This window comes from Streptomyces sp. NPDC007917, from assembly GCF_042959105.1.
Lineage (GTDB): Bacteria > Actinomycetota > Actinomycetes > Streptomycetales > Streptomycetaceae > Streptomyces.
Genome location: NZ_JBIBKK010000004.1, coordinates 461372 through 519042, shown reverse-complemented (window position 1 = coordinate 519042; position 57671 = coordinate 461372). Strand labels below are relative to the sequence as shown.

The window sequence follows — 57671 nt, the reverse complement described above, 5'->3', positions numbered from 1 at the left end:
GTCATCATGCCCGTCCATGTGCACGGGCGCCGCTGCGACATGGACGTGATCATGAGGATCGCGTTCGAGTACAACCTGCGGGTGATCGAGGATTCCGCCGAGGCGCACGGCATCCGGCCGGTCGCCGACGTGGCGTGCTTCTCCCTGTTCGCCAACAAAATCATCACCTCGGGCGAGGGCGGCATCTGCCTGACCGACGACGGCAGGCTCGCCGAGCAGATGGCACATCTGCGCGGTATGGCCATAGGCCCCGAGCACGACTTCCTGCACAAAAAGCTGGCCTACAACTTCCGAATGACCAATCTGCAGGCCGCGGTCGCCCTGGGGCAGCTGGAGAAGATAGACGAATTCCTCGACCGGCGCCGGAAGATCGAGGCATATTACGACGCCGGACTCGGGGACATCCCGGAAATCACCCGCATGCCGCCGCGGGATGTGCTGTGGATGTACGACGTGCGGGCCGAGCGCCGCGACGAACTGTGCGCGTTCTTGGCCGAACAGTCCATTGAAACCAGGCGGTTCTTCCAGCCGATGAGCAAACAGCCCCTCTACTTCGATCCGGACTGGGCCTCCCTGAACGCCGGCCGCTTCACCGCGGACGGCCTGTGCCTGCCCACTCACACCGGACTGACCGAGGCGGACCAGGACCACATCATCGGCAAGGTCGCGGAGTTCTACGGGCGCTGACCCGGGCTGCTGGGTGCGTTGGGCCGGCGCGGGGCCGGACGAGACAACTTGTGTGTGGGGAGCGGAGCGTTGAGTCCATCCGAGTCCAGTCCTGCCGACCGCCCCGGTGCGCACCGGGAAAGTGCCATCGCCGTGGTGGGGCTGTCCTGCCGACTGCCGTCCGCGCCGGACCCCGCGCGGTTCTGGGAGCTGCTGCGCGCCGGGATGAGCGCGGTGTCCGAGCCGCCCCGCGGCCGCTGGGGCGCCGACGCGCCGGACAACGGCCGTAGCGGCCCCGGCCACCGTGGACACGGCGGCTTCCTGGTGGACGTCGACCGTTTCGACGCCGAGTTCTTCGGGATCTCCCCGCGCGAGGCCCGGGCGATGGACCCGCAGCAGCGCCTCATGCTGGAGCTGGGCTGGGAGGTGCTCGAGGACGCCGGAATGCCACCGGACGCCGTCCGCGGCAGCGACACCGGCGTGTTCGTCGGCGTGACCGCGGACGACTACGGCACCCTGGACCGGCGCCGGGGCCTCGCGGGCGTCGGCCACCACACCCTCACCGGGCTGAACCGCAGCATCATCGCCAACCGCGTCTCCTACTTCCTCGGGCTGCGCGGGCCCAGCCTGGTGGTCGACACCGGGCAGTCGTCGTCCCTGGTCGCGGTCCACCTCGCCTGCGAAAGCCTGCGCCGGGGCGAGTCCCGGACCGCGCTGGCCGGCGGCGTCCAGCTGAACCTCACGCCCGAGAGCACCGAGGCCGCGGCACGGTTCGGCGGACTGTCCCCGGACGGCCGGTGCTTCACCTTCGACGAGCGCGCCAACGGCTACGTCCGCGGTGAGGGCGGCGGGCTCGTCCTGCTCAAGCCGCTGACTCACGCCGTGGCCGACGGGGATGAGATCTACTGCGTCATCGAGGGCGGCGCGGTCAACAACGACGGCGCCGGGGACGCCCTGACCACTCCCGACCCGCGGGCCCAGCAGGCCGTACTGCGCGCGGCCTGCCGCCGCGCGGGCACCGACCCGACCGCCGTACGGTACGTCGAACTGCACGGCACCGGCACCCGCGTCGGGGACCCCGTCGAGGCCGCCGCCCTCGGCGCGGTGTACGGGGCCGGACGCCCCGCCGACGAGCCGCTGCTGGTCGGCTCAGCGAAGACCAACGTCGGCCACCTGGAAGGCGCGGCGGGCATCGTCGGGCTGCTGAAGGTCGCGCTCTCGCTCCGCCACGCAACCCTGCCCCCGAGCCTGAACTTCGAGCGGCCCAACCCGCGGATCCGGTTCGACGAGTGGCGCCTTGACGTGGTGACGTCGGCGCGCCCCTGGCCCGCCCACCACGGCCCGGTCCTGGCCGGGGTGTCGTCGTTCGGCATGGGCGGCACCAACTGCCACCTCGTCGTATCGGACGCCGCGTCGCTCCGACGCGCCACACCCGCCGCGGCGTCGCCGCCCGCAGAGATCGCGGCGGCTGAGCCCGGCGAGGGCCCTGAGCCCGGCGTTGTGCCGTGGCTGCTGTCGGGAAGGACACCGGACGCGCTGCGCGCACAGGCGGCACGCCTCGCGGCCCATGTGACAGGGCAACGCGGCGCGGACGGAGTGGACGGGGCGGATCGCGGCGCGGACGGAGCGCGTCAGGGCGGCGCGGAGGGCGCAGACGGGGCGGGCAGCTCGGACGGCGGCCGGGAAACCAGTCCGGCGGCCATCGCGGACGTGGGCTTCTCCCTGGCCACGACACGGGCCACGTTCGACCACCGCGCCGTGGTCCTCGCCCGGCACCGGGACGGCGCACTGCGCACCTTGACCGCGCTCGCCGACGGCGCCCCCGGCAGCGGCGCGATCCAGGGCTCGGCGCGCTCCACCGCCACCACCGCGTTCCTGTTCTCCGGCCAGGGATCGCAGCGGGCCGGGGCCGGTCAGGAGCTGTACCGGCGGTATCCGGTGTTCGCTCAGGTGCTGGACGACGTATGCGCCCGGATGGACGGACACCTCGAGAGGCCGCTGCGCGAGGTGATGTTCGCGTCGGCGGGCACCGACGACGCCGACCTGCTGGACCGGACCGCCTACACCCAGCCCGCGCTCTTCGCCCTCCAGGTGGCCCTCTTCCGGCTGCTGGAGTCGTGGGGCACCCCCGCGGACTTCGTGGCCGGGCACTCGATCGGGGCCGTCGCCGCCGCACATGTCGCGGGCGTGCTGTCCCTCGACGACGCGTGCACCCTGGTGGCGGCGCGCGGCCGGCTGATGCAGGCGCTGCCCACCGGCGGTGCCATGGCCTCGGTCCAGGCCCCCGAGGACGAGGTGCGTCCGCTGCTGGCCGGTCGCGAGCACGAGATCTCCCTCGCGGCGGTCAACGGCCCGGCGTCCGTGGTCGTCGCCGGCGACGAGGGCGCGGTCGAGGACGTCGTCGCGCACTTCGCCGCCTCGGGGCGCAGAACCAAGCGCCTGCGGGTCTCCCACGCGTTCCACTCGCCCCACATGGACGCCATGCTCGACGACTTCCGCCAGGTCGTGGCCGGGCTGTCCCTCGCCGCGCCCCGGCTCCCCGTGGTGTCCGACCTCACCGGCGAACTCGCCACCGCCGAGCAGCTGTGCTCCACGGAGTACTGGGCGCGGCACGCCCGCGAAACCGTCCGCTTCGCGGACGCCGTACGAACCCTACGGGACCGGGGCGTCGGCGCCTTCCTGGAGCTGGGCCCGGACGGGGTGCTCACCGGGATGACCCGGGAATGCCTCGACCAGCTTCCCGCGCACACCGCCAACGTCACAGACACCACAGACATCACGGGCGCTGAACGCACCGAAGACCCCACCGCCACGCCCCCCACGGTCGTCAGGACGCTGCGCCCCGGCAGCGACGAGACGCTGACGGCACTGACCGCGATGGCCGAACTGCACGTCCACGGCGCCCCGGTGCGCTGGGACGCGTACTTCGCCCAGCGCGGCGGCAGGCGGGTGGCGCTGCCCACCTACGCCTTCCAACGGGAACGCCACTGGCTGGACGGACAGCCGGCGGCCCAGGCCACCGAGAACAGTCCCGCCGCACCCCCGGCCCCGGGCGCCCCCGAGCCCGTACCGGATGTGGCACCCGCGCCCGAGGGGCCGACCGTCAGGCAGTCGCCCGCGGACATGGCGAGGCTGGTGCGGGCCGAGACCGCGATGGTGCTCGGCTACGCCGAACCGGAGCGGGTCGACGCGAGCCTGACGTTCAAACAACTCGGCTTCGACTCCACCATGACCGTGGAACTCGTGGCCCGGCTGAGGTCCGCCACCGGCCTGCGGCTGCCCGACACCGTGCTCTTCGACCACCCCACGCCGGACCGGATCGCCGCCCGTCTGGCCACGGAGCCCAGTGGTGCCACCGGTGCCCGCGCGACCCCGCCCCGGGCCCCCGCCGCGTCCGCCGACGAGCCGGTGGTCATCGTGGGCATGGGCTGCCGCTACCCGGGCGGGGCCGACACCCCTGAGGCGCTGTGGGACCTGGTGGCGGGCGAAGTGGACGCCGTCTCCGCGATGCCGACCGACCGTGGCTGGGCGGCCGAGGTGCTGGCCACGGAACGGCCGGGCGGTTTCCTGTACGACGCCGACCGGTTCGACGCGGCGCTGTTCGGGATCTCGCCCCGGGAAGCCCTCGCCATGGACCCCCAGCAGCGGCTGGCGCTCGAAGTGACCTGGGAGGCGGTCGAGCGGTCGGGGATCGCGCCCTCGTCACTGCACGGCAGCCGCACCGGCGTGTTCGTCGGCGCGATGGCCCAGGACTACGGCCCTCGGCTGCACGAGGCGACCGGTGACGCCGAGGGCTATGTGCTGACCGGCACGTCTCCCAGCGTCCTGTCCGGCCGGGTCGCCTATACGCTCGGACTGCGCGGGCCGGCGCTCACGGTCGACACCGCCTGCTCCTCGTCGCTGGTGGCCCTGCACCTCGCGGCCCAGTCGCTGCGCGGTGGCGAATGCTCGCTGGCCCTGGCCGGTGGCGTCACCGTCATGTCCGAGCCCGGCATCTTCGTGGAGTTCGCCAAGCAGGGCGGGCTGTCCGAGGACGGCCGGTGCAAGGCGTTCGCGGAGGCCGCCGACGGCACCGGCTGGTCCGAGGGCGTGGGCATGCTGGTGCTGGAGCGGCTGTCGGACGCCCGTCGCAACGGCCACCGGATCCTGGCGGTGCTGCGCGGCTCGGCGGTCAACTCCGACGGCGCCTCCAACGGGCTGACCGCGCCCAGCGGTGCGTCCCAGCAGCAGGTCATCGGCCAGGCGCTGGCCGGAGCGGGACTCGTCCCCGCGGACGTCGACGCCGTCGAGGCACACGGCACCGGCACCAGGCTGGGCGACCCCATCGAGGCGCAGGCGATCCTCGCCACCTACGGCCAGGGCCGGGACGCCGGCCGTCCGCTGCTGCTGGGGTCGGTCAAGTCCAACATCGGACACACCCAGGCCGCCGCGGGTGTCGCAGGCGTCATCAAGATGGTCATGGCCATGCGCCATGGCGCGCTGCCCCGCACGCTGCACGTGGACGCCCCATCCCCGCATGTGGACTGGACGGCGGGCGCGGTGGAGCTGCTGACCGAGCCGGTACCGTGGCCGGAGGCGGAACGCCCGCGCCGGGCGGGAGTGTCCTCGTTCGGCATCAGCGGCACCAACGCCCATGTCATCGTCGAGCAGGCGCCGTACGAGCCACCACCGGCCACCGCCGCGGAGTCCGCGCCCCCGGCCACGACACCCGAGACCGCCCCGCGCGTCGTGCCCTGGCCGGTGTCGGGACGGACCGATGCCGCGCTGCGGGCCCAGCTCGACCGCCTGCACTCCTTCCTGGCCGACACCGGCGCCTCGGCGCTCGACATCGGCTACTCCCTCGCCACGACCCGCGCCCAGCTGGAACACCGCGCGGTGCTGCTGTCCACGCCGGACGGCGTCGTGGAGGCGGCGCGCGGTGTCGCCGCGAGCGCGCCGTCCCTGACGCTGCTGTTCGCCGGTCAGGGCGCGCAGCGCATCGGGATGGGCCGCGAGCTGGCCCACCGCTTCCCCGTGTTCGCCCGCGCACTCGACGAGGTGTGCGCGCTGCTGGACGGCGAGCTGGACCGGCCGCTGCGCGAGGTGATGTTCGGGGCGGACGCCGAAGCCCTCGACCGTACCGAATACGCGCAGCCCGCGCTGTTCGCGCTCGAAGTGGCCCTGTTCCGGCTGGCCGAGTCCTGGGGGATCGTCCCCGACCTCCTCGTCGGCCACTCGATCGGCGAGATCGCCGCCGCGCATGTCGCCGGTGTGCTCTCCCTCGGCGACGCGTGTGCCCTGGTGGCCGCGCGCGGCCGGCTGATGCAGGCGCTGCCCGCGGGCGGGGCCATGGTGGCGCTGCGGGCGGGCGAGGAGGAGGTGGAGCCGCTGCTGGCGGACCACACCGACCGCGCGCAACTCGCCGCGGTCAACGGCCCTTCCTCGGTGGTCCTCTCCGGCGACGAGGAGACCGTGGCGGACATCGCGGCCCACTTCGAGGCGCTGGGCCGCAAGGCCACGCGGCTGCGGGTCAGCCATGCGTTCCACTCCCCGCTGATGGCCCCGATGCTGGCGGACTTCCGGGCGGCCGTCGAGCGGCTGGCCTTCCACGAGCCGCGCATCCCCATCGTCTCCACTCTCACCGGCGAGACGGTCGACGCGGCACGGATCAGCACACCGGACTACTGGGTGGACCACGTCGTGCGCCCGGTGCGGTTCGCCGCGGCGATCGGCGCGGCCGCCTCCGCCGGGTCCCGGGTGTTCCTGGAACTGGGCCCCGACGCCACACTCACGGCCCTGACCGGGGACAACCTCGCCGAACTGCCGGGCGTCACCGCGGTGCCGATGCTCCGTACGGACCGGGGCGAGGACGACGACATCGCCGCCGTGGCCGCCGCGGCCCGTCTGCACGCGCACGGCGTCCCCGTACGGTGGACCGCCCTGTTCGCCGGGACCGGAGCGCGGCGGGTGGAGCTGCCGACCTACGCGTTCCAGCGCGAGCGCTACTGGGCCGGGCGGACGGCCGGCGCGGCCGATGTCGCGTCGGCGGGCCTCGACCGGCCGGAGCACCCACTGCTGGGCGCCGTCCTGCGACTCCCTGACACCGGAGGGCTGCTGTGCACCGGCGTCCTGTCGACGACGGCCCAACCCTGGCTGGCCGACCATGTGGTGGCCGGGCAGGTGCTCTTCCCCGGCACCGGCTTCGTGGAGCTCGCGATCCGGGCGGGGGACGAGGCCGGGTGCGGCCTGGTGCGTGAACTCACCCTGACCGCGCCCCTGGTGCTCCCCGCACACGGCGGCATCCCCGTCCAGGTGGCCCTCGGCCCACCCGACGACACCGGCTGCCGGACCCTGGGGATCTACTCCCGCCCCGACGACGCGCCCGACGCCCCATGGGTCCAGCACGCCACGGGTGTGCTCGCGCCCGGAGCTCCCGGAGCACCCGGAGCGCCGGCGGCGTCCAGCGTGCCCGGGCAGCCGGGGGATGCGGTCCCGGCCGACGACTCCACCGGGGCAGACGGGCCCGGCGGGGCCGATCAGTGGCCCTACGGCCGGATCTGGCCACCGGCCGACGCCGTGCCGCTCGACCTCGACGGCTTCTACGAGGCGCGGAGCGCGGCCGGATTGGACTACGGCCCGGCGTTCCGGGGGGTGCGCGCGCTCTGGCACACCGAGGAGGCCGTGCTGGCCGAGGTGGCCCTGCCCGAGCACATCGCGGGCGACGCCGCCGCGTTCGGGCTGCACCCGGCCCTGCTCGACGCCGCGCTGCACATCGTGTCGCACATCGGGCTCGACGACTCGGCGGGCGCACGGCTGCCGTTCGCCTGGACCCAGGTGTCGCTGCATGCTTCGGGCGCCTCGGCGCTGCGGGTCCGGATGAGCCGCACGGGCGACGACGCGGTCACGCTGACCGTCGCCGACACCGAGGGCCGAGTGGTGGCCTCCGTACGCTCGCTGGCGCTCCGCCCGTACACGCCCGACGGCGGCGGCCGGGGCGGGCAACCGCTTCTGCGCCTGGACTGGGTGGACCTGGACCTGGACCCGGACCTGGACGCGGAGGCGGCGCCGTCGGTCGCGGACGGCCACGTCCGCCGGTGGTCGGTGGCCGGCCCGGACGCCTGGGGGCTGGCCGACGCGCTGCGCGCGGCGGGCGAAACCGTGGCCGACGAGGCGACGGCACCGGCGGACGTGGTCCTGGTCCCGGTCGCCGCACCGGCCGGAGCCGCTGCCGAGGAGGACATGCTCGGCGTGGTGCGCGCCGCCACCTCCGAGACGCTCGACAGGTTGCGGCGGCACCTGCGGGACGCGGACGGCCCCGAAGACGGCCCCGAGGACACGCCTGCGGTGGTTTTCGTGACGCGGGGCGCGGTCGCGACGGACACCGACGCCTCGCCCGAGCTGATGGGCGCGGCGGTGTGGGGGCTGGTCCGCTCAGCCCAGCACGAGAGCCCCGGCCGTTTCCTCCTCCTCGACCTGGACGGCACGGACACCCCGCCGACGGCCGGGCCGCTGCGCGCGGCACTGGACCTGGACGAGCCCCAGCTCGCCGTGCGCGAAGGCCGCCTGCTCACACCCCGGCTGACCCCCCTGCGTCCCTCGGGCCACGCCGCCGAGCCCCACCGGGAGGCCGTCTGGGACACCGACGGCACCGTACTGGTCACCGGCGGACTGAGCGGGCTGGGCGCACAGGTGGCCCGGCATCTGGCCGATACGCACGGCGTGCGCCATCTCGTCCTGGCCGGACGTCGCGGCCGGGCCACCGAAGGCGCCGACGACCTGGTGGCGGAGCTGACGCGGCTGGGCGCAGAGGTCTCCGTCGCCACCTGCGATGTCTCGGACCGCGCTGCCGTCGCCCGGCTGATCGGCGACATCCCGGCGGCACATCCGCTGACCGGTGTGGTGCACGCCGCCGGTGTGCTCGACGACGGGCTGGTCGGGGCGCTGACCGAGGAGCGACTGGACACCGTCTTCCGGCCGAAGGCGGCCGGTGCGTGGCATTTGCACGAGCTCACCCGGGGCCACGACCTCACCGCGTTCATCGTGTTCTCCTCCGTGTTCGGCGTGCTGGGAAACGCCGGGCAGGGCAGCTACACCGCGGCGAACGCGTTCCTGGACGCCCTCGTGCGGCAACGGGCCGCCCAGGGACTGCCGGGCCTGGCCATCGCCTGGGGCCCATGGCCGCAGAACAGCGGTATGACGAGCACCCTCACGGACGCCGAAATGCGCCGCATGGCGCGGGCCGGTCTGCCGCCGCTCACCGTCGACCAGGGACTGGCCTGGTTCGACGCCGCGCCCACCGCGGGCGAACCGGCCGTGGTCGCGGCCCGGGTGGACCGCGCGGCGCTGCGTGCCCGGGGCACCGTGCCCGCCGCCTTCCGAGCACTGGTTCCCGCCCCGGTACGGCGCGCGGTGGCGGCCGGCGCGCCGGCCGCGGGGCCCGGCCCGTTGGCCGAGCTGGCGGGGTTGACCGGGGCTGACCTCGCCGACGCGGTGTCCCGGCTGGTGCGGGCCGCGGTCGCCGCGGTGCTCGGACACCCCTCCGCCGAGGCCGTGGATCCGTCGCTGACCTTCCAGGACCTCGGACTGGACTCGCTGACGTCGGTGGAGCTGCGCAACCGGCTCACCGAGACCACGGGCGTACGGCTGCCCACCACTCTCATCTTCGACTACCCCACCCCCGCGGCCGTCGCGGACTTCCTCCGCACGCGCGGGCAGGGCACCACCGCCACCCCGCAGGTGGCCTCCGCCCCCGCCGTGACCGGGGACCCGATCGTCATCGTGGGCATGGCCTGCCGTTACCCGGGCGGGGTGAACTCCCCCGAGGAGCTGTGGCAGCTGACGGCACAGGGCCGCGACGGCATCTCCGACTTCCCCGACGACCGGGGCTGGAGCCTGCCCGAGGTGTCCTTCGCCCGCGTCGGCGGGTTCCTGTACGACGCGGGCGACTTCGACGCCGGCTTCTTCGGGATCTCCCCGCGCGAGGCGCTTGCGATCGACCCGCAGCAACGGCTCCTGCTGGAGACCTCATGGGAGGCCCTGGAACGCGCCGGGATGGACCCGCTGACGCTCAAGGGCAGCGCCACCGGAGTGTTCGCCGGCGTGATGTACCACGACTATCCGGTGGCCGGGGACGGCCTGCCCGAGGCCCTGCGCGGCTTCGTGGTCAACGGCACGTCCGGCAGCGTGGCCTCGGGCCGGGTGGCCTACACCCTCGGCCTTGAGGGCCCGGCCGTCACCATCGACACCGCGTGCTCGTCCTCGCTGGTCGCCGTGCACATGGCCGCGCAGGCGCTGCGGTCGGGGGAGTGCTCGCTGGCGCTCGCGGGCGGCGTCACCGTCATGGCGACCCCGGAGACCTTCGTCGACTTCGACCGCCAGGGCGGCCTGGCCTCCGACGGCCGCTGCAAGTCCTTCTCCGATGCCGCCGACGGCACCGGCTGGTCGGAGGGCGTCGGCATGCTGGTGTTGGAGCGGTTGTCGGACGCGCGTCGCCTTGGGCATGAGGTGTTGGCGGTGGTGCGGGGTTCGGCGGTGAATCAGGATGGTGCGTCGAATGGTCTGACGGCGCCGAACGGTCCGTCGCAGCAGCGGGTGATCCGGCAGGCGCTGGCGAGTGCGGGGTTGTCCGCGGCGGACGTGGATGTGGTGGAGGCGCACGGTACGGGGACGAGGCTGGGCGATCCGATCGAGGCGCAGGCGTTGCTGGCCACGTACGGTCAGGACCGTGACCGTCCGCTGTTGTTGGGGTCGGTGAAGTCGAACATCGGTCATACGCAGGCTGCGGCGGGTGCTGCGGGCATTATCAAGATGGTGATGGCGATGCGTCGGGGTGCGGTGCCCCGGACGCTTCATCTGGAGCGGCCGTCGTCGCATGTGGACTGGTCGGCTGGTGCTGTGGAGCTGGTGGCGGAGCAGCGGGTGTGGCCTGAGGTGGGGCGGGCGCGTCGGGCGGGTGTGTCCTCGTTCGGTATCAGCGGTACGAATGCGCATGTGATCCTGGAGCACGTTCCGGTCGAGCCGGTGGCACCGGCTGTCGAGGAGCCGGGTGTTCCCGTCGTTGTTCCTCTGGTGGTGTCGGGCAAGACGGATGCGGCGGTGCGTGCCCAGGCGGCGCGTCTTCGGTCTCATCTTGCTGAGCGGCCGGAGTTGGGCAGGGCCGATGTTGCGCTGTCTTTGGCGTTGTCCCGGTCGGGTTTCGAGCGCCGGGCTGTGCTGTTGACCCGTGACCGCGAGGGTGCGTTGGATGGTCTTGCTGCTCTGGCTGCGGGGGAGGCCGCTGCTGATGTGGTGCTCGGCTCGGTGGCCCCGCGGCCCGGCGCTACTGCTTTTCTGTTCACCGGCCAGGGCAGTCAGCGCCCGGGCATGGGGCGTGAGCTGGCGGGGCGGTATCCGGTGTTCGCCGACGCGCTCGACGCCGCCATCGAGGAGTTGGACGGGCATCTGAGCCGCCCGTTGCGCGAGATTCTGTTCGCCGAGGCCGGCACTCCGGAAGCGGAGCTTCTTGACCGTACGGAGTTCACCCAGCCCGCCCTGTTCGCGGTTGAGGTGGCGCTGTTCCGGCTGGTGGAGTCCTGGGGTGTCACGCCCCGCTTCGTGGCCGGGCATTCGATCGGGGAGCTCGCCGCGGCACACGCGGCAGGGGTGCTCAGCCTGTCGGACGCCTGCACTTTGGTGGCGGCACGCGCCCGGCTGATGCAGGCCCTGCCCGCGGCCGGCGTGATGGTGTCGCTCCAGGCCTCCGAAGACGAGGTGGCTCCGCTGCTGGCGGGCCGCGAGCACCTGATCGGCATCGCCGCGGTCAACGGCCCCGAGGCCGTGGTCGTCGCCGGTGACGAGAGCGCCGTACGGGATGTCGCGGACGAAATCGCCGCGCGCGGGCGCAGGACCAAGCGGCTGTCCGTCTCGCACGCCTTCCACTCCCCGCTGATGGACCCCATGCTGGACGACTTCCGGGAGGTCGCCGAGGGGCTGACCTACCACGCGCCGCGGATCCCCATGGTGTCCATGGTGACCGGAACACCCCTCACCGGCACTGGCACCACCACCGACGGCGAGACGGCGACCGCGGACTACTGGGTACGGCACGCCCGGGCCGCCGTGCGCTTCGCCGACGGCCTCCGGACACTGGAAGACGCGGGCGTCGACACCTTCCTCGAAATCGGTCCCGACGGCGTGCTCTCGGCCATGGCCAGGGACTCCCTGTCCCCCGAAGCGGCCCTCCTGCCGCTGCTGCGCCGGGACCGCTCCGAGGAGCTGTCCGCGGCCACCGCGCTCGCCCGGCTCCATGTGCGCGGCACGTCCCCCGACTGGGCCGCTTTCCTGGCGGTGCGCGGACGCGGTGCGCGCCGCGTCGAGCTGCCGACGTACGCCTTCCAGCACGAGCGCTACTGGCCCCAGATCACAGCGAGCCAGGCGGGGGACATCACCGCCGCCGGGCTGGGCTCCGCGGACCATCCTTTGCTCGGCGCGGCCGTGGAACTGGCCGATGGCGAAGGCGCCCTGTTCACCAGCAGGATCTCGCTGCGGACGCACCCCTGGCTGGCGCAGCACGCCGTCATGGGCGCCGTGCTGCTGCCAGGCACCGCGCTCCTCGAACTGGCGATCCGCGCCGGTGACGAGGTCGGCTGCGACCGGGTGGAGGAGCTGACGCTCGCCACGCCGCTGGTGCTCCCCGAGCACGGCGCCGTCCAGGTGCAGTTGCGGGTCGGCGCGGCGGACGAGGCCGGCCGCCGCCCGATGACCGTGTCAGCGCGGCCCGAGGGAGCGGTGGGCCAGGAGTGGGTCCGGCACGCCGACGGCGTGCTCGGCACACGTACGCACACCACCGCGCCCGACGCCCCGTTCGACGCCGCGTTCGACGCTGTTCAGTGGCCACCGACCGGGGCCGCGCCCATCACGCTGGACGGACTGTACGACCGGCTCGCGGAGGACGGATTCGGCTACGGGCCCCTCTTCCAGGGGCTCACCGCGGCCTGGAGGCGCGGCGCGGAGGTCTTCGCGGAGATCGCACTGCCCGACATCGGGGACGAGGCCACACCTGTCGCGGAAGCGGAGGACGTCGACGGCTTCGGGCTGCACCCGGCGCTGCTCGACTCCGGTCTGCGCGCGGTGGCGCTGCTCGACGGGGATGTACCGCGTACGGCCCTGCCCTTCTCCTGGGAGGACGTCACCCTGCACGCGAGCGGCGCGAGGGCCCTCCGGATCCGGCTCGCCCCGGCCGGTCCCCACGCGGTGTCCCTCGACCTCGCCGACACCTCCGGCGCCCCGGTGGCCACCATCGGCTCTTTGGCGCTGCGGCCGCTGTCGTCCGAGCAGCTGAGCTCCGTCGCGGGCGCGCCGGAGCGCGACTCGCTGTTCCGGCTCGACTGGACGGCCGCCCCCGCCGGCCACGCCGAACCCCACGCCGAACCCCACGCCGATCCCGGGCCGCTGGCCGTGGTCGGTCCGGACCCCCTCGGGCTCGCCGGGGCGCTCGAGGCCGCGGGCCACGCCGTACGCCCGTACGCCGACCTTGCCGATCTGGTTCAGGTGGCCGAGGACGAGGCTGTTGCTCCGGGCGCTGTGCTCATCCCGCTTGCCGGGGCAGCAGAGGCGGCAGAGGCGGCAGAGGTGGCCGACGCGGCAGAGGTGGCCGACGCGGTGGTCGCCACCGCACACCGCCTCAGCGCCCAGGCGCTGACGTACGTGCAGACCTGGCTGGCCGAGGAGGAACGCCTGGCGGGCTCCCGGCTGGTGTTCGTCACCCGAGGCGCCGCCGGAGACCCGTCCGGCACCCATGATGTGGCGGCCGCGACGGTATGGGGCCTGGTGCGCTCGGCGCAGGCGGAACACCCGGACCGGTTCCTCCTCGCCGACCTCGACGCCCGGCCCGAGTCTGCCGCGGCCCTGCCGGGGGTGCTCGGCTCCGCGGAACCGCAGGTGGTGATCCGGGACGGCGAGGTCCGCGTCGGCCGACTGGCCCGGGTGTCCGTACCGGGCGAGCCCGGCGCCGAGTGGGACCCCCAGGGCACCGTGCTGATCACGGGTGGCACCGGGGGACTGGGCGGCATACTGGCCCGCCATCTGGTCACCGACCACCAGGTCAGGCACCTGCTCCTGGCCAGCCGCCGCGGCCGCGCCGCAGCGGGCGCCGACCGGCTGACCGCCGAACTCACCGCCCTGGGCGCCCAGGTGACCGTGGCCGCATGCGACATCGCCGACCCCGACGCCCTGGCCGAGCTGGTGGCCGGGGTGGAGCCGAACCACCCGCTCACGGCTGTGGTGCACACCGCGGGCGTCCTGGACGACGGTGTGATCGAGACCCTCACCCCGCAGCGCATGGCCGCCGTACTGCGCCCGAAGGTGGATGCCGCCTGGCATCTGCACGAACTGACCCGCCACCTGGACCTGGCCGCCTTCATCACCTTCTCGTCGGTGGTTGGCACCTTCGGCGGCGCGGGCCAGGCCAACTACGCCGCGGGCAATGCGTTTCTGGACGCACTGGCGGAGCATCGCCGCGCCGCGGGTCTGCCCGCGCTGTCGCTGGCCTGGGGACCCTGGACCCAAGCGGGCGGGATGACCAGCACCCTGACCGAGGCGGACATGCGCCGCCTGGCACGGGAGGGCATGCCCGCGTTGCCCGCCGAGCGGGGCGTGGCGCTGTTCGACGCCGCCCTCGCCGCTCCGGACGCCGTCCTCCTGCCCGTACCGCTCGACCTGCCCGCGCTGCGCGCACGGGGAGAGATCCCGCCGCTGCTGCGGGGGCTCATCCGCACCCCCCTCCGCCGCTCGGCGGCCACCGGGCCCGACGCCTCCGCCTCCCTCGCGCAGCGGCTGGCCGCCCTGCCACGGGCGGAGCGCTCGGAGGCCGCGCTCGACCTGGTCCGTACGCATGTGGCGCTGGTGCTGGGACACGCCACGGCGGACGTCGTGGCCCCGACGCGCGCCTTCCAGGACCTCGGCTTCGACTCCCTGACGGCGGTGGAGCTGCGCAACCGGCTCGGCGCCGCCTCGGGCCTCCGGCTTCCCGCGACCGTCGTCTTCGACTACCCGACGGCCGAAGCGCTGGCGGGCTACCTGCTGGACGAACTGCTCGGCCCGGAAGCGACGGACACCGCGGATCCCGGGAACACGGCCCACACCCTCCTCCCGGTCGCCGATGACCCGGTGGTGGTCGTGGGCATGGCCTGCCGCTACCCGGGCGGGGTGCGTACTCCGGAGGACCTGTGGCGTCTGGTGGCCGGCGGCCAGGACGCCATCTCGGGCTTCCCGGACAACCGTGGCTGGGATCTGGAGACGTTGTACGACCCGGACCCGGATCACGCGGGCACGTCGTACACCCGGCAGGGTGGCTTTCTCCATGATGCGGGGGAGTTCGATGCGGGGTTCTTCGGGCTCAGTCCGCGTGAGGCGTTGGCGACGGATGCGCAGCAGCGGTTGTTGTTGGAGACGTCGTGGGAGGCGTTCGAGCGGGCGGGGATCGATCCGATGTCGTTGCGGGGGAGCCGGACCGGTGTGTTCGCGGGGGTGATGTACAACGACTACGGGACTTTGCTGCGTGGCGCGGAGTTCGAGGGTTATCAGACGAACGGCAGTGCGGGCAGTGTGGTGTCGGGGCGGGTGTCGTACACGCTGGGTCTGGAGGGCCCGGCGGTAACCGTCGACACGGCGTGTTCGTCGTCGTTGGTGGCCATGCATCTGGCGGCGCAGGCGCTGCGGGCGGGGGAGTGCTCGCTGGCGTTGGCCGGGGGTGTGACGGTGATGTCGACACCGGCGTCGTTTGTGGAGTTCTCGCGGCAGCGGGGGTTGTCGCCGGATGGGAGGTGCAAGGCGTTTTCGGAGTCGGCTGATGGTGTGGGCTGGTCCGAGGGTGTGGGTGTGGTGGTGCTGGAGCGGTTGTCGGACGCGCGTCGCCTGGGGCATGAGGTGTTGGCGGTGGTGCGGGGCTCGGCGGTCAACCAGGACGGCGCGTCCAACGGCCTGACGGCGCCGAATGGTCCGTCGCAGCAGCGGGTGATTCGTCAGGCGTTGGCGAGTGGGGGTCTGTCGGTCTCGGATGTGGACGCCGTGGAGGGGCATGGTACGGGGACGAGGCTCGGTGATCCGATCGAGGCGCAGGCGTTGTTGGCCACGTACGGTCAGGAGCGCGACGGGGACCGTCCGTTGTTGTTGGGGTCGGTGAAGTCGAACATTGGTCATACGCAGGCGGCGGCTGGTGTGGCGGGTGTGATCAAGATGGTGATGGCGATGCGGCACGGTGTGCTTCCGGGCACGCTGCATGTGGACGCGCCGTCGTCGCATGTGGACTGGTCGGCTGGTGCTGTGGAGCTGGTGGCGGAGCAGCGGGTGTGGCCTGAGGTGGGGCGGGCGCGTCGGGCGGGTGTGTCCTCGTTCGGTATCAGCGGTACGAATGCGCATGTGATCCTGGAGCACGTTCCGGTCGAGCCGGTGGCACCGGCTGTCGAGGAGCCGGGTGTACCCGTCGTTGTTCCTCTGGTGGTGTCGGGCAAGACGGACGGGGCGGTGCGTGCCCAGGCGGCGCGTCTTCGGTCTCATCTTGCTGAGCGGCCGGAGTTGGGCAGGGCCGATGTCGGGTTGTCTTTGGCGTTGTCCCGGTCGGGTTTCGAGCGCCGGGCTGTGCTGTTGACCCGTGACCGCGAGGGTGCGTTGGATGGTCTTGCTGCTCTGGCTGCGGGGGAGGCCGCTGCTGATGTGGTGCTCGGCTCGGTGGCCCCGCGGCCCGGCGCTACTGCTTTTCTGTTCACCGGCCAGGGCAGTCAGCGCCCGGGTATGGGGCGTGAGCTGGCGGGGCGGTATCCGGTGTTCGCCGACGCGCTCGACGCCGCTATAGGGGAGCTGGACAGTCATCTCAGCCGCCCGCTGCGCGAGATTCTGTTCGCCGAGGCCGGCACTCCGGAAGCGGAGCTTCTTGACCGTACGGAGTTCGCCCAGCCTGCGCTGTTCGCGGTGGAAGTGGCGCTGTTCCGGCTGCTGGAGTCCTGGGGGATTGTCCCGGATTATCTGGTGGGGCATTCGGTGGGGGAGATAGCGGCGGCGCATGTGGCGGGGGTGTTGTCGCTGGCGGATGCGTGTGCCCTGGTGGGTGCCCGGGGCCGTTTGATGCAGGGGTTGCCTGCGGGTGGGGCAATGGTGGCGGTGCAGGCGAGTGAGGACGAGGTGGTGCCGCTGCTGTCCGACGGGGTGTCGATCGCGGCGGTCAATGGTCCTGGCTCGGTGGTGGTGTCGGGGGCTGAGCGGCAGGTTTTGGAGGTCGCGGAGGGGTTTGCGGCGCTGGGTCGGAAGACGAGCCGGTTGCGGGTGTCACATGCGTTCCACTCCCCGCTGATGGAGCCGATGCTGGACGAGTTCCGCAGCGTGACCGAAGGGCTCTCCTACCAGCCCCCGACGCTTCCGGTGGTGTCCACGCTGACGGGCGGCCTCGCGGCAGGCGAGCAGCTGCGCTCCGCCGACTACTGGGTCGAGCATGTGCGGGCTACCGTACGGTTCTCCGACGCCATCGCGGTGTTGGGCGATGCCGGGGTGCGCAGGTTCCTCGAGGTCGGGCCGGACGCGTCGCTGTTGCCCCTAGCGGCCGAAGCGGTGTCGGAAGGCGCGGTGCTGGTGCCGGTGCTGCGCAAGGGCCGGGGAGAGGAACACGCGGTCACCACCGCGCTGGCGCAGCTGTACGTCGATGGCGTGGAGGCCGACTGGGCGGCGCTGTTCCCGGGTGCCCGGCGGGTGGATCTGCCCACCTACGCCTTCCAGCGCCGGTGGTTCTGGCCGCGTTCGGAGCCGTCGGTCGAAGACGCCGTGACGTTCGGTCTCACCTCGGCGGACCATCCGCTGCTCAACGGCGCGATGGAGCTGGCGGGCTCCGAGGGGAGGTTGTTCACCGGACGGCTGTCGCTCCCGCTGCGGCCGCATGCGTGGCTGGCCGATCACAGGGTGTCGGGCCGTGTGCTGGTGCCGGGTACGGCGCTGTTGGAGTTGGCGGTCCGGGCGGGGGACGAGGTCGGTTGTGACCGGGTGGAAGAGCTCACGCTGGCGGCGCCGCTCACGCTGCCGGAGCAGGGCGCCGTGCAGGTGCAGCTGGTTGTCGGCGATCCGGACGAGGCGGGCCGCCGCCCGGTCAGCGTGTACTCCCGGCCGGAGGGCCGGTCGCAGGAGTGGGTGCTGCACGCCGGCGGTGTGCTGGCGGTGGCCGGGCGCGCCGACAACTTGGGCGGCTGGCCGACGTGGCCGCCGGAGGGGGCCGAGCGGGTGGACCTGACCGGCTGCTACGAGCGGTTCGCCGAGCTCGGCTTCGACTATGGGCCGCTCTTCCAAGGCCTGCGGTCGGCGTGGCGGCGGGGCGCCGACGTGTTCGCCGAAGTCGCGCTGCCGGACGGTCCCGAGGCGGACGCCGCGGCCTTCGGGCTGCATCCCGCGCTGCTCGACGCCGCGCTGCACGCGGCCTCCTGGGCGGGGGCCGAGGTCCGGCCCGGTGTGCTGCCCTTCTCGTGGTCGGGGGCGCGTCTGTACGGGGCGGGAGCGTCAGCGCTACGGGTGCGGCTGTCGTCCACCGGGCCTGACGCGCTGTCCCTGGAGGCCACCGATCCTTCTGGCCGTCCCGTGCTCTTTGTGGAGTCGCTGGCCCTGCGCCCGATGTCGGCCGAGCCGACCGACGGCACCGGCGGGGCCGTGGCGGATTCGCTCTTCCGTCTCGACTGGACGCCGGTGCGGGCGTCGGTCGTGCCCCCGGCCTCTGTGGCCGTCGTCGGGCCCGATGACGGCGGGCTCGTCGAGGGGCTGCGGACGACGGGGCTGGCCGTCACCGGCTGCGAAGACCTCGCCGCCCTCGCGGCAGACGATGGCGCACTGCCCGCCGTGGTGCTGATGCCGGTGGCGGGGGCCGAGGGCGATGTGGTGGGCGCCACGCATGAGGTGACGTCCCGGATCCTGGGTGTGCTGCAGGCGTGGCTGGCGGACGAGCGATGGACGCGGTCCCGTCTGGTGTTCGTGACGCGCGGCGCGACCACGGGAGAGGACCTTGCGGCCGCGTCCGTCTGGGGCCTGGTCCGTGTGGCGCAGACGGAGCACCCGGACCGTTTCGCCCTGCTGGACCTCGACGGCGGGCAGCCGTCCGCGGCGGCGGTGACCGAGGCCCTTGGGTCGGACGAGCCGCAGACGGCCGTCCGGGGCGACGCCGTCCTGGCGGGCAGGCTGGTCCGCACCCCAGCCGTCCGTGTCTCCGCAACTGGCGAGGAGACGGCCAAGGTGGAGTGGGACCCCGAGGACACGGTGCTGATCACGGGCGGCACAGGTGGACTGGGCGGTGTGCTGGCCCGGCACCTGGTGGTCGAGCACGGCGTCCGGCACCTGATGTTGGCCAGCCGCCGTGGCAGCGCGGCGGACGGGGCGGCCGAACTCGTCGCCGAACTGACGGGTCATGGCGCCCATGTGCGCGCGGTGGCATGTGATGTGGCGGATCGCGATGCGGTGGCGGCCCTGCTGGCGGATGTGCCGGCGGACCGTCCGGTACGGGCCGTGGTGCATACGGCGGGTGTCCTCGACGACGGTGTGCTGGAAGCGCTGACGCCGGAGCGGCTGGCCGAGGTGGCGCGTCCGAAGGTCGACGCGGCATGGGCGCTGCATGAGGCGACGCGCGATCTGGACCTGACGGCCTTCGTGACGTTCTCCTCGGTGGCGGGTACGTTCGGCTCGGCAGGTCAGGCGAACTACGCCGCTGCGAACGCGTTCCTGGACGCGCTGGCCGAGCATCGACGTGCGGCCGGGCTTCCGGCGGTGTCGCTTGCGTGGGGCCCGTGGTCCCGGGCCGGCGGGATGACCAGCGGTCTGACCGACGCGGACATGGAACGCATGGCGCGCGCGGGTATGCCGGCGTTGTCCGTCGAGGAGGGCGTCGCGCTGTTCGACGCGGCGCTGGCGACGGGTGAGGCCGCTGTCGTACCGGTCCGGCTCGACCTGCCCGTGCTGCGCGCACATGGAGAGATCCAGCCGCTGCTGCGTTCCCTGATCCGGGCCCGTACCCGCCGGAACGCGCTGCCGAGCTCCGGCGAGGCCGCCACCCTCGTGGAGCGCCTTGGCGGTCTGACCGAGGCCGACCGTCGCACGGCGCTGACCGGCCTGGTGCGTGGCCAGGTGGCACTGGTGCTCGGGCACACGGACTCCGGCGAGGTCGGGGTCTCCCGCTCCTTCCAGGATCTGGGGTTCGACTCGCTGACGGCGGTGGAGCTGCGCAACCGGCTGAACACCGCCACGGGGCTCCGGCTGCCCGCCACCCTCGTCTTCGACTACCCGACGGTGGTCGCGCTCTCCGACTATCTGCACGGCGAGCTGTTCGGGGTGCGGACCGACGGGCCGGCCCCCGACCAGGCGCTGCCGGTCGTGTCCGATGATCCGGTGGTGGTCGTGGGTATGGCGTGTCGGTATCCGGGTGGGGTGCGTTCGCCGGAGGATTTGTGGCGGGTGGTGGTGGAGGGGGTTGATGTGGTCTCTGGTTTCCCTGCCGATCGTGGTTGGGATCTTGAGGCGTTGTATGACCCGGATCCGGATCATCTGGGCACCTCGTATACGCGTGAGGGTGGGTTCCTGGAGGGTGTGGGGGAGTTCGATGCGGGGTTCTTCGGGCTCAGTCCGCGTGAGGCGTTGGCGACGGATGCGCAGCAGCGGTTGTTGTTGGAGACGTCGTGGGAGGCGTTTGAGCGGGCGGGGATCGATCCAGTGTCGTTGCGGGGCAGCCGGACGGGTGTGTTCGCGGGGGTGATGTACAACGACTACGGGACGCTCTTGCACGGCCCCGAGTTCGAGGGCTACCAGACCAATGGCAGTGCGGGCAGTGTGGTGTCGGGGCGGGTGTCGTACACGCTGGGTCTGGAGGGTCCGGCGGTGACGGTGGACACGGCGTGTTCGTCTTCGCTTGTGGCGATGCATTTGGCGGCGCAGGCGTTGCGGTCGGGGGAGTGTTCGCTGGCGTTGGCGGGTGGTGTGACGGTGATGGCGACGCCTGTGGCGTTTGTGGAGTTTTCGCGGCAGCGGGGGTTGTCGCCGGATGGGCGGTGCAAGGCGTTTTCGGAGTCGGCTGATGGTGTGGGCTGGTCCGAGGGTGTGGGTGTGGTGGTGCTGGAGCGGTTGTCGGACGCGCGGCGCCTGGGGCATGAGGTGTTGGCGGTGGTGCGGGGCTCGGCGGTCAACCAGGACGGCGCGTCGAATGGCCTGACGGCGCCAAATGGTCCGTCGCAGCAGCGGGTGATTCGTCAGGCGTTGGCGAGTGGGGGTCTGTCGGTCTCGGATGTGGACGCCGTGGAGGGGCATGGTACGGGGACGAGGCTGGGCGATCCGATCGAGGCACAGGCATTGTTGGCCACCTACGGTCAGGAGCGCGACGGGGACCGTCCGTTGCTGTTGGGGTCGGTGAAGTCGAACATCGGTCATACGCAGGCGGCGGCTGGTGTGGCGGGTGTGATCAAGATGGTGATGGCGATGCGGCATGGCCTGTTGCCGCAAACCTTGCATGTCGACGCGCCCTCCTCCGAGGTGGACTGGGAGGACGGCGCCGTCGAACTGCTCACCCGGGCGGTCGAGTGGCCGGGGACCGGGCATCTGCGGCGCGCCGGCGTCTCGTCCTTCGGGATCAGTGGCACCAACGCCCACCTCATTGTCGAGCAGCCGGAACCTGTTGACGCTGTTGGTGTGGCGTCTGAGGTGGTTTTGGAGGGTGGTGGGCTGGTGCCGTGGGTGGTGTCGGGTGCGTCGCCGGCGGCGTTGCGTGCTCAGGCGGGGCGGTTGCTGTCGCATGTGCGGGGGGCTGGTGGGCTGGGGCTGCGGGATGTGGGCTTCTCGCTGGTGACGGGCCGGTCGGCGTTTGAGCATCGGGCGGTGGTGCTGGGCGAGGACCTGGAAGATGCGGTGCGGGGCGTGGCGGCACTGGCCGCGGATGAGGCTGATGGGGGTGTGGTCGAGGGTTCGGTGACCAGTGGGGGCAGGACGGCGTTCTTGTTCGCCGGGCAGGGTGCTCAGCGGTTGGGGATGGGGCGTGAGTTGTATGGGCGGTTCCCGGTGTTCGCGGGGGTGTGGGATGAGGTGGCGGCGGAGCTGGATGCGCGGTTGGGTGTGGCGCTGCGGGATGTGGTGTGGGGTGACGATGAGGAGGCGCTGAACCGTACGGAGTTCGCCCAGCCCGCCCTGTTCGCGGTTGAGGTGGCGTTGTTCCGGCTGCTGGAGTCCTGGGGGATCGTCCCGGACTATCTGGTGGGGCATTCGGTGGGGGAGATAGCGGCGGCGCATGTGGCGGGGGTGTTGTCGCTGGCGGATGCGTGTGCGTTGGTGGTGGCGCGGGGCCGTTTGATGCAGGGGTTGCCTGCGGGTGGGGCGATGGTGGCGGTGCAGGCGAGTGAGGACGAGGTGGTGCCGCTGCTGTCCGACGGGGTGTCGATCGCGGCGGTCAATGGTCCTGGTTCGGTGGTGGTGTCGGGGGCTGAGCAGGAGGCGTTGAGGATCGCGGAGGGGTTTGCGGCGCTGGGTCGGAAGACGAGCCGGTTGCGGGTGTCACATGCGTTCCACTCCCCGCTGATGGAGCCGATGCTGGACGAGTTCCGCACCGTGGCCGAAGGACTCGCCTACCAGCCCCCGGCCATTCCGGTGGTGTCCAACGTCACGGGCGGCCTCGCGGTGGAGGATCAGCTGTGCTCCGCCGACTACTGGGCGGCTCACGTCCGTCAGGCCGTACGGTTCGCGGACGGGGTACGGGCCCTGGCCGACGAAGGCGTCACGGTCTTCGTGGAGCTCGGGCCGGACGGGGTGCTCTCCGCACTGGCCCGGGAATCGGCGCCGCAGGAGGCGGTGTTGGTACCGGTGTTGCGCAAGGACCGGGGGGAGGAACGATCGGCCCTCACCGCCCTGGCCGGGCTCCACGTACACGGAGTGGAGGTGGACTGGTCCCCACTGTTCGCGGGTGCCCGCCGGGTGGCCCTTCCCACCTACGCCTTCCAGCACGAGCGGTTCTGGCCGACGAGTACGGCGAGCCGTACCGGCGATGTACGCGCGGCCGGCCTTGGCGCGGCCGACCATCCGCTCCTGGGCGCCGCCGTCGAGCTCGCGGGCGCCGGGGGACATCTGTTCACGAGCCTTCTGTCGGCGCGGTCGCACCCATGGCTGGCGGATCACCGGGTGATGGGGCGGCTGGTGGTGCCGGGGACGGCACTGGTGGAACTGGCGCTCCGGGTGGGCGACCAGGTCGGATGCGACCGGGTGGACGAGCTCACCCTCGCGGCACCGCTGGTCCTCCCCGAACAGGGCTCCGTACAGCTCCAGCTGGCCGTGGGCGAACCGGACGGGACGGGCAACCGCCCGGTGAGTGTGCACTCGCGTCCCGAGGGGGCGGAGGACACGCCGTGGTTGCGCCACGCCACCGGCACCCTCACCGGCGCCGCGACGCCGTCGGACGTGGGACTCGGCGGGGCCACACCGGAGGCCGGGGTGTGGCCGCCGACCGGGGCGGTTCCGCTGGACCTGGACGGCTTCTACGAGCGCCGGGCGGCCGAAGGATTCGACTACGGGCCGGTGTTCCGGGGACTGCGGGCCGTATGGCGGTCGGGCGACCAACTGTTCGCCGAGGTGGACCTGCCGGAGCGGGCGGAAGCCGACGCGGCGGCCTTCGGTCTGCACCCCGCGCTCCTCGACGCCGCTCTGCACGCGGCCGTACTGGACGACTCGGACACGGACACGGACACGGGCACGGGCACGGCCGCTGTGCCGTTCTCCTGGTCGGGCGTCTCACTGCGGGCCGTAGGCGCCTCCTCGGTACGGGCGAGGTTGTCACGCCGCGCGGACGGCGCCCTGTCGATCGCGCTCGCCGATCCGTCCGGTGCCCCGGTGGCCACGGTGGACTCCCTGGTGGTGGCCGAGCTCCCGGCCGAGCACGGGGACGGTGGCGACGGTGTCCCGGAGGCCGTGCGTACGTCCATGTTCCGCCTGGACTGGGCACCGACACCCACGACGGCCCCCGTCGGCGAACGGCTTGCGGTCGTGGGCCGGGATCCGCTGGGCCTGGACGCGCTGATCGAAGAGGGCGGCGCGACGGTGGAAACGCACGCCGACCTCGCCTCGCTGGCGGCCGCGTCGGAGGCCGCGGTACCGGGTATCGTGCTGGTCCCCCTGGCCGGTGGCGACTTCGGACCGCCGGTGGTCGAGTCCGTACGGACCGCGACGACCAGCGTGCTCGGACAGCTCAGGACCTGGCTGGCGGAGGAGCGGTGGGCGGATTCCCGGCTGGTGTTCGTCACTCGTGGCGCGACGACTGGCGACGACCTCGCCGCCGCGCCGGTGTGGGGACTGGTGCGCTCGGCCCAGACCGAACACCCTGGCCGGTTCGGTCTGGTCGACCTCGATCCGCAGCCCGGCGCCACTGCCGACCGCGCCCTCGACGGCGCGAGGACACCGGGATCGCTGCTGCTGGAGGCCCTTGCCTCCGCGGAGCCGCAGGTGGCGATACGTGACGGCGCGATCCGGGCGGGCCGGCTCACTCGCGTCCCGGCACCCGACGGGCCCTCGGCCGTATGGGACAGCGAGGGCACCGTGCTCATCACCGGAGGCACGGGAGGACTGGGCCGGCTGATGGCCCGGCACCTGGTGGCCGAGTGCGGCGTACGCCATCTGCTGCTGCTCAGCCGCAGCGGTCCCGCCGCCGACGGCGCCGGGGACCTCGTCGCCGAGCTGACGGCCCATGGCGCGGATGTCACCGTGGCCGCGTGCGATATCGCCGACCGCGACGGGCTCGCCGAGGTATTGGCCGAGGTGCCCGAGGCGCATCCGCTGCGCGGCGTCGTCCATACCGCAGGTGTGCTGGACGACGGAGTGGTGGAGGCGCTGTCGCCCGAGCGTATGGAGGCCGTACTGCGGCCGAAGGTGGATGCGGCCTGGCATCTGCATGAGCTGACCCGGGGCATGGATCTCTCCGTCTTCGCTCTCTTCTCCTCGGCAGCGGGGGTGTTCGGCGCCGCCGGCCAGGCCAACTACGCGGCGGGCAACTCCTTCCTTGACGCCCTGGCCGAGCACCGACGTACGGCAGGTCTGCCGGCCCTGTCGCTGGCCTGGGGCCCGTGGGAGCCGGCCGGTGGGATGACCAGCGCGCTGAGCGAGGCCGACCTGGGGCGGATGGCGCGCTCGGGCATGCGCGCGCTGTCGCCCGAACAGGGGGTCGCGCTGTTCGACGCGGCGCTGGCGAGCGGCGAGGCCGCCGTCGTACCCGTCCGGCTCGACCTGCCCGCGCTGCGCGCCCAGGACGAGATCCCGTGGCTGGTGCGCGGGCTGGTCCGGGCCAAGGCGCGCCGGGCGGTCTCCGGCTCGGGGGCGGCCGCCTCGCTCGTCCGGCAACTGAGCACGCTGACCCATCGGGATGAGCGGCGTGACGCCATACTGAGCCTGGTGCGCGCTCAGGTGGCGCTCGTTCTCGGCCATACCGGAGCCGAGTCCGTCGAGCCCTCCCGGTCGTTCCAGGATCTGGGGTTCGACTCGCTGACGGCGGTGGAGCTGCGCAACCGGCTGAACACCGCCACGGGGCTCCGGCTGCCCGCCACCCTCGTCTTCGACTATCCCCGGCCCACCACGCTCGCCGACTATCTCCTCGACGAGCTGTTCGGAGCCGAAGCCGAGCTGTCGGCGCCGACTCACACCCTCCCCGTGACGTCCGATGACCCGGTGGTGGTCGTGGGTATGGCGTGTCGGTATCCGGGTGGGGTGCGTTCGCCGGAGGATTTGTGGCGGGTGGTGGTGGAGGGGGTTGATGTGGTCTCTGGTTTCCCGGCCGATCGTGGTTGGGATCTTGAGGCGTTGTATGACCCGGATCCGGATCATCTGGGCACCTCGTATACGCGTGAGGGTGGGTTCTTGGAGGGTGTGGGGGAGTTCGATGCGGGGTTCTTCGGGCTCAGTCCGCGTGAGGCGTTGGCGACGGATGCGCAGCAGCGGTTGTTGTTGGAGACGTCGTGGGAGGCGTTTGAGCGGGCGGGGATCGATCCGGTGTCGTTGCGGGGGAGCCGGACGGGTGTGTTCGCGGGGGTGATGTACAACGACTACGCCGATCTGCTGGGCGGGGGTGAGTTCGAGGGCTATCAGGGGAACGGCAGCGCGGCGAGCATGGCCTCGGGGCGCGTGTCCTACACCTTGGGGTTCGAGGGTCCGGCGGTGACGATCGATACGGCGTGTTCGTCTTCGCTTGTGGCGATGCATTTGGCGGCGCAGGCGTTGCGGTCGGGGGAATGTTCGCTGGCGTTGGCGGGTGGTGTGACGGTGATGTCGACGCCTGTGGCGTTTGTGGAGTTTTCGCGGCAGCGGGGGTTGTCGCCGGATGGGCGGTGCAAGGCGTTTTCGGAGTCGGCTGATGGTGTGGGCTGGTCCGAGGGTGTGGGTGTGGTGGTGCTGGAGCGGTTGTCGGACGCGCGTCGCCTGGGGCATGAGGTGTTGGCGGTGGTGCGGGGCTCGGCGGTCAACCAGGACGGCGCGTCCAACGGCCTGACGGCGCCAAATGGTCCGTCGCAGCAGCGGGTGATTCGTCAGGCGTTGGCGAGTGGGGGTCTGTCGGTCTCGGATGTGGACGCCGTGGAGGGGCATGGTACGGGGACGAGGCTGGGCGATCCGATTGAGGCGCAGGCGTTGTTGGCCACGTACGGGCAGGACCGTGAGCTGCCGTTGTTGTTGGGGTCGGTGAAGTCGAACATCGGTCATACGCAGGCGGCGGCCGGTGTGGCGGGTGTGATCAAGATGGTGATGGCGATGCGGCACGGTGTGCTTCCGGGGACGTTGCATGTGGACGCGCCGTCGTCGCATGTGGACTGGGAGGCGGGCGCGGTCGAGCTGCTGACCGAACCGGTGGAGTGGCCCTCGACGGATCGGGTGCGCCGGGCGGGTGTGTCCTCGTTCGGGATCAGCGGCACGAACGTCCATTTGATCGTGGAGCAGCCGGAACCTGTTGACGCTGTTGGTGTGGCGTCTGAGGAGGTTTTGGAGGGTGGTGGGCTGGTGCCGTGGGTGGTGTCGGGTGCGTCGCCGGCGGCGTTGCGTGCTCAGGCGGAGCGGCTGCTGTCGCATGTGCGGGGGGCTGGTGGGCTGGGGCTGCGGGATGTGGGCTTCTCGCTGGTGACGGGCCGGTCGGCGTTTGAGCATCGGGCGGTGGTGCTGGGCGAGGACCTGGAAGATGCGGTGCGGGGCGTGGCGGCACTGGCCGCGGATGAGGCTGATGGGGGTGTGGTCGAGGGGTCTGTGAGCGACTGGGGCAGGACGGCGTTCTTGTTCGCGGGGCAGGGTGCTCAGCGGTTGGGGATGGGGCGTGAGTTGTATGGGCGGTTCCCGGTGTTCGCGGGGGTGTGGGATGAGGTGGCGGCGGAGCTGGATGCGCGGTTGGGTGTGGCGCTGCGGGACGTGGTGTGGGGTGACGACGAGGAGACGCTGAACCGTACGGAGTTCGCCCAGCCCGCCCTGTTCGCGGTGGAAGTGGCGTTGTTCCGGCTGCTGGAGTCCTGGGGGATTGTCCCGGACTATCTGGTGGGGCATTCGGTGGGGGAGGTTGCGGCGGCGCATGTGGCGGGGGTGCTCTCCCTCGGCGACGCGTGTGCCCTGGTGGCTGCCCGGGGCCGTTTGATGCAGGGGTTGCCTGCGGGTGGGGCGATGGTGGCGGTGCAGGCGAGTGAGGACGAGGTGGTGCCGCTGCTGTCCGACGGGGTGACGATCGCGGCGGTCAATGGTCCTGGCTCGGTAGTGGTGTCAGGGGCGGAGCAGGAGGCGTTGAGGATCGCGGAGGGATTTGCGGCGCTGGGTCGGAAGACGAGCCGGTTGCGGGTGTCGCATGCGTTCCACTCCCCGCTGATGGAGCCGATGCTGGACGAGTTCCGCACCGTGGCCGAAGGGCTCTCCTACCAGCCCCCGACGCTTCCGGTGGTGTCCACGCTGACCGGCGACCCCGCCAAGGGCGCGGACTTGTGCTCCGCCGACTACTGGGTCGAGCATGTGCGGGCTACCGTACGGTTCTCCGACGCCATCGCGGTGTTGGGCGATGCCGGGGTGCGCAGGTTCCTCGAGGTCGGGCCGGACGCGTCGCTGTCGGCCCTGGCGGCCGAAAGCCTTGCCGACGAGCCCCTGCTGGTGCCGGTGCTGCGCAAGGACCGAGGGGAGGAGCGGACCGCGCTGACGGCCATGGCGCGGATGTTCGCGCACGGTGCGGAGGTGCGCTGGGCAGCCCTGTTCCCGGGGGCCCGCCGGGTGCACCTCCCCACCTACGCCTTCCAGCACGAGCGGTTCTGGCCGACAGGTATGGCGAGCCGCGCCGGCGACGTGCGCGCGGCGGGGCTGGGGCACGTGCATCACCCACTGCTCGGAGCGGCCGTCGAACTGGCCGACAGCCAGCGGGCGTTGTTCACCAGCCGCCTGTCCGTCGGTTCCCATGCCTGGCTGGCGGATCACGTGGTCATGGGCCGGGTGGTGGTGCCGGGCACAGCGCTGCTGGAGCTGACGCTCCGGGCCGCGGACGAGGTCGGCTGCGACCGGGTGGAGGAGCTGACGCTGGCGGCTCCGCTCGTCCTGCCCGAGCAGGGCGCTGTACAGCTGCAGCTTGCCGTCCACGAGGCTGATGACTCCGGCCGTCGCCCCGTGAGTGTCCACTCCCGGCCGGAAGGCACGGCGACGGAGTGGACCCTGCACGCCAGTGGTGTGCTGGCGGAGGGCGAGCGGACAGCGCCGACGAAACCGTCGGCGGTGTGGCCGCCGGAGGGTGCCGAGCACATCGACGTCAGCGATTGCTATGACCGCTTCGCGGACCTCGGCTTCGACTACGGGCCGCTGTTCCAGGGGCTGCGGGCCGCGTGGCGGCGCGGCGATGAGCTCTTCGCGGAGGTCGCCCTCCCGGAGCGGGGCGGGGCCGACGCCGCGGCTTACGGACTCCACCCCGCGCTGCTCGACGCCGTCCTGCACACCGCCCTCCTCGCGGGGCTCGACGAAGCGGGCGGGGGTGGCAGGGACGACGGGGCGGCCGGCACGGACGCCAAGGCGAGTCTGCCGTTCAGCTGGGAGGGCGTATCGCTGCATGCCGCCGGCGCGTCGGCGCTGCGTGTCCGCCTGTCCCCGGCGGGCGACAACGCCATGTCGATCACGCTGGCCGACATGGCCGGTGGCCTGGTCGGTTCCATCGATTCGCTCGTCGTACGGTCGGTGTCGGCCGACCAGCTCGGTGCCGCGGACACAAGTGGTGGGGACGCGCTGTTCCAGGTGGACTGGACGCCGCTGTCGCCCGCCGTCGACATCCCGGAGGCGGCCACGGCCGTGGTGCTGGGTTCCGAGCAGTCCTGGCTGGCCGAGGCGCTGCAGGCCGCCGGGACGCCTGTGGAGGTGTGTGCCGACCTCGCCGGGGTGACCTCGCCGCCGACGGGAGGCGAGGTACCGGAGGTCGTGCTGGTCCCGGTCGCGGCCGGCACTCCCGAGGGCTTGGCCGTCCCCGATGACCCGGCGACTTCCGAGGCCCCGGCGGGTCCCGAGGCTTCGGCGACTTCCGAGGCCCCGGCCGGTCCCGAGGCCCCGGGCGGTCCCGAGGACCCGGTGCGCTCCGCGCATCAGGCGGCGTCCTGGGCCTTGCGCCTGGCCCAATCCTGGCTTGCGGACGAGGGTGCGGCGGCCTCGCGCCTGGTGTTCGTCACACGGGGCGTCACGACGGGCGATGACCTGGCCGCCGCGGCCGTATGGGGCCTGGTCCGCTCGGCGCAGACGGAGCACCCCGGCCGGTTCGGCCTGGTGAACCTCGACGACACGAATGCCTCCGTGGCCGTGCTGCGACAGGCAGTCGCCTCGGGCGAGCCGCAGGCCGATGTCCGCGCCGGCGCGATCACCGTCCCGCGGCTGGCGCGCGCGTCCACCGCCGCGGCGGCTTCGGACCTGTCGGATGTGGTGTGGGATCCCGAGGGGACGGTCCTGGTCACCGGCGGTACGGGCGGGCTGGGGCGCGAGGTGGCACGCCACCTGGTGGCGGAGCACGGTGTCCGGAACCTGATCCTGGCCAGCAGGAGCGGCCCGGACGCCGGGGGAGTCGGCGCACTCGTCGCGGAACTCGCCCGGCACGGTGCGGAGGCACGTGCCGTGGCCTGCGATGTCGCGGACCGCGACGCCGTGGCGGACCTGCTGGCCCAGGTGGCGTCGGACCGTCCGGTGCGGGCGGTGGTGCATACGGCGGGAGTGCTGGACGACGGTGTGCTGGAGTCGCTGTCGCCGGCGCGGATGGCCGCCGTACTGCGGCCGAAGGCCGACGCGGCCTGGGTACTGCACGAGGCGACGCGCGATCTGGATCTGACGGCGTTTGTCCTCTTCTCCTCGGTAGCCGGTGTGTTCGGCGCCGCCGGCCAGGCCAACTACGCGGCGGGCAACGCCTTCCTGGACGCGCTGGCCGAACATCGGCGTACGGCCGGTCTGCCCGCGGTGTCCCTCGCATGGGGCCCGTGGACGCAGGCCGACGGGATGACCAGCACGCTGACCGAGGCGGACCTGGCACGGCTCGCGCGGTCGGGTATGCCTCCGCTGTCGATCGAGGAAGGGCTGGCGCTGTTCGACGCGGCCCTGGCGACCGGGGCCGCGGCCGTCGTTCCGGTCCGTCTGGACCTGCCCGCCTGGCGCGCCCAGGGCGAGGTTCCCGCTCTCCTGCGCGGTCTGATCAGGACGAGGACCCGGCGAGCCGCCGGAGCCGGCGGGGAAAACCGGGCCTCGCTGGCCGACCGGCTCACCGGTCTCAGCGATGCCGAAAGAGTGGAAGCGGTACGGGAGTTGGTGTGCGCGCAGGCCGCCGATGTCCTGGGGCATGCGCGGGCGGATGACATTGAGTCGGCTCGCGAGTTCAAGACCCTGGGCTTCGACTCGCTGACCGCGATCGAGCTGCGCAACCGCCTCAACGCCGCCACCGGGCTCCGGCTGCCCGCCACCTTGATCTTCGACTATCCGACACCGGACGCACTGGCCGACCACATACGCACGCAACTGGTCCCGGAGGACTCGGGGCCGGAGTCCATCCTGGCCGAGCTGGACCGTCTGGAGCACGCCTTCGCGCAGGTGTCGGTCGATCCGCAGCTGTACGAGCGGGTGGCGGGGCGTCTGGAGGTGCTGCGCAGCAGATGGGGCGCCTTGCACGCGGACGAGGACCAGAAGGCCGACGACGAGTTCGATTTCGACGCCGCGACCGACAGCGAGGTCTTCGACATGCTGGACAACGAACTCGGGCTGTCCTGAGCGTGTGCCGTGCGACGGGCCGTGCGGGAGCCGAAACGCTCCGGCACGGCCCGGCCGTCATTCACATCCAGGCTGTCGAGCCGTCAGGGCGTACCGGCACCTTCCGCTTCCAGCCGACCCAGTCGTCGGTCTTGAGCGCGGCCTCGTCGATCTCGATGCCCCACCCGGGGCGGTCCGGGCGCAGCTCGAGATGGCCATCGACGGGCAGGTAGGGGTCGGGGCACCATGACACGTCGTCCGGCTTGTACTCGAGGATGTCGAAGTTGGTTGTCGCGGCTGCGAAGTGCACGTTCGCCGCGGTGGCGAGCGGGCCGAGCGGGTTGTGCGGGGCGACCGGGACGTAGTGCGCATCGGCGATGGGAGCTGTACAGGCACTCCCCGGTCGCGCTTTTGACAAAATTCCATGCTTGACGGGCCGTCGGACCGGGGCAAGGTGGGTTCAAGCTGGCTCACGGACACTGACCTGCGCGTTCCGCTCCGGGTGCGACTATTCGACGCGCGGCTGCTCGTGCAGGGGCGGCGCTGCCCGCACCGCCGACTCGAGGCGCACTGGCTCAAGGCTCCCGTTCTCCGGCTGGGTCAGGTACTCGACGAGCCGTGGCGGCCGGTAGCCGGGGTCCCCGTCGTAGCGCTCCTTCGCGGTCGTGGCCAGGTACTCACGTCCGTCGGTGCGTCCGTCTTTGTCCGTGGCTTCGCCGATGGGCCGGTGCAGGGGCTTGGCCAGGCGGTAAAGCCCTGTCCGGGAGGCGTGCGGTGGGGCCATCGGATCGGGCACGACCCTGAAGTCGACGCTCTCGCCCGGCATTATCCGGCTGGGGCCCTCGGAGCTGATGACTCCGGGCTGGAACTCCAGGCCGTATTCCCGGGCCCGGTCGACCATCCACAGCAAAGTGATGTCGGACAGGGGTGTCTCGGGGTATCCGCCGCCGATGTCGCAGTGCACACCGGTGAACCACACCTGCTTCAACTCCTGCCCGTCGGCCCCGGGCTGCTGGTGCCAGAGTGTCGGCTCGAACGCCGATCGCTGCTCGTCAATGGCCAGCGCGTGGAATGCGCCGTCGACCCGGGTGCTGAGCTTGGTGTCGTGGAACTCGTACCGGTGGTTCAGCCACCTCACGACGGGTTTGAGCCAGCGGGGCCCGAGGGCCGGGACACCGAGGGCACCGACGGTGTCCCACACCCCGATGAAACGGATCCGAGGGTCGTGTGAGTACGCACGGCGGAACAGGCTGGACGCGACACCGCTCGGCCGGTCGGCCGAGTTGCGGTACAGAGCCCACGCCTCGTCGATCCGGTGGGAGTTCTCCGGGCGCAGGATGCCGCAGTTGCGCACCAGGCCGGCGGCGCTGCGGGCGGTGAACGCACCCCTGCTGAACCCGAAGAAGTACAGGAAGTCGCCGGGTTCGTAGTTGTCGACGAGGAAGCGATAAGCGTCCAGCACATTGCGGGACAGCCCGGCACCGAACGCGCCGCCGCGCAGACGGTCCCACCGGCTGGTGCCCACGCCACGGTGGTAGTAGACGCACTGTCGGTTCCCGGCCGTGTCCTCGTCGGCCACCGCCAGGGCGAGTTTGGTGACGTTGGTCGGGCAGAGTTGCCTGTCTTCGACCTGATCGGCCGTGTTCCAGGTGCCGTCGCAGCACACGATGAGGCGTTTGGGCATGGCAGTCATCCTCCCGTTCATCGGAGGACCTGAGGCAACAGTTACCGCCCTGCCCCGGCGGGGCTGAAGTCGGGGTATGTGGTTCCGTCCATCCGAACCACCAAGTCTAGGGTCGCGCGCCCGGGTTCGTCGGCAGGCGCGCGCCACCCGCTCACAGGGGCAGCTCCGACGTCAGCTTGATCTTCTGCTTGGGGATTTCCGTCTTGACGCTCCGGACGCCCTTGATACGGGTGAGATGGTCGACCTGGAACTGCCGATACGCGTCGAGGTCGGCCGCCCATGGCGCTCAACCTGGCCAAGGCCGGCACACGGCTCGTCGTGTGGAACCGGTCCGCCGAGCGCGCCGAGCCGCTGCGGGACCTCGGGGCGAGTGTGGCGGCCGATGTGGACGAGGTCTTCGCACGCGCCCGCGTCGTGCTCGTCATGCTGCTCAACGAGGAGGTGACGGACACGGTGCTGGGCTCGGTGGAGCCCGACTGCTCACGCGCACTCGCCGCCGACGTCCTCGCCGCGGGCGGGCGGTTCGTCGAAGCCCCCGTGTCCGGGTCGAAGAAGCCTGCCGAGGCCGGCCAACTGGTCACGATGCTCGGCGGCGATCCGGACACGGTGGCCGAGATCCGCCCGCTGTTCGCCCCGATGTGCCGGGAGGCGCTGTTCTGCGGTGCGGTGGGCACCGCGCTCCTGATGTTCCAGGCCGCCGTCGACGCGGGCCCGATGGCCTGCGATGTGACGAGGGTGAAGATCCCGATGCTCATGGAGCGGGATTTCTCGGTGCAGGCTGCGACGTCCGACGCCTTGGCCAGCACCCGCCTCATCGCGAACCAGGCGCGCGCCGCCGGGGTGTCGTCCCCGCTCCTGGACCTGAGCAGCGCCCTCTATGGCGAAAGCGTGCGGCTCGGAAACGGCCGACTCGACATGGTGTCGGTCATCGAGGCCATCGAGGCGTGCACCGACGCGCTCGGCCGGCCGTCCGACGTACGGGCAACGCGCGGACTTCGTCCGCGAGAGTGCCGGCGCGTGTCCCGCCCGGCGCCCGGCCCCCGCCACCCGGCCCGGCTTCGGCGAGCCGGGTGGCGGAGGCACCCGGCGGCTATCCGCCGAAGGACACGGAGAGCTTGCCGTCCGTGGCGAAGGACCACTTCAGCGCGCCGCCGTACGACGAGCACCGGGACCCGTTCGTGCCCGACCAGAACTGGTTCGAGGCGTCGACATCGCCGATGGTGCGGTCTTTGGTCCCGCTGCCACCGCGGCACGACACATTGTCCCGGAACACCGAAGTGCCCCCGTCGAAGGAGAAGTTGCGCTGGGCGTTGTCGATGCCGATGTTGCCCGACACCGACATGTGGCCGGGGTTGCTGTTGTAGGTGAACCCGTGCTTGCCGTTGCGGTAGGCGATGCTGCGCCGGACGACATGGTCGACGGCGATGTCCGAGCCACCGAGCTTGAAGCCGTTGCGGTCGCCGTTGGAGGCCTGCGAGCCGTCCGAGAGGGTGCCGTTGTTCAGGGCGAGGGAGTCCTCGATGGTCACCGGGCCGATGGCGCCGGTGTCCGTCTTGGTGTAGAGGTCCCAGCCGTCGTCGATGTTGTTGTGCGACACGTCGTAGCGGAAGACGTTTCCGGAGCCGACCGTGAGCTTCGCGGCGAAGCCGTCGGCGTCCTCGCCGTCGGAGTCGGCGTTGTCATGCGACTCCGAGCTCAGGATGAGGTTGTTCGCCGGCCACTGGTCGCGCGGGGTGCTGGAGGCGATGCGCGAGATCTGGAGTCCGGTGTCGCGGTTGAAGCGCGTCACCGTGCGTTCGATGACGTTGTTGCTGCCGCCGACGAAGATCCCGTTGTCCCCGGCGCGCTCGACGGCGATGTTGTAGACGTGCCAGAAGGAGCCGTTGACGGCGAGCCCGCGGTTCGCCGGGTCCTCGCTCATGGCCGAGAAGTTCAGTACCGGCTTCTCGCCGGGGTAGGAGGACAGCTTCTTGGGTGCGATCGAGGTGCCGTTGTTGCCCGGTGCGATGGTGACCGTCTGCGAGAAGGTGTAGGTCCCGCCGCGCATGTAGATGGTGCCGCCGGGGGTGATGCGGGTGATCGCCGAGGCGAGCGTCGTCGGAGAGGACTCCGTCCCGGGGGCGCCGGCGCTGCCGTTCGGCGACACGTACAGGTCGCTGCCGGCGAGGGACGCGGCCTGCGAGGCGGACGGCGGGACCACGAGCAGAGCTGCCGACGCGAACACCGCCACGGCCGCGGCGGCGAAGGCGCCGTGTGTGCGGCGGACGCCGGCGGCTGCGGAGACCTTCTGCCGTGGGGCGGGGGATAACCGGGTGTGCTTCATGGCGCTGGGACCTCCTGTTGTGGGGGGCTGCCGTGGGGGCGGCACGCAGCTCATGAGAGCGGTTGCTGATCGCTTCCTGTCCTCATAGAGGCAGGATGGAGCGCATCATTACAGGTGATGGCCATCACGCAAAGGGCAAATTAGCAAGCGCTTGCCAAAGCGTCAACGCCGTCTGCGCCGCTGATCGAGGGTGCTGTTCGGGTACCACTCGCGCGCCACGTCGGGCCACGACGAGGCAAACATGACCTGACGCGCGACGAGCCTTAAACTTGAATTCTTCGTCTTACTGTACGGATCGTCTTTGGGGAGGTAGGTTTGGCGCCATGAACGCATCCCGGAACCCGGCCGCCGCCGAGGAGCTGCGCGGTGCAGGCCTGCGAGTGACCGCTGCCCGTGTCGCGCTGCTCGAAACCGTTCGGGACGGCGACCACCTCGGTGTCGAGGCAATCGCCTCCGGGGTGCGCGATCGCGTGGGTCACATCTCCGTACAAGCTGTGTATGAGGCCCTTCACGCGCTCACCGCGGCGGGGCTCATACGCCGTATCGAGCCGGCCGGCAGCCCGGCCCGGTTCGAGGGACGTGTCGGAGACAACCACCACCACGTCGTATGCCGGTCGTGCGGTGCTGTCGCCGACGTCGACTGCGCGGTCGGGGAGATCCCCTGCCTGACCGCGTCCGATGACCACGGTTTCCTGATCGACGAGGCCGAGGTCATCTACTGGGGCGTGTGCCCCGACTGTTCCACCGCCCGCAGTTCTTGAGCACCATGATCCGCCCAGTCCGGAAGGATTCCCATGTCAGAGAACCATGACGCAATCGTCGCAGACGCGCAGACGGAGGGCGGTGGCGGCTGCCCGGTCGCACACGGGCGCGCCCTGCACCCGACCCAGGGCGGTGGCAACCGCCAGTGGTGGCCGGAGAGGCTCAACCTGAAGATCCTTGCCAAGAACCCCGCGGTGGCGAACCCGCTGGATGAGGACTTCGACTACGCCGAGGCGTTCAAGAGCCTCGACCTCCCGGCCGTGAAACGGGACATCGCCGAGGTGCTGACGGACTCCAAGGACTGGTGGCCGGCCGACTTCGGCAACTACGGCCCCCTCATGATCCGCATGGCCTGGCACAGCGCGGGCACCTACCGCATCAGCGACGGCCGCGGCGGCGCCGGCGCCGGTCAGCAGCGCTTCGCCCCGCTGAACAGCTGGCCGGACAACGGCAACCTCGACAAGGCCCGGCGTCTGCTGTGGCCGGTCAAGAAGAAGTACGGCAAGAGCCTGTCCTGGGCCGACCTCATGATCCTGGCCGGCAACGTCGCCCTGGAGTCCATGGGCTTTACGACCTTCGGCTTCGCCGGCGGCCGCGAGGACGTGTGGGAGTCCGAGGAGGACGTGTACTGGGGTCCCGAGCAGATCTGGCTCGACGACCAGCGTTACACCGGCGACCGTGAGCTGGAGAGCCCGCTCGGCGCGGTCCAGATGGGTCTGATCTACGTCAACCCGGAGGGCCCGAACGGCAACCCGGACCCGATCGCCGCGGCCCGCGACATCCGTGAGACCTTCCGCCGCATGGCGATGAACGACGAGGAGACCGTCGCCCTCATCGCCGGTGGCCACACCTTCGGCAAGACCCACGGCGCCGGCCCGGCGGACAACGTCGGCCCCGAGCCCGAGGCCGCGCCGATCGAGGCGCAGGGCCTCGGCTGGAAGAGCACCTACGGCACCGGCAAGGGCGGCGACGCGATCACGTCCGGCCTGGAGGTCACCTGGACCGCCACGCCGACCCAGTGGAGCAACGGCTTCTTCAAGAACCTGTTCGAGTACGAGTACGAGCTGACCGAGTCCCCGGCCGGCGCCAAGCAGTGGGTGGCCAAGAACGCCGAGGCCATCATCCCGGACGCGCACGACGCGTCGAAGAAGCACCTGCCGACGATGCTCACCACGGACCTCTCGCTCCGGTTCGACCCGGTCTACGAGCAGATCTCGCGCCGCTTCTACGAGAACCCCGACGAATTCGCGGACGCCTTCGCCCGCGCCTGGTACAAGCTGACCCACCGCGACCTGGGCCCGAAGTCGCTGTACCTCGGCCCGGAGGTCCCGGAGGAGACCCTGCTGTGGCAGGACCCGCTGCCGCAGGCCGAGGGCGAGGCCATCGACGCGGCCGACGTCGCGGCGCTCAAGGCCAAGCTGCTCGACTCGGGCCTCACGGTCTCGCAGCTGGTGTCCACCGCGTGGGCGTCGGCCTCGACGTTCCGCACCAGCGACAAGCGCGGCGGTGCCAACGGCGCCCGTATCCGCCTCCAGCCGCAGGCCGGCTGGGAGGTCAACGAGCCCGACCAGCTGGCTCAGGTGCTGCGTGTCCTGGAGGGCATCCAGGCCGAGTTCAACACCGGTGCCAAGAAGGTCTCCCTGGCCGACCTGATCGTCCTCGGCGGTGCCGCCGCCGTGGAGAAGGCCGCCAAGGACGGCGGGTACGACATCGAGGTGCCGTTCACGCCGGGCCGTGTGGACGCCACGGAGGAGCACACCGACGCGGAGTCCTTCGCCGCGCTGGAGCCCACCGCCGACGGCTTCCGCAACTACCTGGGCAAGGGCAACCGCCTGCCGGCCGAGTTCCTGCTGCTCGACCGGGCGAACCTGCTGGGTCTGAGCGCGCCGGAGATGACGGTCCTCGTCGGCGGTCTGCGCGTCCTGGGCGCCAACTACCAGAACTCCTCCTACGGCGTGTTCACCGACGCCCCGGGCAAGCTGAGCAACGACTTCTTCGTCAACCTGCTCGACCTGGGCACGACGTGGTCGTCGGTCTCGGAGGACCAGACGGTCTTCGAGGGCCGCGACGACGCCACCGGCGAGGTCAAGTGGACCGGCACCCGTGCCGACCTCGTCTTCGGCTCGAACTCCGAGCTGCGCGCGCTGGCGGAGGTCTACGCGAGCGATGACGCGAAGGAGAAGTTCGTGAGCGACTTCGCTGCGGCGTGGGCCAAGGTGATGGACCTCGACCGGTTCGACCTCGTCTGAGTCGAGTCCGATCCGGCCTCGTCCGGTTCACATCCCGTTCAGGACGTCCAGGTCGGCCCGCGGCGGCCGACCTGGACGTCCTCATGCCGGCGCCGGCCGAGGCACCCGCTCCGTCCGGCTGAGCGCTCTCAGGACTTCGGCTGGCAGAAGCGGATGCTGTTGCCGAAGGGGTCACGGAGGCCGCAGTCGATTCCGTACGGGCGGTCGGTGGGTTCCTCGGTGAACTCGACGCCCCGGGCCAGCAGCGTCTCGTACGTCTTCCGGCAGTCGTCCGTGCTGAAGAAGAGCGAGCCGGCCGTCGCACCCTTGGTCACCAGATCGCGGACCTGCTGCGCCGTCTCCTCGGACATCGCCGGAGGGCCCGGCTTCTCCAGCAGGATCTGGCGCTCCGGGTGGCCGGGGACGCTGACCGTCAGCCAGCGCATGAAGCCCAGGTCGATGTCCTCGCTGACCTCCAGGTCGAGCTTGCCGACGTAGAAGTCGAGGGCTTCGTCCTGGTCGAGGACGTAGATGGTCGAGTGCGTGATGGCGTTGAACATGTGCCTCACGCTACTCGGCCGACCGGGCGAAAACTTATCCAAAACTGCTCAGGACGACCCCGCCCCGGCCGTCACCGCCGCACTCATCAGCGAACGGCCGACATCCGGCTCGCCATCGCGTGTTCGAGCAAGGTGACGAGAACGAGCTTGCTGGACTCGCGGGAGCGCGCGTCACACATCACCACCGGTACGTGCGCGTCGAGGTCGAGCGCATAGCGGACCTCTTCGACGTCGTAGTCACAGGCTCCGTCGAAGCGGTTGACCGCGACGACGAACGACGTGCCGCGGTGCTCGAAGTAGTCGACGGCGGGGAAGGAGTCCTCGATCCTCCGCGTGTCGGCCAGCACGATGGCCCCGAGCGCGCCGAGGGCCAGCTCGTCCCACATGAACCAGAAGCGGTTCTGCCCGGGCGTACCGAAGAGGTACAGCACCAGGTCCTGGCTGATCGTGATCCGTCCGAAGTCCATGGCCACGGTCGTGGTGGTCTTCCCCTCCACCCCGCTGAGGTCGTCCACGCCCTCGCTCGTCTGTGTGATCACCTCCTCGGTCTGGAGCGGGGAGATCTCGCTGACGGAACCGACCATCGTGGTCTTCCCGGCGCCGAACCCGCCGGCGATCAGGATCTTGACCGCTGTCGGGAGGCCGCCGGCACCGGGATATGGCTCAGAGCCTGCGAATTCCATCGAGTACCGCCTGAAGTACGTGGATTTCCGGGGCCTCCGCCAGCGCGATCGGCGCGCGGGTGTGGATGGCTCCCATGTCGAGTAGGTCTCCGAGCAGGACCTTGGCCACTGTTGCGGGCATGTCCAGCCGAGCGGCAATCTCGGCGACGGAGAGCGGGGTGCCGGTGCACATGCGCAGGATCACGATGTGCTCCGGTTCGAGACCGTGGCGTGCCGTATCGGTGTTCGTGGCGATGATCAGTGTGATCAGGTTGAACTCGTCCCGAGTCGGCCGGGTCCGGCCGCCGGTTCTCGCGAACGAGCGCACGATGGGGCCTGCGTCCACGTCCCACCATGATTCCTCCGGTTCGGACATGGGTCCTCACCTCAGAAGGGCGACGGCGAAACGGCTGCCGCCTGTCGTGGCGCCGCGGCGAGGTATTCACCGACACGCTTGACGATCAGGTTCATCTCATAGGCGACGAGACCGACGTCGATATCGGCCTCACCGAGGATGGCGAGGCAGGCACCTCGTCCCGCACCGGTCACGAACAGAAAACAGCTCTCCAGCTCGACGATGGTCTGCCGCACGGGTCCTCCGCCGAAGCGCCGTCCGACGCCCCCGGCCAGGCTCTGGAAGCCGGAGGCGACGGCTGACATGTGTTCCGCGTCCTCACGGCCGAGATCGCGCGAGTGGGCGATCACCAGCCCGTCGGCCGATAACACGAGGACATGCCTGGTCCGGGGGACCCGCCGGACGAGGTCGTCCAGCATCCAGTGGAGGTCGGTGGCTTGTTTCGGCATCTGTGTCATCGCGGGTCCCACTGCCCTTCTCCGGCCGGCCAGTGCCCGGCCGCATCGTCTTGTCCGCTGCCCCGTTCCTGCTGCTGCTCCGCGTCGGCTCGCCCCCGGTACGACTGGCGCTGGTACATCGTCATCATCCGGCGGGCGTCCTCGGCCGACCGCTCCGCGGGCCCCGCTTCGGGTTCCGTGGCCACGGGATGGAGCAGCTGCGGTTGCATGCTCGCCTGGCGGACACGGCGAGGCAGTTGTCTCGACCTTCGCTGTGGCCGCTCCGGACGCCCCGTGTCCGGGGGGTCGTTGCGTTCGGGTGTGGCGTGGTCGGCCACGTGCGGCTCCTCCCGGCGGGGCGGCGACGTCCCCAGGCGCGGCGCCGCCGTTCCCGCCATCGCCTCGGCGCGGTCGTGGATCGGAATGCCGGTCTCGGTCTCGGTCCCCGCCACCTCCAGGAGTTCCGGCGGCGCCAGCACGATGGCCGAGGTCCCCCCGTACGGGGAGGGGCGAAGGGTGACCTTGATGTTGTGGCGGGCCGCCAGCCGTGCGACGACGAACAGACCGAGGCGCGTGTCCTGGGTGAAGCCCATGACATTGAACTCCGGCGCCGCCGCCAGCAGGCGGTTGGCCTCCTCGCGGACCTCTTCGGCCATGCCGATGCCACGGTCCTCGATCTCGATCCCGAGCCCCTTGGGCACGACCTCGGCATGGATCTGCACACTCGTATGCGGCGGGGCGAACGTCGTCGCGTTCTCGACCAGCTCGGACAGCAGGTGCATGATGTCGCCCGCCACCGGTCCTGCGAGCATGACCTCGGGGATGCCGGCCAGTTTGACCCGGGAGTAGTCCTCGGTCTGCGAGGCCGCACCCCGCAGGATCTCGGCCAGCCGCACCGGCTGACGCCAGCGCCGGGCGGGCATCGCGCCGCCGAGGATGGACAGGTTCTCGGAGTTGCGCCGCATCCGGGTGGCGAGGTGATCCACCCGGAACAGTTCGGCGAGCAGATCGGGATCCTCGCTTCCGCGTTCCAGCATGTCCAGCAGGGCGAGCTGCCGGTGCACCAGCCCCTGGCTGCGCTGCGCGAGGTTGAGGAACACGCGGCTGATGCCCTCGCGTGTTTCGGCCTGCTCGATCGCCGCACGCACGGCGATGCGTTGGGCCGTGGCGAACGCGCCGGCGACCTGCCCGATCTCGTCCGTGCCGTGTCCGATCTCGGGGACGGCCTCGGCGAGCTCGACCTTGTCGCCCTTCTGCAGCCGGGTGATCACTTCGGGCAGTTGTTCATCGGCCAGCCGCAGCGTCGCACCGCGCAGCTCCCGGAGCCGGCGGATCAGCGCCCGTGAGACGAGCACGGAGATCAGCACGGCCAGCGCGATGGCCAGCAGGGCTCCCACACTGGTCAGGATCACCGAGGTCATCAGGGTGTCGACTCGGTCGTTGGCGTATCCGACCGCGAAGTCCACCTGATCCAGGGTGAGCCGCTGCAGGTTTGCCGCCACCTTGAGCATCGAGGTCTGCCAGCGCTCGAAGCCGGTCGGAATCCGGCCGGTCTTCATGGCCGACTGCTCCGCGGCGGCCAGCGCCTTCCACTCGGGCCCGGAGGTGATCGCCCGGTAGCGCTCCGCCTGCGCTCCCCGCAGAGCCGGGGCCACCACCTTCCACTGCTCCTGCTGCACACCGACGAGCCGGTTGAACTGTCGCTGCTCCTCGGCGGACATGCCGTTCGGCGACGACAGCCCCGCGGACAGCACCGCGTTCTGCCTCGCGAGGCCCTCGAGTGCGCGGAACAGAGTCGCGGCGGTCGTGGCTTCGTTGAGCGTCTTGGAGTCGTTGGTCAGGCGGGCTTCCGCCTCGAAGTACGACATGCCGGTGCTAAGGGCGCCGGTGTAGAACGCGTATGCGTCGCCGTAACTCACCTTGCGTGCGTCGATCTGCTGCCGAAATCCGGGCAGCATCGCGAGGCCCTTGCTGATCTGCCCGAAGATCCGCTTGAGGGCGGGCGGGTTGTGCGTGACCACCGGCCCCGCCGCCGTGCGCATCGCCGCGAGCTTCCGGTCGGTGTCCGCGCGCTGCCGCTCGAGCTGCCCCCGGTCCGCTCCGGGCCGAGCCAGGTAGATCATCGACAGCCGGCGCTCCTCCTGAAGCGCCACCATCGCGGTCTCGCTCTTGACCCCCACCGCTTCCACGTCCCGCACGGTCTGCCGCAGGTCGAGCGCCTGGTTGAACCCGTTGACCGTGTAGGTGCCCCACAGCGCGGTCAGAGCCAGGCTCGGGACGAGCACCAGGACGAGGACACGGGTCCGGATCGACCAGGGGGCTCGAAGTCCGCGCGAGGAGAAAGGTGTCCGCCGGGGGGCCGCACGCTGTCTGACCCGGCCCCGTTTGCCGCGTCTTGCGGCGTTCGGCGCGGCCTCGCGCCTTGGCAGGGCGGGTTGCGGGGTTGAATCCGCGTTAGGGGCCGCGTCGGCGGCATGTGGCGAATCGGACAGCAAGTCGTGTTTTCCCTGCTTGGTGGCGGGCCGGAGCACATGCGGTGACACCCCGTGTGACATCGGCGCCCACGGTGCCGGAACCCGGGGCGCCGCTGTCGACGATTCACGAACACAAACTTGTCAATTCCCGCACCAGTGCATCCGACCGCGCACGGATGTCGTCGAGCCCCCGTTGCGGGCGCCGGTCAACGAGGCGGCGGGGCTTCCGCCGCCCTGGATCGGCGGCTCTGCCCGGTCTGGGACCGCCGGTATTCGCTGGGCGTGATGTCGTGGAAGTGGCGGAACATACGCGTGAATACGGTCGGGTTCTCGATGCCGACGGATCGGGCGATCGCGGCGATGGAGCGCTGTCGCTGCCGGGGGTTCGCCAGGTTTCTGCGAGCCTCTTCCATCCGGGTCCGGCGGATGTACCGGGCCGGTGACGTGCCGCTTTCCCGGAAGACAAGCTCGACGTAGCGCACGGACACCCCGAACGCCGCCGCCACCGCCTTCGAGGACAGATCCGGCTCGGCGAGATGGCGCTGTATGAAGTCCTGCATGCGCAGGAGTTGCGCGTGGTGTCCGAGGAGTCCGTTCACCTCCGCCTGGTCGGTGAGCTCGTCGGACCGCAGTACGGAGAACATCAACTCACGTAAGGTGTGGCCGAGTTCCGGCAGTAAGTCCGGCTCGAATCGCGCGCCGCCGGCACAGATCTCCGCGATCGTGGCCCGCAGGACGCGCAGCACCGGGTTCTCGGCGGCGATACGGCGTCCGATGCGTTCCCCGCTGACCGGCATGACCCTTGTCACGTCCGCCCGGGGCAGTGTCAGCACGAGGTGATGGGCGAACTCCTCGGCGCTGAGCTGGAAGGGGGCGGTGCTGTCGAGCAGAACCGCGTCTCCGCGCCGCAGATGGGTCCGCGTGTTTCCGTTGATCGACAAGCTGTTTTCCCGGGCGATCGACAGTAAGTAGAAGTCGTCCTGATTGCCGACGAGCATCCTCGGCGCGCGTACGACCCGCACCGGGTCGGAACCGACGTCGGTCAGGGTGAGGAACCCCAGGTCGAGCTGGCGGGCCCAGCCCGTGTAGGCGCCACCGCGTCCTGTGCCGCCGATCGGGATCGCGTCGAGTTCGACCAGGCAGTCGTGCAGCATTCCACGCCAGGCGTCGACGTCGGGTGACATGCCGGGAGGCAGGCTCATCGCACAGTCCTTCCTTTGTGAGAGGTGAGCGAGCCAGAAATGTACAGACCAGGTGCAGTGAGCGAGCCAGAAATGTACAGACCGGGTGCGCGGATGGTCGGTTCAGGGCGGAGTTGAAAGTTCACCATGTTCTCCGCCGCTCCCTTCCCGGCGTACGGCCGGGGCGGCAGGTGCGGGAAGCCGCACACAGGAGGTGGAGATGCGCAGGGCCGTCATACTCGGGGGCAGCGTCGCGGGGCTGCTGGCCGCCCGGGTGCTCAGTGACCACGCGGACGAGGTGTTCGTCCTCGAACAGGATGACATCGCCCCCTCGGGCGAGTTCTGGGGTGGTCAGGGGCCTCGCCCCGGTGTTCCGCAGGGCACCCAGATGCACGCCTTGCTGGACGCGGGCCGCCGCAAGATCGACCACTGGTTGCCCGGCTTCGCCACCGAACTCGTCGCCGACGGTGCCGCCCTCGCGGACACCGGGACGGATGTGCACAGCTATCTCGAAGGCAGGCTCAAGGTGCTGGTCGGCGGCGTGGAGATGATCAGCGCCACGCGGCCCTTCCTGGAGTCGCACCTGCGCCGCAGGGTGTGGGAACTCGGCAATCTGCGGCTGGTCAACGGTCGGGTGCGTGGGCTGGCCTTCACCGGCGACCGGGTGAGCGGGGTGCGCTACGTGGGCGGGCAACCGGCCGGGGAGGGGGACACGGCCGACGAGGAGGTCCTGGCCGCCGATCTGGTGGTCGACGCGACCGGCCGCGCCAGCCGGATCGGGGCCTGGCTGCGGGAGGGCGGCTGGCCGGAGCCGGAGACACGCCGCATGCGGGTGGACCTCGGCTATGCCACCGCGCTGTTCCGCTCGCCGGAGGGGCCGCACGACGCCACATTGGCACAGTCCCTGTCCACCCTCCCGGACGGCCGACTGCGGCTCGGCACCCTCGGCCGGGTCGAGGGAGACCGGTGGGTCGTCCTGGTGGCCGGGTACGCCGACGACCGCCCGGGGCGGGGGATCGAGGAGTTCCTGCTCCGCTGCAAGGAGGACCCGGCGGCACCGTTTCGCCGACTGGCAGAGGCCGGCGAGCCGATCGGGGAGCCGGTCGCCTACCGGCATCCGGACAATCGACGGCGCGACTTCCACCGGCTGGACCGCTTCCCCGCCGGACTCGTCGCGATCGGTGACACCCTGGCCTCGTTCAACCCCATATACGGGCAGGGCATGTCCTCGGCCGCGATGCACGCCTCGTGCCTGGCGGGCCATCTCGCATCCGGGCGCTCCCTACGGGACCCGGCATGGTCGTACTTCAAGCAGGTCCGGGCCGTCGTGGACGACGCGTGGCAGACGTCCGCCGTCAATGACCTGAAGCTGCCGCACGTCACCGGGCCACGGCCCCGGGGTTTCAAGGTCGCCTCCGTGCTCAGTGACCTCATCGTCCGGGCATCGGTGACCGACCCGGTGGTACACCGACGTTTCCTGGAGGTGGCGCATATGCTCTCCCCGGTGAAGACCCTGATGCGCCCCGGCACGGTGGTGCGGGCCGCGTGGACGGTACGCAAGCAGATGAGGACCGGCAGAACTGTGGTGTGATGGCGTCGTGAGCCGTGCCACAGAGGAGACCAACCGCCGCATGCTTCGGGCGCGGGACGCCATGGACCGCGCCTATGCGCAGCCGCTGGACGTCCCGGCGCTGGCCCGGATCGCCCATGTGTCGGAGGCACACTTCACCCGCACCTTCCGCGCCACGTTCGGCGAGACGCCGCACCGCTATCTGCAGCGCCGCCGGGTCGAGCGTGCGATGTTCCTGCTGCGGGAGAGCGACCGCAGCGTGACGGACATCTGCTTCGACGTCGGCTTCGGCAGCCCGGGGACCTTCAGCCGTACGTTCCGCGACATCGTCGGCCGCTCGCCGAGGGCGTACCGCAAGGAAGCGGCGGCCCTCGACGTGCCGAGCTGCTTCACGAAGGCGTGGATGCGGCCGAGTTCCTGACCGTCCCGGCCGCCCCGGCCGCCCGGGTCAGGTGGCTCGTGCAGGAAGTCCCCGCCTTCGATCGGGAGCCGTCCGGGCAGACGACGTTCTCCCAGCTCGTCGTCGACAGGTCGGCGTCCCGTATGCGCGCGCCGCGGAGGTCCGAGTCGGACAGCGTGGCCCCGCTCAGATCGGCGCCGCTCAGATCCGCCTCGGTGAGGTCGACGTGGGTGAGGGAGGCCGCCCGCAGATCCACATCGGCCAGGTGTGCGCCGCCGAAGCCGACGTCCTCGAGGAGACCCTTGCCGAGCACGGCATCGCTCAGATCGGCGTCGCGCAGGTCGACCTCCGAGAGGGAGGCGGAGCTGAGATCGGCCCCGCGGAGGTCCGCACCGCGCAGGTCGACGTTCTCCAGCGACGCACCGGTCAGCCGGGCCTTGTAGAGGTTGCCGCGGCGCAGATTCGCCTCGGACACGAACCCGGTCAGTGTGGCGCCTTCGAGGTTGACGCAGCGCAGTGTCTTCTGCAACAGCTCGTCACCGGCGACGGTACGGCCGGAGAGGTCCTTGCCCTGGTGGCCGGAACAGCTCCGGCCATGTTTCTCCTCCCCGCAGCCGATGAGGAGGGCAGAGGACAGGGCGGTCACGATGACGCAGGAGAGCGAACGGGGCCAACGCGTGTTCATGGGTCATCCCTGCCGCCGCTTGGTCGCGGAGTGCCGTGCCGTGCCGCAGTGCTGGTGAGGGCGCGGGAGCCGTGACACCCGCGCCTTGCCCAGCGTAGCCGAGCCCTTGGAACGACAGCGGCACTCACCCTGGTCCCCGCGTGTTGCCGCCTTATGCCCTCGCTATCGCCAGGACCGCGTTCTGGCCCCCGAAGCCGAAGGAGTTGGACAGGGCGAGGTCGATGCGGGTGGCGGTCGAAGCCGTGGCGATCTTGATGTCGAGGCGAGGGTCGGGCGTGTGCAGATTGGCGGTGGGCGGCACACATTGGTGTTCGACGGTCAGCACGCTGAATGCCGCTTCCACCGCGCCGGCCGCGCCGAGCAGATGGCCGGTGACGCCCTTGGTCGAGGTCACCAGCGGATCGCCGGTGAGCGCGCGGTGCAGCATACGGCCCTCGGCCAGGTCGTTGAGCGGGGTGGAGGTGCCATGCGCGTTGACGTGCTGGACGTCCCCCGGGCGGGCGCCCGCGTCCGCGAGCGCCGCGTGCAGCGCCGCCTCGATCCCGATGCCGTCGGGGTGCGGCGAGGTCACATGGTGGGCGTCGGCCGTCGCGCCGTAGCCGGCGATCCTGGCCCGTACGCGTGCGCCGCGGGCCGTCGCGTCGGCGACGCGCTCGAGGACCAGTACACCCGCGCCCTCTCCCGCGACGAAGCCGTCGCGGTCGGCGTCGAAGGGCCGGGAGGCGGTGGCCGGGTCGTCGTCGCGTTTGGACAGGGCGCCCATCTTGGCGAATCCGGCCATGACCAGAGGGGTGATCATCGCCTCGCTGCCGCCCGTGATGACGATGTCGCAGCGGTCGAGGGCGAGGAGATCGCGTGCGGTGCCGATGGCGCTCGCGCCCGAGGCACAGGCGGTGGCCACGACCAGATTGGGGCCGGTGGCCCTGAACTCGATGGCGGTCTGCCCGGCGAGCATGTTGGGCAGCTGCATCGGCAGCAGCAGCGGGGACACCCAGCCGGGGCTCTCCTCGATCAGTACCCGGTGCTGTGCCTCCACGGTGCCGGGGCCGCCGTCGGCACACCCGAGGACCACACCGACCCGGCCGCCGTCCCAGGTGGCCGGGTCGAGCCCGGCGTCGGCGACCGCCTCCCGGGCGGCGACCAGGGCGAGCTGCACGAAGCGGTCCAGCCGGTGGGCCCGGCGACCGCCGAGCAGCCGGTCCGGGTCGAAGCCCGGGACACGGCAGGAGATCCGCACCGGGTTGCCGGCGAGTTCCGGGTCATGGGCGGCGGTGGGCCGCCCCTCCAGGGCCGCCTCCCAGCTCGGCCCGACCCCGACTCCCGCCGGCGTGACCAGGCCGAGTCCGGTGACGGCGACATCGTGGCGGCCCATCAGACCTTCGCGCTCCGCTCTTCCATGAGGCGCGCCATGTCGCCGATGGTGTCCACCTCGAGCAGCTCGTCGTCGCTGATGACGATGGAGAACTCCTTGTCCAGGACGAGGGAGAGCTCGACGACGGCCAGCGAGTCGAGCTCGACATCTTCCCTGGTGGCCTCCGGGACGACCTGCTCCGGCGTCACCTTGAGCTTGCTGACCAGGATTTCCTTGAGGGTGTCGAACATGGCTGTGTTCCTTTCGAAGGGTGCGCAGTGGGGGAGTGGCCGTGCCGAGGGGGCGTCAGCCGGGCTTGACCTCCGGCCAGATCACCGTCACCGCGCCCCAGGCGAGTCCGGCGCCGAAGGCGGTGAGCAGCACCCGGTGGCCGGCCGCGAGGCTGCCGTCGGCGGTGGCGTCGGCGAGGAGCAACGGGATCGAGGCGGCGACCGTGTTGCCGTTGTGCGCGATGTTGGAGAGCCGCCGGTCCTCGGGGATGCCGAGATCCTCCGCGACGGTCGCGAGGATGCGCGCGTTGGCCTGGTGGGCGGCGAGCCGGTCGATGTCCGCCAGGTTCCAGCCCGCGGCCCGCACCGCCTGCCGGGACGACTCCGCCATCCATCGCACCGCGTGCCGGTAGGTGTCGCGCCCGGCCATCCGCAGGAACTCGTCGCCGGGCTTCGCCGGCTCGCCCCCGCCGCGCCGCCGGGATCCGCCGCCCGGCACGTGCAGCAGTCCGCCGAGCGAGCCGTCGCTGCCGAGCACGACGCGGCCGACCGCACCGGGCTCGTCCGGCTCACCCGCCCGCAGCACCACGGCCCCTGCCCCGTCGGCGAAGATCACCGCGGTGGCGCGGTCCCGCGGGTCGACGAGGGTGGTGAACGCGTCCGCGGCGATGAGCAGCACGCGGCCGGCCGTGCCCGCCGCGATCAGCCCGGTCGCGGTGGCCAGCCCGTACAGGAATCCGGCGCACACGGCCGAGACGTCGAAGGCCGCGACCGTGCCGAGCCCCAGCCTCCAGGCGACCTCGGGCGCGGTCGCGGGGCAGGCCCGGTCGGGCGTGGCGGTGGCGAGCACCACGGCGTCCACACCATCCGCATGCTCCGGCCCCGCCGACTCCAGCGCCCGCCGGCCCGCCTCGACCGCGAGATCCGAGGTGGCCTGTCCGGGCAGCACCATGTGCCGGGACGAGATGCCGGTACGGGTACGGATCCACTCGTCGGAGGTGTTCAGGCGGGCGGCGAGGTCGTGGTTGGTCACCGGGTTCGGGGGGACGTACGCCCCGAGACCGACGATCACGGACGCGGGCGCGCCGCCGGCCACGGCGACACCCTCCAACGAACCGTTCATGGCTGCGCGTTCTCCTTACGCGTCCGGGCCCGGCCTACGCGCCGCCCGTGACGGCGGCCTCGGGGGTGCCCACGGGGACGTCGCCGCGTATCTCCGTAACGTCGAACAGCCCGGTGATCGCCCAGGCGACCGTCTCTTTGATCACCCGTTCGGCGATGGGGTCGAGAATCCCCTCGAGGCTCGGGATGCCGAAGTCGAAGTCGGCGTCGAAGCGGACGAGTACGTCGTCGCCGCTCTGCGTGATGTGCCACCGGCCGGCGAAGCTGTCGAAGTCGCCGTCGGTCTGTTCGAAGTGGATCTCACCTCGCTCGGGGAAGAACCGCTCCTTCTCGGTCCAGCGCAGCAGCCCGCTGCGGAAGTGCAGCTCCCAGCTCGAACCGCCCTCGTCAGCGGGGAACGCGACGTGCGCGGTGGCGGCCTGCACATGCGGGGCGAGCTGCGGGTATCTCTCCCACTGGACCACGCATCCGAAGACGTGGCCGGCCTTCTCGGAGCGCACTACGGCGTCCAGTTCCACGTGCCGCACGTTCAGTTACCGCCTTCCGGCATGGTGGCCGAGCCGCTGATCAGATCGCAGGTGGCCTTGTCGAAGGATTCGAGGAAGAAGCGCACATCGCCCTCGGTGAGGGTGGCCGGCGGTGTGAAACGCACCACCGAACTGCCGATCATCGAGTGGTTGGCGACGACTCCGTTGTTGAACAGCTCGATCAGCAGCTCGCCGGCCAGCCCCGCCTCGACCAGCTCCACCCCGATCAGCAGGCCCTGCCCGCGTACGTCCACCAGCTGGCCGGGAATGTTGCGGTGGGCGATCTCGGAGATCCGCGAGCGCAGCACCGCGCCGAGGTCCATGGCCCGGGACACCAGCCGCTCCTCCTTGACCGCCCGGATGGCGCCCTGGACGGCGGCCATCAGCAGCGGCTGTCCGGAGAAGGTGGCGGTGTGGACGTAGGGGTCCTTGTCGAACGGGCGGAACGCCTGACGGGTGGCGACCGCCGCGGAGACGGGCAGGACGCCACCGCCGAGGGCCTTGCCGGTGAGCAGGACGTCGGGGACCACGCCCTCGGTGTCGGCACCCCACCACTCGCCGAGCCGGCCGAAGCCGGTCTGCACCTCGTCGAGGATCAGGAAGCCGTCGTATGCGCGGACGAGCTCCTCGACCTGCTTGAGGTAGCCCGTGGGCGGGATGATCACGCCACCCTCGCCCTGGACGGGTTCGAGGATGACGCACACCTCCCCGGGGTGGGCGCGCAACTCCGCCTCCAGCGCCTCCGCGTCGCCGAACGGCAGGTGCCGGACGTCCGGAAGCAGCGGGCGGAACGGAGCCTGGTAGACCTCCTTGGCGGTGGTCGACAGCGCGCCGAGCGTCTTGCCGTGGTAGCCGCCGCGCATGGAGACGGTACGCCTGCGGCCGCCCGCGCGGGCCAGCTTGAGGCCGGTCTCCACGGCCTCGGCGCCGGACAGCGCGAAGTGCACCCGGTCCAGGCCCTCGGGCATGACGGAGACCAGCGCCTCGGCCGCGCGGGCCACGGTGGGCTCCAGCAGGATGCGGGTGGCGGTGGGGTGGGTGTGCAGCTGGCGCTCCACCTCCTCCATGACGATGGGGTGCCGGGCGCCCATGATGAAGACGCCGTAGCCGCCCGCGTTGAGGAACCGCTCGCCGTCGCTGGTGGTCAGCCAGGCCCCGGAGGACTCCACCTCCATATGGCTGCCGAACAGCTCGGCGAGAGTCGCCCGCCCCTTGCTGAGGTGGGCGCGGTACAGGCTGAGGATCTCCTCCTCGGTGTCGACCCGGGCTCCCTGGATCACGGTCACGGGTAACGTCCTCCGGAATGTGCGGTGGTGAATCGGAGCGGTTGGAGCGATGGGGCGGCAAGGCGCGTTCGGCCGCGGGGGCGTCAGGACCCGAAGACCGCCTCACGCGGGCTGGCGTCACGGGCGATGGACACGCCCTGGAGGTGCGAGGTCTTGAGCATCGGGTAGTTGGCCTCGCCGAAGACGCCGCCGGTCAGACCGGTCCCGCCGTGGCTGGGCAGATAGGGCAGGAACCCGATGTGCGAGTCGTTGACCTTCAGCAGGCCGCCGTTGACGACACGCTGTACGAACGCGTCGATGACGTCGTCGGAGCCGGCCCACAGCGAGTTGCGCAGCCCGTACTCGTTGGTGTTGACGAAATCGATGAAGCCGCTCAGGAGTTCGTCGTCGGAGGACGGCTCGGGGACGATGACCGGCAGCAGCGGGAAGAACGTCTCCTGGCGTACGACGTCCAGGCGGCGCGCGCCGGGCAGCCCGTTCACCCGCACCACGGTGGGCTGGAGGAAGACGCCGGTCTCCGAAGGGGTGCCGTCAAGCTCGGTGCGGCTGCCGCCGGTGACCAGCTCCGCGCCGCCCGCCAGGGCCTGCTGGAGCAGCCCGAAGAAGCGCTCGCTGCGGCGGACCGGGGACAGCAGTACGCCCTCCTCCTCGGGATGGCCGGGGCGTACGGTCTTGACCTGCTCCTTGACCGCGGCGATCAGCTCGTCGGCGACGGCGGGGTGCACCAGGACGCAGTTGGGCACCATGCAGATCTGCCCGGAGCCGTAGAACGACTCACAGATCGCCTCGGCGGCGCGCGTGAGGTCCGCGCCCTTCCACACGACGATGCTGTCGTTGCCGGCCAGCTCCAGGATCGGCTTCTTGCCGTGCGCGACGCACCGCTCCTGGAAGGCCAGGCCCTCCTTGCTGCCGCCGATGTAGAAGATGTCGTCGATGAGCGGGCTCTCGATCCACCGGTCCAGCGTCTGCTTCGGGTTGGAGCACACCGCGTTGAGCACACCGGGCGGCGCCCCGACCTCGTCGAGCAGCGGCGCGACGACATCGCGCAGCACCCACATGGTGGACAGGGCGATGGAGCGGGGCGCCCGTACGACGACGGCGTTGCCCGCCATCAGGGCGAGTACCGCGAGGGCGGCGCTGGGAGCGGGGGCGTTCTGCGGCGGGTTGAAGGCGACCACGCCGTCGGGCTGGCGGCGCACGATCAGCCGCCGCCCGGCGTGCTCGAACTCCGTATGCATGCGCTGCCGGTACCAGTCCAGGCTCTCCTCGCTGTAGACCTGGAACAGGCAGCTGAGCTCCCAGCGGGCCAGGCTCACCGGATGGCCCTCGGCGACCAGCATGGCCAGGAACTCGTCCCGGCGGCCCTCCAGTGCCTCCCGGAACAGGGTGCCAAGACGCATCCGGCGCTCCAGCGGGATCGCCGCCCAGCCCGGCGCGGCCGACGCCGCGGCCTCCGTGGCCAGATCGATCGCGGCATCGGACGCGACGGCGCAGCGGCCCACCACATAGGGATGGTCCGCGGCCGTCGATTCGGAATTCCGCTCCAGCTCCCTTTTCAGACTGACGCTCGTGAAGACGTCCTCGAGCAGCGACTGTGCGCTGACGGTGTACACCCAGCCGTCACCCTCGACGTCCTTGCCCGCGATATAGAGCTTGTAGCTGTGCAAGGGGTTCTCACGCATCAAAGGCTTCTCCGAGTCGGCCCCGCGCACGCTCAACCCTGGCCCCCGGGCGGCGGAATGAACATGGGGATCAAGCTGACCTCGGATTCGGGCAGGTGGATCGGTTCACCGATGCGCTGCATGCCAAGCCGCTCCCACAGCAGGGCGTTCCGCTCGGACGAGGCCTCGCAATAGCCTCCAAGATCGAGGGAGACGGCGAGTTTCACCAGCTCGTCGGTGAGGGCGGTCCTGGCATCCGTGCCGCGCGCCTCCGGGCGTACGGCGGCGAGCGCGATGTGCCCGTGCCGCGGAAGGCCGTCCGGATAGTTCGTGTCGAGCGCTTCGATGAGTTGGAGGCAGCGCTTCTCCGCGGGGCCGGTGGAGGCGGCGATATCCGCGAGGAACGCTTCCTCGTCCTCCGCGGAGACGGGGACCGTCCTCCCCGAGGGCGAGGGCTCCCACACGATGACGCCACTGTGGTCCGCCGTGACGATGGCGGTCCCCTCGTGGTCCAGCATGAATTTCACCCAGGCGCGCAGAAAGCCACGCAGGTAGCGCTCCCGCTCAGGAGTCTCCGGCGGTATCAGCCAATTGACGACCGGGTCGTCCTCGATGAAGGCCGCGGTAAGAGTGTCAACAATGGCGTCCAGATCCGTGGACGTCTTCACTTCGATCAATTTCATCACTTTCCATCCGGGGTTCGCGATACAGCAGGAAATCTGACCGCGCACTGCTGCCAGACGCCGGTCAGCCAGTCGGCGGCGATCCCGATCGGGGCGTCCTGAGCGTTGCCGCTCTTCGGCGGATCGTCATCGAGTGGTTCCTTCGCCTGCTGAGGGGCGAGGGTGTACGAGGAAGTGACCGCCGGCTCCCGGAACCCGGCGGGGGCAAGGCGCCGCGCGAACGCGTGCGGCGGAGCGGGCCAGGCGGAGAACTCGGGGGCGTACGGCACGAAGAGCGGGGCGTCCCCCGGCTGCTCGGCCGCTTCACCGGCGGACAGCTGGGCGTAGCGCAGCGGCCGCTCGCCGACGCACTCCGCGCACAGGTCGAAGAGGCGCTCGTCGGCGATGATCCGGCGCGGCAGGCACGACGCATGAAGGGAGACCAGACGTTCCCGGTAGGACTCGGTCCGGGTCGGCAGGGCGGGTGGGAAGACCGGGACCGGGATCACCCCGGCCCGCTCCATTCCCATGAAGGCGGTGATGAACTCACGCTGGTCCGAGAGCATGAGAATGGCGCGGTCCCCTGGCGTGAAGCCGGCGGCGGCGACCCCTCTGCCGATGCCCTCGGCAGCCTCTTTGAGATCGGCGAAGCTGAGGAATTCGGCCGACCCTCCTGGGGCAAACGTGAACCCTCGGGTAGTAGACAACATTCTACTAATGACACGAGACAAGCTCACGTAACGGAAACCTCCACCTGTGTGTTCTCCCGGCAGGGAGAACAGTTACCCGATAAGGCACTCGGCATTTCCAGTGGCGTGCCGATGAACGTATCAACGCAGCGAATCGCGAACATACAGCGGCCGGTGTAGCAGTAACTGCACTCTCTGCGGATGCCCGCCATCCACCCTCGACCGTATTCGGGGACCGTGTACTCCCAGACGGTGATCCGGGCCTGGCTCGGCCGACCGGCAGGAGGGAAAGGGGAAGCGGCAATTCCGTGCCTTACCGCAGTTGGGAAGGGGTTTGCGGCCCACCGCCCGGCCGAGCGACGGTATGCGGCCTGTCGCTTCGGGGTACCGCGCGGAGTGGAAAGCGCCCCGGCGGGCCGGTGGGCGCCCCGCGGTGGGCGGTGGCCATGCGCGCCTTTCATCACCTGTTCACCCGTTGACCTGGAAGGCCTGGATTCCGCCGACTTACGCGAAATCGGCGACCTGCGCCGTCAGTTTTTCCTTGCGTGTGTCACCGGCGCGTGCAAGGGTTTCCGGTGTCTGATCGGCTGGTGCGGCCCAGAGGAGGCACATTTGATCAGCGGGGGAAACGGTGATGTGGTGGAGGGTGCGGAGACCACATTACTCATCGCGGATGCGCACCCCTGGACAAGACTGGGGCTTTCCGCACTGTTGAACGCGGTGCCGGGGCTGAGCGTGGTGGCTCAGGCCTCGGACAGTGAAACCGCCTGCGCGTTGGCCGAGAGCGCCAAACCGGATATCGTCATCATCGACACCGATTTCCCGGATCTCGGCGGGGCGGAGACCATCCAGCGCATCCTGGAGGCGGACCCAGCGAACCCGCCGACCGCGCTCCTCATCACCTCGACGGTCGATGACAACGACATATACGCGGCCCTCCACGCAGGTGCCCGCGGAATTCTCCTGAAGAACATCCCGCCGGAGCAGATGACCGCGGCCGTCACGTCCGCCGCCCGCGGCAATATGGTCTTCTCGCCCGGCGTCATGTCACGGCTGGTCGACATCTGCACCCATCGCACCACACCGGTCGAATACGACGGTTCGCGGCTGGCGACGCTCACCATGCGCGAGGCCGAGGTGCTCAAGCTCGTCGCCAAGGGGTACGGGAACTCGACCGTCGCCAAGATTCTGCACATCAGCGAAGCGACGGTGAAGACACATCTCAACCGCGCCATGGGAAAGCTGGAAATCAGCAGCAGGGCCCAAGCCGTCGCCCTGAGCTATGAGTTCGGGCTGGTGATACCGCGGCAGCGGGTCTCGGGCCCGATGTCGAACGCCAACAGCGCATAGCCGCCGCACGACCTGGGCGGCCCCGTCCGGCCGTCCAGGTCCGCGTCGTCGGCCTGCCCGAGGATCGTCGGCCTCGCCGGCCCGTCAGGGCCTGTGGCCCGGGGGCCGGAGGAAAAAGAAAGTGTTTTCGAAGCGGACGCGAAGTGACGTGCGCAAGCATGGTCGGGCAAGCCCTGGTACACCACCGTAGGAGGATTTGTCATGGGGAACGGAAAGACGACCGAAAAGGCCCCGGTTTCCGGCCTGGAGACCGCTGTCCTGCGGGACGCCCTGGTGGTCCCGGTCCGGATGAGCCTCGGCTGGCCCGCCGCGCGCAGCTCTTCGGAACTCGTCAACGCGGTGCGTGGCGCCCAGCGCTGACCGCGCTGCCAGGACGGCCTTGGGCGCCGCGCGGCGCCCAAGGCCGGACGGTCTGCCGGCACTCGATGTCCTGCTCGCGGTTCTGCTCGCGCTCGACGGTCCGCCGGCGCTTGAGGAAGAAGGCAACACCCGGCTCATGACGCTGTTCTCGTTCCGCTCCTGCTTCGACGGAGCCGTGCCGCCGACGCCGGCCGACCCCGCGGCCCTCGGCACCGCCGCGTTCCGCGCCGTCTCCTACTGTGAACCGTTCCGCGCCGCCTCGGCGTACGGCTGGTACCTCTACCCGCCGCTGGACTGCTTTGTGAAGTGGGACGGGACCTCCTTCCGCTGGCTCGCCGAGGGCTGCCCCGACTGGCTGCCGCTGACCGAGGTGGCGGCCCAGACCATGCTCCGCGTGAGGGACGGCGACGCGCCCGACGACGACCCCGTGCTCGGCCTGCCGGTCTTCTCCGCCGCGCCCGAACCCGGGCTGCTCCAGGTGTGGACGGGCCTGGTCGCGCGTACCGCGCCGGAGTGGAGCCTGCTGGTGCGCGGCGTGCCCAACCTGCCGGGCAGCCTGACGTACGAGGTACAGGACGGGCTGCTGGAGTCCGGCTGGTGGCACGGACCGCTCGTGGGCAACCTGCGGTTCCGCCGCACCGACGAGGTGGTCCGGCTCTCCCGCAGGTACCCGCTGTTCGCCGTGCAGCCCGTGCCGTCCGAGGCGTACCAGAGCCGGACGCTGCGTCATATGGAGTTCGTACCGGCCGACTCCGACAGCCTGCCCGAGACCCGGCAGATGATCGCCGACGCCCTCGCGGTGCGACACGACGACCGGCCGGGCGGCTACCGCCGCGAGGTGGCACGCCGACGGCGCACAGACGAGGCGCCGGACGCCAAGGCCGCACCGCCGCAGTAGCCTTGGCCGTGGACCGTGCCAACCGTCCATGCCGACAGCCTGCGTCGACGGCGGATCCTCCGCCCGGAGCATCGAAGACGAGAACACCAGATGCGCTACCAGCTCCTAGGCCCCGTGACGGCCACCGGCCCGCAGGGGCCCGTGCCCGTGGCCGGGCCCAAACGACGGGCGGTGCTGGCGGCCCTGCTGCTGAACGCCAACCGGGTGGTGTCCGAGAGGCGGCTGTCCCATCTGGTGTGGGGGAACGACCCGCCGCCCAGTGTCCGCGGACAGATCCAGGTCCACGTCTCTGAGCTGCGGAAACACCTAGGCCGCTCCACCATACTCCGGCAGGCGCCGGGCTACCTGATCGTGGTCGGCCCCGGCGAGCTCGACCTGCACGCCTTCGACGAGGCCGTGGCACGGGCCCGCAGCGACATCGAAGCCGGCCACCCCGAGCCGGCCGCCGAACGGCTGCGCGCCGTGCTGGACACCTGGCGCGGACCGGCGCTGGGCGGGGTGACCGAATCACTTCGCGGACTGGAGGGACCCGGGCTGGGCGAGCGGCGGCTGAGCGCCCTGGAGGACTTCTTCGACGCCCGGCTCGCCGCCGGCCGCCACGTCCACACCGTCGGCGAACTGCAGCAGGAGGTCGGCCGCCACCCGTTCCGGGAACGGCTCCAGGTGCAGCTGATGCTGGCGCTGCACCGGTGCGGCCGTACCCCGGAGGCTCTTCAGGTGTACGCGGACACCCGTGCCCGGCTCGCCTCCGAGGTCGGCATCGAGCCGGGCCGCTCGCTCCGCGACACCCACCTGAGGCTGCTGCGCGAGAACACCACCGAGAGCGCGGCGGCCGGCACAGCCGCGCACGCCCCGGAACCCGGCGTCCCGGCCCTCGCGCCTGCCGTCACCCCGGCCGGTGCGCCGGACGGCCCAGGACCCCTGACCGAACGGGCGCTCCCGCCCCGGCAGCTGCCCCCCGACGTACCGCTGTTCGTCGGCCGGAGCGAGCAGCTGGCGTACCTGGACGGCCTGCTCACGGCCACCTCGACCACCGTGGTCGCCGCGATCGGCGGCGGTCCGGGGGTCGGCAAGACCTCGCTCGCGGTGCACTGGGCCCACCGGGTCCGTGACCGCTTCCCCGACGGCCAGCTGTATGTGCCCATGCGCCGGCGCGGGCCGGACGGGCCGCCGCTGGACCCGGCGGAGGCGGCGGCCACCGCACTGGAGGCGTTCGGTGTCCCCGGGCCGCGGATCCCGGCCGACCGGGCCGCCCGCCTCGGCCTCTACCGCAGCGTGCTGGCCGGCCGGCGGGTGCTGATCGTGCTGGACGACGCCCAGGACGCCGATCAGGTGCGGCCGCTGCTGCCGGGCGTTCCC

At 71.2% G+C, this 57671-nt stretch carries 28 protein-coding genes and 1 pseudogene (2 of these 29 running past the window's edge); 11 read left to right on the top strand and 18 right to left on the bottom strand.

Annotated features, from left to right (window positions below; genetic code table 11):
- Together ACFZDL_RS10360 and ACFZDL_RS10355 are read left to right on the top strand one after the other, a co-directional pair.
- On the top strand, positions 1-687 hold the 3' portion of the coding sequence (locus tag ACFZDL_RS10360; protein WP_353596221.1) for a DegT/DnrJ/EryC1/StrS family aminotransferase. The gene continues 369 nt to the left of window position 1, outside the view; the window shows 687 of its 1056 coding nt (coding positions 370-1056); its start codon lies beyond the left edge, outside the window; the stop codon is at positions 685-687.
- A gap of 132 nt (positions 688-819) precedes the next feature.
- Positions 820-30876, top strand: coding sequence for an SDR family NAD(P)-dependent oxidoreductase (locus ACFZDL_RS10355; RefSeq protein ID WP_353596251.1), 30057 nt, complete (start codon positions 820-822; stop codon positions 30874-30876).
- Between the two features lie 61 nt (positions 30877-30937).
- On the opposite strand, the gene ACFZDL_RS10350 is transcribed toward ACFZDL_RS10355, so the two are convergent.
- The gene (locus ACFZDL_RS10350; protein ID WP_353596222.1) at positions 30938-31273 is read right to left on the bottom strand and encodes an enolase C-terminal domain-like protein; all 336 of its coding nucleotides are present in this window, start codon (positions 31271-31273) and stop codon (positions 30938-30940) included.
- Between the two features lie 90 nt (positions 31274-31363).
- The gene (locus ACFZDL_RS10345) at positions 31364-32539 is read right to left on the bottom strand and encodes a DUF2235 domain-containing protein (protein WP_353596223.1); all 1176 of its coding nucleotides are present in this window, start codon (positions 32537-32539) and stop codon (positions 31364-31366) included.
- 279 nt (positions 32540-32818) lie between these two features.
- Here ACFZDL_RS10345 and ACFZDL_RS10340 point away from each other — a divergent pair.
- Positions 32819-33181, top strand: a pseudogene (locus ACFZDL_RS10340) (NAD(P)-dependent oxidoreductase); the annotation flags it as partial.
- 448 nt (positions 33182-33629) lie between these two features.
- On the opposite strand, the gene ACFZDL_RS10335 reads toward ACFZDL_RS10340, so the two are convergent.
- Entirely contained in the window at positions 33630-34862 is a 1233-nt protein-coding gene (locus tag ACFZDL_RS10335; RefSeq protein WP_353596224.1) for a right-handed parallel beta-helix repeat-containing protein, read from the bottom strand.
- A 323-nt stretch (positions 34863-35185) separates the two neighbouring features.
- Between ACFZDL_RS10335 and ACFZDL_RS10330 the strand changes: the two genes are divergently transcribed.
- Positions 35186-35623: a Fur family transcriptional regulator gene (locus tag ACFZDL_RS10330; RefSeq protein WP_353596225.1), complete on the top strand. Its 438-nt coding sequence runs from the start codon at positions 35186-35188 to the stop codon at positions 35621-35623.
- Positions 35624-35656: 33 nt separating this feature from the next.
- A complete protein-coding gene (katG, locus tag ACFZDL_RS10325; protein WP_353596226.1) occupies positions 35657-37873 on the top strand; it encodes a catalase/peroxidase HPI in 2217 nt (738 codons plus the stop codon).
- Positions 37874-38001: 128 nt separating this feature from the next.
- Here katG and ACFZDL_RS10320 read toward each other — a convergent pair whose 3' ends face one another.
- The 6 genes from ACFZDL_RS10320 to ACFZDL_RS10295 all read right to left on the bottom strand — a co-directional run bounded on the left by ACFZDL_RS10320 (position 38002) and on the right by ACFZDL_RS10295 (position 43542).
- Positions 38002-38412: a VOC family protein gene (locus ACFZDL_RS10320; protein ID WP_353596227.1), complete on the bottom strand. Its 411-nt coding sequence runs from the start codon at positions 38410-38412 to the stop codon at positions 38002-38004.
- An 86-nt stretch (positions 38413-38498) separates the two neighbouring features.
- Positions 38499-39095: an ATP/GTP-binding protein gene (locus tag ACFZDL_RS10315; protein ID WP_353596228.1), complete on the bottom strand. Its 597-nt coding sequence runs from the start codon at positions 39093-39095 to the stop codon at positions 38499-38501.
- On the bottom strand, positions 39076-39450 hold the full coding sequence (locus ACFZDL_RS10310; protein ID WP_353596229.1) for a DUF742 domain-containing protein: 375 nt from the start codon (positions 39448-39450) through the stop codon (positions 39076-39078). Before ACFZDL_RS10310 ends, ACFZDL_RS10315 begins: the two co-directional genes overlap by 20 nt.
- Before the next feature lie 11 nt (positions 39451-39461).
- Positions 39462-39848 carry a roadblock/LC7 domain-containing protein gene (locus tag ACFZDL_RS10305; RefSeq protein WP_391190850.1) on the bottom strand — a complete coding sequence of 129 codons (387 nt, stop codon included), beginning with the start codon at positions 39846-39848 and terminating at the stop codon, positions 39462-39464.
- A 35-nt stretch (positions 39849-39883) separates the two neighbouring features.
- Positions 39884-42151: a nitrate- and nitrite sensing domain-containing protein gene (locus tag ACFZDL_RS10300; protein WP_353596231.1), complete on the bottom strand. Its 2268-nt coding sequence runs from the start codon at positions 42149-42151 to the stop codon at positions 39884-39886.
- Positions 42152-42546: 395 nt separating this feature from the next.
- Positions 42547-43542 carry a helix-turn-helix domain-containing protein gene (locus tag ACFZDL_RS10295; protein WP_353596232.1) on the bottom strand — a complete coding sequence of 332 codons (996 nt, stop codon included), beginning with the start codon at positions 43540-43542 and terminating at the stop codon, positions 42547-42549.
- A 199-nt stretch (positions 43543-43741) separates the two neighbouring features.
- Here ACFZDL_RS10295 and ACFZDL_RS10290 point away from each other — a divergent pair, with 199 nt between their 5' ends.
- On the top strand, positions 43742-45112 hold the full coding sequence (locus ACFZDL_RS10290) for a hypothetical protein (protein WP_353596233.1): 1371 nt from the start codon (positions 43742-43744) through the stop codon (positions 45110-45112).
- A gap of 7 nt (positions 45113-45119) precedes the next feature.
- Positions 45120-45512: an AraC family transcriptional regulator gene (locus ACFZDL_RS10285; protein WP_353596234.1), complete on the top strand. Its 393-nt coding sequence runs from the start codon at positions 45120-45122 to the stop codon at positions 45510-45512.
- Here ACFZDL_RS10285 and ACFZDL_RS10280 read toward each other — a convergent pair.
- From ACFZDL_RS10280 to ACFZDL_RS10240, 9 genes are all read right to left on the bottom strand, one after another.
- Positions 45481-46176, bottom strand: coding sequence for a pentapeptide repeat-containing protein (locus ACFZDL_RS10280; protein WP_353596235.1), 696 nt, complete (start codon positions 46174-46176; stop codon positions 45481-45483). The genes ACFZDL_RS10285 and ACFZDL_RS10280 overlap by 32 nt on opposite strands.
- 151 nt (positions 46177-46327) lie before the next feature.
- The gene (locus ACFZDL_RS10275) at positions 46328-47548 is read right to left on the bottom strand and encodes a beta-ketoacyl-[acyl-carrier-protein] synthase family protein (RefSeq protein WP_353596236.1); all 1221 of its coding nucleotides are present in this window, start codon (positions 47546-47548) and stop codon (positions 46328-46330) included.
- Positions 47548-47778 carry a phosphopantetheine-binding protein gene (locus tag ACFZDL_RS10270; protein ID WP_353596237.1) on the bottom strand — a complete coding sequence of 77 codons (231 nt, stop codon included), beginning with the start codon at positions 47776-47778 and terminating at the stop codon, positions 47548-47550. The genes ACFZDL_RS10275 and ACFZDL_RS10270 overlap by 1 nt, the downstream gene beginning before the upstream one ends.
- Before the next feature lie 55 nt (positions 47779-47833).
- Positions 47834-48880, bottom strand: coding sequence for a beta-ketoacyl-ACP synthase III (locus tag ACFZDL_RS10265; protein ID WP_353596238.1), 1047 nt, complete (start codon positions 48878-48880; stop codon positions 47834-47836).
- Between the two features lie 34 nt (positions 48881-48914).
- Positions 48915-49406 (bottom strand): SRPBCC family protein, encoded by a 492-nt coding sequence (locus tag ACFZDL_RS10260; RefSeq protein ID WP_353596239.1) that lies wholly within the window; start codon positions 49404-49406, stop codon positions 48915-48917.
- A gap of 2 nt (positions 49407-49408) precedes the next feature.
- Positions 49409-50692: an aspartate aminotransferase family protein gene (locus ACFZDL_RS10255; RefSeq protein WP_353596240.1), complete on the bottom strand. Its 1284-nt coding sequence runs from the start codon at positions 50690-50692 to the stop codon at positions 49409-49411.
- Between the two features lie 83 nt (positions 50693-50775).
- Positions 50776-52374 (bottom strand): aldehyde dehydrogenase, encoded by a 1599-nt coding sequence (locus tag ACFZDL_RS10250; RefSeq protein ID WP_353596241.1) that lies wholly within the window; start codon positions 52372-52374, stop codon positions 50776-50778.
- 32 nt (positions 52375-52406) lie between these two features.
- The gene (locus tag ACFZDL_RS10245; protein ID WP_353596242.1) at positions 52407-53036 is read right to left on the bottom strand and encodes a hypothetical protein; all 630 of its coding nucleotides are present in this window, start codon (positions 53034-53036) and stop codon (positions 52407-52409) included.
- Positions 53036-53725 (bottom strand): AMP-binding protein, encoded by a 690-nt coding sequence (locus ACFZDL_RS10240; protein WP_353596243.1) that lies wholly within the window; start codon positions 53723-53725, stop codon positions 53036-53038. The genes ACFZDL_RS10245 and ACFZDL_RS10240 overlap by 1 nt, the downstream gene beginning before the upstream one ends.
- 591 nt (positions 53726-54316) lie before the next feature.
- On the opposite strand from ACFZDL_RS10240, the gene ACFZDL_RS10235 reads away from it, so the two are divergent.
- The 4 genes from ACFZDL_RS10235 to ACFZDL_RS10220 all read left to right on the top strand — a co-directional run.
- Positions 54317-55054, top strand: coding sequence for a response regulator transcription factor (locus ACFZDL_RS10235; protein ID WP_353596244.1), 738 nt, complete (start codon positions 54317-54319; stop codon positions 55052-55054).
- Between the two features lie 201 nt (positions 55055-55255).
- Positions 55256-55414 (top strand): hypothetical protein, encoded by a 159-nt coding sequence (locus tag ACFZDL_RS10230; RefSeq protein ID WP_353596245.1) that lies wholly within the window; start codon positions 55256-55258, stop codon positions 55412-55414.
- Positions 55415-55433: 19 nt separating this feature from the next.
- A complete protein-coding gene (locus ACFZDL_RS10225; protein WP_353596246.1) occupies positions 55434-56312 on the top strand; it encodes a DUF6065 family protein in 879 nt (292 codons plus the stop codon).
- 90 nt (positions 56313-56402) lie between these two features.
- Positions 56403-57671: the 5' portion of a BTAD domain-containing putative transcriptional regulator gene (locus ACFZDL_RS10220; RefSeq protein WP_353596247.1), read on the top strand. It continues 711 nt past the right edge of the window; only the first 1269 of its 1980 coding nucleotides appear in the window; the start codon lies at positions 56403-56405; its stop codon lies beyond the right edge, outside the window.

Bases quoted from the DNA above. Each gene is read 5' to 3' on its own strand.
- ACFZDL_RS10345 (WP_353596223.1), bottom strand. From the start codon at position 32,539: ATGCCCAAACGCCTCATCGTGTGCTGCGACGGCACCTGGAACACGGCC.
- ACFZDL_RS10335 (WP_353596224.1), bottom strand. From the start codon at position 34,862: ATGAAGCACACCCGGTTATCCCCCGCCCCACGGCAGAAGGTCTCCGCA.
- ACFZDL_RS10330 (WP_353596225.1), top strand. From the start codon at position 35,186: ATGAACGCATCCCGGAACCCGGCCGCCGCCGAGGAGCTGCGCGGTGCA.
- katG (WP_353596226.1), top strand. From the start codon at position 35,657: ATGTCAGAGAACCATGACGCAATCGTCGCAGACGCGCAGACGGAGGGC.
- ACFZDL_RS10320 (WP_353596227.1), bottom strand. From the start codon at position 38,412: ATGTTCAACGCCATCACGCACTCGACCATCTACGTCCTCGACCAGGAC.
- ACFZDL_RS10315 (WP_353596228.1), bottom strand. From the start codon at position 39,095: ATGGAATTCGCAGGCTCTGAGCCATATCCCGGTGCCGGCGGCCTCCCG.
- ACFZDL_RS10310 (WP_353596229.1), bottom strand. From the start codon at position 39,450: ATGTCCGAACCGGAGGAATCATGGTGGGACGTGGACGCAGGCCCCATC.
- ACFZDL_RS10305 (WP_391190850.1), bottom strand. From the start codon at position 39,848: ATGCTGGACGACCTCGTCCGGCGGGTCCCCCGGACCAGGCATGTCCTC.
- ACFZDL_RS10295 (WP_353596232.1), bottom strand. From the start codon at position 43,542: ATGAGCCTGCCTCCCGGCATGTCACCCGACGTCGACGCCTGGCGTGGA.
- ACFZDL_RS10290 (WP_353596233.1), top strand. From the start codon at position 43,742: ATGCGCAGGGCCGTCATACTCGGGGGCAGCGTCGCGGGGCTGCTGGCC.
- ACFZDL_RS10280 (WP_353596235.1), bottom strand. From the start codon at position 46,176: ATGAACACGCGTTGGCCCCGTTCGCTCTCCTGCGTCATCGTGACCGCC.
- ACFZDL_RS10275 (WP_353596236.1), bottom strand. From the start codon at position 47,548: ATGGGCCGCCACGATGTCGCCGTCACCGGACTCGGCCTGGTCACGCCG.
- ACFZDL_RS10270 (WP_353596237.1), bottom strand. From the start codon at position 47,778: ATGTTCGACACCCTCAAGGAAATCCTGGTCAGCAAGCTCAAGGTGACG.
- ACFZDL_RS10265 (WP_353596238.1), bottom strand. From the start codon at position 48,880: ATGAACGGTTCGTTGGAGGGTGTCGCCGTGGCCGGCGGCGCGCCCGCG.
- ACFZDL_RS10250 (WP_353596241.1), bottom strand. From the start codon at position 52,374: ATGCGTGAGAACCCCTTGCACAGCTACAAGCTCTATATCGCGGGCAAG.
- ACFZDL_RS10245 (WP_353596242.1), bottom strand. From the start codon at position 53,036: ATGAAATTGATCGAAGTGAAGACGTCCACGGATCTGGACGCCATTGTT.
- ACFZDL_RS10240 (WP_353596243.1), bottom strand. From the start codon at position 53,725: ATGTTGTCTACTACCCGAGGGTTCACGTTTGCCCCAGGAGGGTCGGCC.
- ACFZDL_RS10230 (WP_353596245.1), top strand. From the start codon at position 55,256: ATGGGGAACGGAAAGACGACCGAAAAGGCCCCGGTTTCCGGCCTGGAG.